The organism is Streptomyces sp. NPDC015125 (assembly GCF_043080045.1).
Taxonomy (GTDB): Bacteria; Actinomycetota; Actinomycetes; order Streptomycetales; family Streptomycetaceae; genus Streptomyces.
Map to the genome: position 1 here is coordinate 203,267 of NZ_JBIBVF010000007.1, position 57,671 is coordinate 260,937.

Annotated in this window: 55 protein-coding genes and 1 pseudogene (1 of these 56 cut by a window edge); 13 read left to right on the top strand and 43 right to left on the bottom strand. The window is 68.5% G+C overall.

Annotated elements, in window-relative coordinates:
• Positions 1–385: 385 nt before the first annotated feature.
• Positions 386–1,384 (bottom strand): ParA family protein, encoded by a 999-nt coding sequence (locus ACF088_RS18430; protein ID WP_392376821.1) that lies wholly within the window; start codon positions 1,382–1,384, stop codon positions 386–388.
• Positions 1,385–2,692: 1,308 nt separating this feature from the next.
• On the opposite strand from ACF088_RS18430, the gene ACF088_RS18435 reads away from it, so the two are divergent.
• Positions 2,693–2,908: a hypothetical protein gene (locus ACF088_RS18435; protein ID WP_392376822.1), complete on the top strand. Its 216-nt coding sequence runs from the start codon at positions 2,693–2,695 to the stop codon at positions 2,906–2,908.
• Between the two features lie 371 nt (positions 2,909–3,279).
• On the opposite strand, the gene ACF088_RS18440 is transcribed toward ACF088_RS18435, so the two are convergent.
• The 4 genes from ACF088_RS18440 to ACF088_RS18455 form a co-directional block, all read right to left on the bottom strand.
• Entirely contained in the window at positions 3,280–3,801 is a 522-nt protein-coding gene (locus tag ACF088_RS18440) for an AAA family ATPase (RefSeq protein WP_392376823.1), read from the bottom strand.
• A 68-nt stretch (positions 3,802–3,869) separates the two neighbouring features.
• Positions 3,870–4,190, bottom strand: a complete 321-nt coding sequence (locus ACF088_RS18445; RefSeq protein ID WP_392376824.1) for a hypothetical protein — start codon at positions 4,188–4,190, stop codon at positions 3,870–3,872.
• Positions 4,187–4,588 (bottom strand): hypothetical protein, encoded by a 402-nt coding sequence (locus ACF088_RS18450; protein ID WP_392376825.1) that lies wholly within the window; start codon positions 4,586–4,588, stop codon positions 4,187–4,189. The genes ACF088_RS18445 and ACF088_RS18450 overlap by 4 nt, the downstream gene beginning before the upstream one ends.
• Before the next feature lie 82 nt (positions 4,589–4,670).
• On the bottom strand, positions 4,671–5,954 hold the full coding sequence (locus ACF088_RS18455; protein WP_392376826.1) for an ADP-ribosyltransferase: 1,284 nt from the start codon (positions 5,952–5,954) through the stop codon (positions 4,671–4,673).
• Positions 5,955–6,487: 533 nt separating this feature from the next.
• On the opposite strand from ACF088_RS18455, the gene ACF088_RS18460 reads away from it, so the two are divergent.
• Positions 6,488–7,108 carry a hypothetical protein gene (locus tag ACF088_RS18460; protein ID WP_392376827.1) on the top strand — a complete coding sequence of 207 codons (621 nt, stop codon included), beginning with the start codon at positions 6,488–6,490 and terminating at the stop codon, positions 7,106–7,108.
• A gap of 516 nt (positions 7,109–7,624) precedes the next feature.
• Here the strand turns inward: ACF088_RS18460 and ACF088_RS18465 are convergent.
• Positions 7,625–8,221 carry a GNAT family N-acetyltransferase gene (locus ACF088_RS18465; RefSeq protein ID WP_392376930.1) on the bottom strand — a complete coding sequence of 199 codons (597 nt, stop codon included), beginning with the start codon at positions 8,219–8,221 and terminating at the stop codon, positions 7,625–7,627.
• Between the two features lie 606 nt (positions 8,222–8,827).
• Between ACF088_RS18465 and ACF088_RS18470 the strand changes: the two are divergent.
• Positions 8,828–9,095 (top strand): annotated as a pseudogene (locus tag ACF088_RS18470) (WhiB family transcriptional regulator); the annotation flags it as partial.
• A gap of 420 nt (positions 9,096–9,515) precedes the next feature.
• Positions 9,516–11,180, top strand: coding sequence for a hypothetical protein (locus ACF088_RS18475; protein WP_392376828.1), 1,665 nt, complete (start codon positions 9,516–9,518; stop codon positions 11,178–11,180).
• 188 nt (positions 11,181–11,368) lie between these two features.
• On the opposite strand, the gene ACF088_RS18480 is transcribed toward ACF088_RS18475, so the two are convergent.
• The gene (locus ACF088_RS18480; protein WP_392376829.1) at positions 11,369–11,845 is read right to left on the bottom strand and encodes an NUDIX domain-containing protein; all 477 of its coding nucleotides are present in this window, start codon (positions 11,843–11,845) and stop codon (positions 11,369–11,371) included.
• A 34-nt stretch (positions 11,846–11,879) separates the two neighbouring features.
• Positions 11,880–12,800 (bottom strand): FkbM family methyltransferase, encoded by a 921-nt coding sequence (locus ACF088_RS18485; RefSeq protein ID WP_392376830.1) that lies wholly within the window; start codon positions 12,798–12,800, stop codon positions 11,880–11,882.
• Positions 12,801–12,901: 101 nt separating this feature from the next.
• Between ACF088_RS18485 and ACF088_RS18490 the strand changes: the two genes are divergently transcribed.
• The gene (locus tag ACF088_RS18490) at positions 12,902–13,405 is read left to right on the top strand and encodes an AAA family ATPase (protein ID WP_392376831.1); all 504 of its coding nucleotides are present in this window, start codon (positions 12,902–12,904) and stop codon (positions 13,403–13,405) included.
• Here the strand turns inward: ACF088_RS18490 and ACF088_RS18495 are convergent.
• The 4 genes from ACF088_RS18495 to ACF088_RS18510 are packed head-to-tail and all read right to left on the bottom strand — an operon-like array spanning position 13,363 to position 17,337.
• Positions 13,363–14,256 carry a glycosyltransferase family 2 protein gene (locus ACF088_RS18495; protein ID WP_392376832.1) on the bottom strand — a complete coding sequence of 298 codons (894 nt, stop codon included), beginning with the start codon at positions 14,254–14,256 and terminating at the stop codon, positions 13,363–13,365. The genes ACF088_RS18490 and ACF088_RS18495 overlap by 43 nt on opposite strands.
• Complete coding sequence (locus ACF088_RS18500; RefSeq protein WP_392376833.1) at positions 14,253–15,485, bottom strand: hypothetical protein; 1,233 nt, start codon at positions 15,483–15,485, stop codon at positions 14,253–14,255. The genes ACF088_RS18495 and ACF088_RS18500 overlap by 4 nt, the downstream gene beginning before the upstream one ends.
• The gene (locus tag ACF088_RS18505; RefSeq protein ID WP_392376834.1) at positions 15,482–16,186 is read right to left on the bottom strand and encodes a hypothetical protein; all 705 of its coding nucleotides are present in this window, start codon (positions 16,184–16,186) and stop codon (positions 15,482–15,484) included. Before ACF088_RS18505 ends, ACF088_RS18500 begins: the two co-directional genes overlap by 4 nt.
• On the bottom strand, positions 16,183–17,337 hold the full coding sequence (locus ACF088_RS18510; protein WP_392376835.1) for a glycosyltransferase family 1 protein: 1,155 nt from the start codon (positions 17,335–17,337) through the stop codon (positions 16,183–16,185). The genes ACF088_RS18505 and ACF088_RS18510 overlap by 4 nt, the downstream gene beginning before the upstream one ends.
• Before the next feature lie 140 nt (positions 17,338–17,477).
• Between ACF088_RS18510 and ACF088_RS18515 the strand changes: the two genes are divergently transcribed.
• Positions 17,478–18,446 carry a multiprotein-bridging factor 1 family protein gene (locus ACF088_RS18515; RefSeq protein ID WP_392376836.1) on the top strand — a complete coding sequence of 323 codons (969 nt, stop codon included), beginning with the start codon at positions 17,478–17,480 and terminating at the stop codon, positions 18,444–18,446.
• Positions 18,443–19,012 carry a peptide deformylase gene (locus ACF088_RS18520; protein WP_392376837.1) on the top strand — a complete coding sequence of 190 codons (570 nt, stop codon included), beginning with the start codon at positions 18,443–18,445 and terminating at the stop codon, positions 19,010–19,012. Before ACF088_RS18515 ends, ACF088_RS18520 begins: the two co-directional genes overlap by 4 nt.
• Positions 19,013–19,740: 728 nt before the next feature.
• On the opposite strand, the gene ACF088_RS18525 is transcribed toward ACF088_RS18520, so the two are convergent.
• Positions 19,741–20,097, bottom strand: a complete 357-nt coding sequence (locus ACF088_RS18525; protein WP_392376838.1) for a hypothetical protein — start codon at positions 20,095–20,097, stop codon at positions 19,741–19,743.
• Between the two features lie 296 nt (positions 20,098–20,393).
• On the opposite strand from ACF088_RS18525, the gene ACF088_RS18530 reads away from it, so the two are divergent.
• Complete coding sequence (locus ACF088_RS18530; RefSeq protein WP_392376839.1) at positions 20,394–22,934, top strand: hypothetical protein; 2,541 nt, start codon at positions 20,394–20,396, stop codon at positions 22,932–22,934.
• Positions 22,931–23,143: a hypothetical protein gene (locus ACF088_RS18535; protein WP_392376840.1), complete on the top strand. Its 213-nt coding sequence runs from the start codon at positions 22,931–22,933 to the stop codon at positions 23,141–23,143. Before ACF088_RS18530 ends, ACF088_RS18535 begins: the two co-directional genes overlap by 4 nt.
• Before the next feature lie 151 nt (positions 23,144–23,294).
• On the opposite strand, the gene ACF088_RS18540 is transcribed toward ACF088_RS18535, so the two are convergent.
• Both ACF088_RS18540 and ACF088_RS18545 read right to left on the bottom strand, forming a co-directional pair.
• The gene (locus ACF088_RS18540; protein WP_392376841.1) at positions 23,295–25,151 is read right to left on the bottom strand and encodes an RNB domain-containing ribonuclease; all 1,857 of its coding nucleotides are present in this window, start codon (positions 25,149–25,151) and stop codon (positions 23,295–23,297) included.
• Between the two features lie 1,042 nt (positions 25,152–26,193).
• The gene (locus ACF088_RS18545) at positions 26,194–26,631 is read right to left on the bottom strand and encodes a hypothetical protein (protein WP_392376842.1); all 438 of its coding nucleotides are present in this window, start codon (positions 26,629–26,631) and stop codon (positions 26,194–26,196) included.
• Here ACF088_RS18545 and ACF088_RS18550 point away from each other — a divergent pair.
• Positions 26,617–27,231, top strand: a complete 615-nt coding sequence (locus ACF088_RS18550) for a hypothetical protein (protein ID WP_392376843.1) — start codon at positions 26,617–26,619, stop codon at positions 27,229–27,231. The two genes, ACF088_RS18545 and ACF088_RS18550, sit on opposite strands and share 15 nt — an antisense overlap.
• 259 nt (positions 27,232–27,490) lie before the next feature.
• On the opposite strand, the gene ACF088_RS18555 is transcribed toward ACF088_RS18550, so the two are convergent.
• The gene (locus ACF088_RS18555; protein ID WP_392376844.1) at positions 27,491–28,363 is read right to left on the bottom strand and encodes a glycosyltransferase family 2 protein; all 873 of its coding nucleotides are present in this window, start codon (positions 28,361–28,363) and stop codon (positions 27,491–27,493) included.
• A 191-nt stretch (positions 28,364–28,554) separates the two neighbouring features.
• Between ACF088_RS18555 and ACF088_RS18560 the strand changes: the two genes are divergently transcribed.
• The 3 genes from ACF088_RS18560 to ACF088_RS18570 all read left to right on the top strand — a co-directional run bounded on the left by ACF088_RS18560 (position 28,555) and on the right by ACF088_RS18570 (position 30,703).
• Positions 28,555–28,899, top strand: coding sequence for a hypothetical protein (locus ACF088_RS18560; protein ID WP_392376845.1), 345 nt, complete (start codon positions 28,555–28,557; stop codon positions 28,897–28,899).
• Positions 28,900–29,086: 187 nt separating this feature from the next.
• Positions 29,087–29,980, top strand: coding sequence for a hypothetical protein (locus ACF088_RS18565; RefSeq protein WP_392376846.1), 894 nt, complete (start codon positions 29,087–29,089; stop codon positions 29,978–29,980).
• 51 nt (positions 29,981–30,031) lie between these two features.
• Positions 30,032–30,703 (top strand): hypothetical protein, encoded by a 672-nt coding sequence (locus ACF088_RS18570; protein WP_392376847.1) that lies wholly within the window; start codon positions 30,032–30,034, stop codon positions 30,701–30,703.
• A gap of 169 nt (positions 30,704–30,872) precedes the next feature.
• On the opposite strand, the gene ACF088_RS18575 is transcribed toward ACF088_RS18570, so the two are convergent.
• The 27 genes from ACF088_RS18575 to ACF088_RS18705 all read right to left on the bottom strand — a co-directional run.
• Positions 30,873–32,165, bottom strand: coding sequence for an ADP-ribosyltransferase (locus tag ACF088_RS18575; protein WP_392376848.1), 1,293 nt, complete (start codon positions 32,163–32,165; stop codon positions 30,873–30,875).
• 1,030 nt (positions 32,166–33,195) lie between these two features.
• The gene (ligA, locus tag ACF088_RS18580; RefSeq protein ID WP_392376849.1) at positions 33,196–35,289 is read right to left on the bottom strand and encodes an NAD-dependent DNA ligase LigA; all 2,094 of its coding nucleotides are present in this window, start codon (positions 35,287–35,289) and stop codon (positions 33,196–33,198) included.
• 453 nt (positions 35,290–35,742) lie between these two features.
• The gene (locus ACF088_RS18585) at positions 35,743–36,396 is read right to left on the bottom strand and encodes a hypothetical protein (RefSeq protein ID WP_392376850.1); all 654 of its coding nucleotides are present in this window, start codon (positions 36,394–36,396) and stop codon (positions 35,743–35,745) included.
• Between the two features lie 176 nt (positions 36,397–36,572).
• Positions 36,573–36,968, bottom strand: coding sequence for a hypothetical protein (locus ACF088_RS18590; RefSeq protein ID WP_392376851.1), 396 nt, complete (start codon positions 36,966–36,968; stop codon positions 36,573–36,575).
• A gap of 65 nt (positions 36,969–37,033) precedes the next feature.
• The gene (locus ACF088_RS18595; RefSeq protein ID WP_392376852.1) at positions 37,034–37,396 is read right to left on the bottom strand and encodes a hypothetical protein; all 363 of its coding nucleotides are present in this window, start codon (positions 37,394–37,396) and stop codon (positions 37,034–37,036) included.
• Between the two features lie 25 nt (positions 37,397–37,421).
• A complete protein-coding gene (locus ACF088_RS18600) occupies positions 37,422–37,787 on the bottom strand; it encodes a hypothetical protein (protein ID WP_392376853.1) in 366 nt (121 codons plus the stop codon).
• 146 nt (positions 37,788–37,933) lie between these two features.
• Positions 37,934–38,509, bottom strand: coding sequence for a hypothetical protein (locus ACF088_RS18605; RefSeq protein ID WP_392376854.1), 576 nt, complete (start codon positions 38,507–38,509; stop codon positions 37,934–37,936).
• 67 nt (positions 38,510–38,576) lie between these two features.
• Complete coding sequence (locus ACF088_RS18610; protein WP_392376855.1) at positions 38,577–38,882, bottom strand: hypothetical protein; 306 nt, start codon at positions 38,880–38,882, stop codon at positions 38,577–38,579.
• 41 nt (positions 38,883–38,923) lie between these two features.
• The gene (locus ACF088_RS18615; protein ID WP_392376856.1) at positions 38,924–39,298 is read right to left on the bottom strand and encodes a hypothetical protein; all 375 of its coding nucleotides are present in this window, start codon (positions 39,296–39,298) and stop codon (positions 38,924–38,926) included.
• Positions 39,299–39,365: 67 nt separating this feature from the next.
• Entirely contained in the window at positions 39,366–39,713 is a 348-nt protein-coding gene (locus ACF088_RS18620) for a hypothetical protein (protein WP_392376857.1), read from the bottom strand.
• 95 nt (positions 39,714–39,808) lie between these two features.
• Positions 39,809–40,822: a DUF932 domain-containing protein gene (locus tag ACF088_RS18625; protein WP_392376858.1), complete on the bottom strand. Its 1,014-nt coding sequence runs from the start codon at positions 40,820–40,822 to the stop codon at positions 39,809–39,811.
• A 782-nt stretch (positions 40,823–41,604) separates the two neighbouring features.
• Positions 41,605–42,375: a hypothetical protein gene (locus ACF088_RS18630; RefSeq protein WP_392376859.1), complete on the bottom strand. Its 771-nt coding sequence runs from the start codon at positions 42,373–42,375 to the stop codon at positions 41,605–41,607.
• Between the two features lie 225 nt (positions 42,376–42,600).
• Positions 42,601–43,329 carry a phosphoadenosine phosphosulfate reductase family protein gene (locus tag ACF088_RS18635; protein WP_392376860.1) on the bottom strand — a complete coding sequence of 243 codons (729 nt, stop codon included), beginning with the start codon at positions 43,327–43,329 and terminating at the stop codon, positions 42,601–42,603.
• Positions 43,330–43,468: 139 nt separating this feature from the next.
• Complete coding sequence (locus ACF088_RS18640) at positions 43,469–43,732, bottom strand: hypothetical protein (RefSeq protein WP_392376861.1); 264 nt, start codon at positions 43,730–43,732, stop codon at positions 43,469–43,471.
• Positions 43,733–43,886: 154 nt separating this feature from the next.
• Positions 43,887–44,360: a hypothetical protein gene (locus ACF088_RS18645; protein WP_392376862.1), complete on the bottom strand. Its 474-nt coding sequence runs from the start codon at positions 44,358–44,360 to the stop codon at positions 43,887–43,889.
• Between the two features lie 250 nt (positions 44,361–44,610).
• Positions 44,611–44,856, bottom strand: a complete 246-nt coding sequence (locus tag ACF088_RS18650) for a hypothetical protein (protein WP_392376863.1) — start codon at positions 44,854–44,856, stop codon at positions 44,611–44,613.
• Positions 44,857–44,889: 33 nt separating this feature from the next.
• A complete protein-coding gene (locus tag ACF088_RS18655; RefSeq protein WP_392376864.1) occupies positions 44,890–45,339 on the bottom strand; it encodes a hypothetical protein in 450 nt (149 codons plus the stop codon).
• 925 nt (positions 45,340–46,264) lie between these two features.
• Positions 46,265–47,473: a hypothetical protein gene (locus tag ACF088_RS18660; RefSeq protein WP_392376865.1), complete on the bottom strand. Its 1,209-nt coding sequence runs from the start codon at positions 47,471–47,473 to the stop codon at positions 46,265–46,267.
• A 116-nt stretch (positions 47,474–47,589) separates the two neighbouring features.
• Positions 47,590–48,366: a hypothetical protein gene (locus ACF088_RS18665; protein WP_392376866.1), complete on the bottom strand. Its 777-nt coding sequence runs from the start codon at positions 48,364–48,366 to the stop codon at positions 47,590–47,592.
• Between the two features lie 55 nt (positions 48,367–48,421).
• A complete protein-coding gene (locus ACF088_RS18670; protein WP_392376867.1) occupies positions 48,422–48,871 on the bottom strand; it encodes a hypothetical protein in 450 nt (149 codons plus the stop codon).
• Positions 48,872–49,052: 181 nt separating this feature from the next.
• The gene (locus ACF088_RS18675) at positions 49,053–49,217 is read right to left on the bottom strand and encodes a hypothetical protein (protein WP_392376868.1); all 165 of its coding nucleotides are present in this window, start codon (positions 49,215–49,217) and stop codon (positions 49,053–49,055) included.
• Between the two features lie 636 nt (positions 49,218–49,853).
• Complete coding sequence (locus tag ACF088_RS18680; RefSeq protein WP_392376869.1) at positions 49,854–50,735, bottom strand: hypothetical protein; 882 nt, start codon at positions 50,733–50,735, stop codon at positions 49,854–49,856.
• An 87-nt stretch (positions 50,736–50,822) separates the two neighbouring features.
• Positions 50,823–51,854, bottom strand: a complete 1,032-nt coding sequence (locus ACF088_RS18685; RefSeq protein ID WP_392376870.1) for an ADP-ribosylglycohydrolase family protein — start codon at positions 51,852–51,854, stop codon at positions 50,823–50,825.
• Positions 51,855–52,205: 351 nt separating this feature from the next.
• Positions 52,206–53,432, bottom strand: coding sequence for an MFS transporter (locus ACF088_RS18690; protein ID WP_392376871.1), 1,227 nt, complete (start codon positions 53,430–53,432; stop codon positions 52,206–52,208).
• Between the two features lie 66 nt (positions 53,433–53,498).
• Positions 53,499–54,698 carry a peptidase M23 gene (locus ACF088_RS18695; protein WP_392376872.1) on the bottom strand — a complete coding sequence of 400 codons (1,200 nt, stop codon included), beginning with the start codon at positions 54,696–54,698 and terminating at the stop codon, positions 53,499–53,501.
• Between the two features lie 2 nt (positions 54,699–54,700).
• On the bottom strand, positions 54,701–55,522 hold the full coding sequence (locus ACF088_RS18700) for a hypothetical protein (RefSeq protein WP_392376873.1): 822 nt from the start codon (positions 55,520–55,522) through the stop codon (positions 54,701–54,703).
• A gap of 121 nt (positions 55,523–55,643) precedes the next feature.
• Positions 55,644–57,671, bottom strand: partial view of a hypothetical protein gene (locus ACF088_RS18705; protein ID WP_392376874.1) — the 3' portion only. It continues 42 nt past the right edge of the window; only the last 2,028 of its 2,070 coding nucleotides appear in the window; the start codon falls outside the window, past its right edge — the gene reads right to left on this strand; it ends in the stop codon at positions 55,644–55,646.

Below are 57,671 nucleotides of genomic sequence, written 5' to 3' on the forward strand. Positions count from 1 at the left end.
AGCGGTTTCCGTCGCCGGCGCGGCTTCCGACCGTCCAGCACCTTGATCTGAGGATTTTGCAGGTGCCTGGGAGTGCGCAGTGGAATCGGCTGGAGCGCTTGGAGCGGGAACCGTAGGCGAAGGGTTTGATGCGCCGGTCAACTCCCCCGCGGCTCCATCATCGGAACCCGACTCTTCTTGATGAGCAGGGATCGATGTCGGCGCCGTGTTTTCGGCAGTGGCACCTTGGCCCATCACGGAACGAGCGACGACCGTAGTAGCCCCGGACAGGGCGGGGTTGTTGAGAAGGGCGGAACCCGTCCTGGGGCGTAGGCCCGCAACCTTTTTCGCCGCCCTCTTCCTCGGGGCCTTCTTGTCGTCATCTTTACCTGCCGCCGAGGGCTCCTCAGCCATTCTCCTCCTCCTCCACAAGCACGGGCTCCGCGATGGTCCACTTCTCACGAGGCAGCTCGATCCGATCCAGGATCTCTTCGACCACACTCGTGTACTGCTTGCCGCAGGACTGGTTTGGGAACCGAACCACTGCGGGTTGGCCGTAGATGTACGACTCGGAGATCCGGACGTCCTTGCGCACATCTGTGACGAACGGGAAGAGCCCCCGGCCCGGCTTCGCGTCGATGCCGTCGCCAACCATGCCGTTTCGGATGTCGACGTCTTGATTGGTCCAAGCGGACTGAGGGTTGGAACGGTTGAGTAGTGCACCCAGCAGCTTCGGTTTGCACAAGCCGTCGGTGTTCGTTTCCACCGCGTGCGTGGCAGCGCTCAGGACGAGTGCACCCTTGATGGACTGATATTCCGGGATGCAGATGGTGACCACGTAGTCGGCTGCCGCGAGGGCGACGGCGTTCAAGTGCGACACTGCCGGCGGAGTATCAATGAGGACAAAGTGGAAACCTCGCGCCTCCGCCATCAGGAGCTCACGGAGCATTGCGGTCTTCTTGTACGGCTTCGTGACGAAAGCGTTCTGAGCGGCAGACATCGACGCCTCTTCTGAGGCCAGGACACACAGACGCCCGTGCCCCTCGAAGCCGTCCAGGACATCCGAGGTTCGGTCGAACATGGCCTCTTGGAGCCGGGGCCGCGGGAACTTCTGAAGTGCCATCTGGAGGATGAAACCGAGCGATCGCTGAAGTTCCTTTTCGTTCTGCTCGTCGTCCTCGGAGCTGCCGAGAGTCACCCCCAGGGCTGTGCCGGCCTGAGCCTGCGGCTCGAGATCCACGACCAGGACGTCGTAGCCCGCCATCGCGAGCCGAGCGCCCAGGTTGACTGTCGTTGTTGTCTTCCCCACGCCGCCCTTCTGCGTCGCGATGGCAATGACGATCGGCACGTTAGACGTTGCTTCAGCAGCGACGTCGATCGCGCTGGCAAGTGCAGTGTCAGTCATCGGGCAAGCCTCCAGGTCTGACCAATGAGGACGAAATGGTGCGAAGCGTGAGTGGTTGTGTCGCGTCGCGTCGCAGCTCTGAGAGTTATCAGGTGCGCAGTCGGGCCATGTGAGTGCATAGAGCGGCAGCTTTGCTGGAGATATCGGACATCTTTTGCGCGCATAGCGATCTTGGAGTCGACCGGGCGTGCTACGACGCGGCACCCGGGACGATAGCAGCAAGGGGAAGCTTGGTGTTGCCTATGAGGGGACATTTCTGCGTGTCGGCCCACAGTGTCCACGGGCGACCTGCACAGGCAACGGTTCAGGCAAGTGCACCTGAAATGCGAGATGCGGGCATGCCGAGAGGCATCGCAATTGAGTGCTTGAGGGGAAAGCGCAGTGGAGTCAATGAGTAGTGGCGTACCAAGAGGAGACGAAATGCCAGAACGTTGGCCAGGAGGAATTGAGACGCGTATGGAAGGAGGCGTCAAGCAGCCAAGCTGAAAACGGGAGAAGGCAGCTAGTGATGTGCATGAGGCAATTGGTGCAGCAGTAAACAGGCAGTGCTGCGAAAGCGCACATCCTTAGCGATGCAGCATGGCGTGTGTGCAGGAAGTTGGCAATGAGTGCAAGTAGATGAACAGAAAGGGGAGGGTGGGTGACGCACGGTGGGAAGATGCAGAGCGCGGGAGGAGGGGAAGCGCGGGTGAGGTGGCGTGCGTAGGTACGAAGATGCATACAGGCATGCCTACATGCCTACGTAGATGCATACAGGACTACCGAGATGCCTACATGTGAAGCTACTGGGCTACCTACAGAGATAGCTACACGCATACCTACAAGGGCAGGTGGTTGCGTGATGAGTAGCTTCGGGAGTGATGTGCCTGTTCTTTAAGCGGCAACGGTGCGCGTCAAGATCAGTGTGCATCACTTAACTGCTGAACGCAGGGGCAGGTGGTCATTGAAAGTTGATTAGAGTGATGCAATCGCAGAGCATTGACATTGGATGAAGGTGCACCAGCAAGTCGGCAGGCAGAAACGCGCAGATGTCATAGCGTCAGAGGGCACGCAAGAGTAACCGAGCAAGCTCTGGTTGGCAGTTGAGTGCGCAGTCTGCAACAGATGCAGACGAGTGAATGACCTTAAGCAGGTGCAGCTCGCACAGTGCTAGAAAGAGGGAGCGCAACGGTGTAGCTGTGGCAGGATCATTACAGATATTCCTTGGTGCGCCTGTCAGTGCGAAATGACAAGAGTCTCTGGGTGTCAATGTCGCAGCAAAGGTCAGTGGTCAAGCGAGTGAGCCTGTGGTAAGGGCAAGGGCGCTAGATGAACTTGATTATGAAGGCACCGACGATGATCGAGTGGATGCCAGTACGCGCCATCGGCATCTTCATACGAAGATCAACCGCCGCATTGCATGAAGCTTCCTTCCAGGCGACAGCCCGTGATCAAAGAGAGCTGTACCGCGACGAAACTCGACTGCGTCGCGAAGGACCCTGCCAACGCACGGGGTACGGCAGTGAGGGGCTGATCCGTCATTGAGCATGCTGCCTTCGGCGAAATCCATATAGCAGCAAGGGCTCTGGGCGTGGATGTCGCGAACGGCGACAGTGTGAAACCAACTGGTAGCGGGCTTCGTGGTACCGGCGTCAGCTCGTCTCGCCGAAGGTCAGCTCGACGAGTCCCAGGCCGGTGTTGGGTCTGTGGTCCCGTAATGCAGGACATTCGGCCCGGAAGCGGAGGCGGGCCGAGATGAGTTCCGGTGGTTCGCCGGCATGTGCGGTGACCAGCGTTGAGGCCGACCTGCCCGCCCCGTTCTTGGGCTGGGGCGCTCGGGACGGGGGGCTCCGGTGAGTGCGGGGGACAGGTCGGCCCGTGTGAGTGGGTTGGGTGGCGAATCGGAGCGCGGTGGACTACTGGGGCGGTTCTGCTGGGCCTAGGCGGTACACGTGGCGAAACCCTTCCAGGCGGAGTTGCTGCACGTCGGGAAGTTGCTGGTGCATGGAGCGCAGAACCTCCGTGCGGACCTTGCGAGTGCGGGAAGAGTTCTGTGCTTCCGCGACTGCGAGCGGCACGTCGAAGAGGACGGCCGCGCTGGGAGCGGCCCACCGCTCGGCGATGGCTAGCAGGTCTTGCCGGTGGCTTGGGACCACGTTCGTGCTGTCGACGATGGTGGTCTTGCCGTCGGCCAGGCGGGCGTTAAGGAAAAGGTTCTGTGCCTGTACGGCTACCGGTGTGGCGGCTTGGTTTTCCGCCGAGTCACTGGCCATCTCACGGAACGTATCGAGGCTGACCTGCCACGTGTGCGGGTACTGGCTTGCGAAAGTCGACTTGCCGGCACCTGGGATGCCGACCAGTACGACGAGTGTCCCTGGAGGGAAGGAGAGACCAGCGCGACTCGACGCAGGATCAGGTGTCGTCTCCAGTGTCGTCATTCGGGATCTCCTTCGCTGACTGGGGTACCTGCAGGCCGATGGCCTCGTGCTGAAGTGCGTGGCGCCGGCTATACGTGCAGGAGGTCGCGGGCGCTGTCGGGCAGGGCCGCGGTCTTCTCGGGGTGGTCGAGGAAGTAGTCGCGGATGAGCTGGACCAGGGGCCGGTCGATTGTGACCGGGACGGGTACGGCCGGCAGCCCGAGCGCGGTGCGCACCTCGTCGTCGAGGTGCGCGGAGAGGGGGCTGTAGTCGGCGTTGTCGGCCTGGGCGGTCAGCTCCTCGAAGGTCGGGCGGTCGGTCTGGGCCGGCTGGTCGTGGACGGGGCGGGGGGCGGGCTGCCCTGCCATGCGGGAGGAGGGCTGCTGGTTCGGCTGCTGGTTCTGGCTCACGGGCGGTGCTCCTGTTTCTCGGGTGGTGTGGCGCGGATCTGGTAGATCCGCTTGGGGGTCAGAGAGGCTGAGTGGGCGATGCTTTCGATGGGCCATCGGCTGGTGGCGCTGCGGATGGCGGTGTCGCGCTTCGCCTCGGCTTCTTTGATCGCGGCCGCGAGTTGTTCGAGTTCTGTCAGTTCGTTGGGGTCGGGTGCGCCCTGCGGACCGCGCAGGTGGCGGGCGACGACCCGCCACTGACTGTCGAGCGGTGCGCCGTCCTCGCCGGTGGTGATGCGGAAGGCGCGGATGTAGCGGACGAGCTGGTCGCGGGTGAAGCGTGTGCCGTCAGCGAGGGTGAGGTGGTCGATCCGCTCGCGGTAGAGATCCTCGAACTGCCGGGGGGTGAGGTGGGGCAATTCCCCTCCTTTGAAATTTCTAGGCAATTAGAAGTATACGGCCTGTATCGTTAAAAGTCAAATTAAGTAGAAAGATCTGCCGTCAGTGCCGAGGGATGTCCTTGGTGTCGACCATCTGCACGACCATGGAGGGGTGCCCATCGACCTTCGCGTCCTCTTGGATCCCCACCACCCGATACGACATGCCCCGCGGCATCAACCGCTCCCGCTCTGAATGCCCATGGATGCCGACAGCTCCGACCACAGCCCCGCGGCTGGAGACGATCTCGAAGACCACGCGGTACCGGGCGTTCCCGTACTTACCGGTCTCGGGGTTGTCCCAGAAGCGCGACGCGAAACCGGCCGCGACCGAGGGACAGTGGGACACCGACATGTAGGAGTCATCCCGGTAGTCCTGGCCCACCACGAAATTGTCACGAACCCAGGAGTCGACTGTGTCGGCCCGACGTACCTCCATCGGCGGCGTGAACCCCCGGTAGGTGGTGTGCAACTTCCCAGGCGCTGCCTTGAACAGCGCAGAGTCGATCTCCCCGGCCACCGTGCGCATCGACACGACCTGGTCGTTGATGTAGAGATCCTCATCCATCGAACGGCCTTTGTAGAGATGCTCGTTGATCTGTCCGAAGCTCTCCCCCGTATACGTCCCTATCCAGGTCCTCTCCGCTTCGCTGAGGCCCTCGGCCCAACGGCTCGACTCAGGCTCAAGCTTGGCTGCTCCCTCGTTCGACAGCTCCACACGGTCATCCCGCTCACCCAGCCCATGGCGCTCCCACGGCTTGCCCGGCCGCCCTGTGCGGGCGGTGTGAAGGATCTGCTCGGCCTGGTCGACCGGCACCCGGTCGTAGACGACTGCCCCGTCCTCCTCCATCCGGTAGGGCCAGGGCGAGTGGGCGAGAGCCCCATATCGGTCCCGGTCCAGCGTGCTGAAGGCCAGGCGGGCATAGGGATGTTCATCCTCATCGCCTGCATACACAGTGGCCACGCCGCAGTAGCCGGGCTGACCCCACGCCACGCTCTGCCCGCCGTCCTCGCGCGGGACGAAAGTCGCTCCTCCGCCGGCGCCGCTGGCCTGAGCGAGGGCCGAGGCGGCGCGCACGTGTTCGGGAAACTCAGGCAGAGCATCCCGGCCGACGTCTTTGCCGGGCTCCTTCTCAGCGATCGTGGGAGTGCTCAATGCGAAGGCGCGGCGTGGATCCTCCGGCTCGGGCCGCTCAGACGCGGTGCCGGAAACGGCGAGCAGGCCGCGGCTGGTCTGGGCACACTGACGGGCTTGGGCCGCATACTGCCGAGCCGTCTCCTCATCGCCCGCCGCGACGGCCTGCCTTGTCCTGTCAGCCCAGGTTTGCGCCTGCTCGTAGGCGGCCACCGCCGGATGACCGGGACCTGCCGCAGAGACATGCCGACCCAGCTGAGGTGAGGCGGCTCGAGTGGCTGACCGGACGGCCGGATGGGACGAAGCGCACCGCCGGCCGCCGGCGGCGAGAGATCGGCACACGGGCGTACTCGCTTTCCGCAGCTCCCGGAGGATGCCGCGTCGGACCTTGTGGTCCGATGAGGCTGCGCGCGTGGCCCTGTGGACAGAGTCTCAGATTGCGTTTCACCCCGTGGTCGACCGCCGTAGCAGTCCCAGGGACTGCGTTCCCGGGATGGTCTCCATTCGGGCCTCGGAGTCGCCAACTACCGTGAGCGGCCGCAGGAAAGCGGGACTAATCGCCATTGTCGGCGGATGGCGGCACCAGGGCGCCTGGTGGACAAGGTCCGAGAGCCGTACCGCGCCTACTACCGCCTACCTCTGCAGCTCTGTGACGGAGCCGACGTGCCGGTTGCCCAAGGGTGGGCAACACCCAGAGGTCGGCTTCGAGATGCTGCCAACGACCGCATCGAGCCGCTGGAGAAGTGATGCCCGGAACCACAAGAGTGATGTGGCACCACGGCTACGTACTGTCCGACGGGACGCCGTATCCGCTACGCCACCGGCTCTCTACCCACGCCAGGAGCGCGCCGGTACTCAACGACCACGTCCTCGGCCTCAGTGAGCAGGAGAGCCGATCCAGCTGCGCCGCTCACGAACTCGGGCATGCCGTGCTGTGGCTCACCCGCGGAGTCCACGTCGTCGGCTTGGGAATCGGAGTGGGCCGCGGAGGACGCGCCGAATGCGGCCCACCAGCCCCCCAACAGCGACTGGACTGGGCGATCGCCGTTGCCGCGGGGGAGAGGGCCCAAGACCGCTGGCTACGCGAAACCGGGCTGTGGACTGAAGACCGTGCCGCTTTCGCGGAGCTCGGCGCCACCAGCGACCGTGCCCAGATCTTCGCCGCAGACCCCACCCCCCGCCCTGCCTTCGGCGACGGCGGCCCCGACTACGCCGAGCTGCACACTCTTGCCGACCACGCACTCGATGAACACTGGGACGCCATCCTCATTGCCATGCCCGCCCTCCTTCGCGAGGGCTGGATGACCGGTGACCGACTTGGAGCCTGGGTCAGGACCCGCAACCCGGCACCGAGGCACTGCCTGTGAATGAGAGCCTGCTGGGGATCGGCGGCTGCGCCGGCGAGCGGCGCCCGTGCGAGGCCGCCTGCTGGAACACGACAAGCCTGGGGCATGGTCATACCGCGGGAGGTGGCAGCTGGGCGCATGCGCCTCGAGACCAGAGCCGATCGCCTGTCTGGTGCCGCGAGTCCGCCAGCCACAGGACGACGGTCGGCGGCCGACGGCCGCCGGGGATGGTGTGGGATGGCCGCTCCTGGACTACATGACTCCGAGGGAGAGGCTGCCACTTCGCAGCCCGGGAGTCTGCCACCGGCCCTCACTTCCTGTCGGATGCGAGGAAAGAGTTCAGTGGCCGAGCCTCTGACCTGCACACTGAACTCTTTTGTGCGCAGGTGCTGGGGCCCGTTCTGCGCACCGAACTGTTCAGTGCGGCGACCGCCCGGACGAGCTGCGCGCTCTCCGCAGGGCTGTGACCTGCGGGTTGAACGGTTGGCTGCGCTGACTGAACCGTCGACTGAACTGTTTCGTGCGCTACTGAACTATTCACTGCTGCTCAACACTTCCGTTGAGGACAAAGGTCAGGTTGAAATTCCAGCGTGGACCGTACTGATCCTTGTAGCCGATCTGGGCCGGTGAATCCACCGTGCGTCCAAGGTCAAGTGCGGTGAAGCCGTTGCTGGCAGCATCCGCAGCGAGCCGCCGCAGCAAGATGTGCCCGGGGGAGAGGCCGGACAGGCCCGGGTGCCTGGCCGGCCGGACTGAGTAGCAGCGAGAGTCACGGTAGAGGCACAACTGCGCAGCCATCGGCGTCGTGCCGTCGAGTGTCGTGGAAGCGATGAAGGCCACACTGCTGCCGCACTGTTGCAAGACCGCGGCCCACGAGCCCGACGAGGCCCCGCGGGACATATCGGAGCCGGACCGACGAGCGACGTGCAAGAACTCCAGCTCCTGGAAGGCGCAGAGGAGTTGGTCGGTCGTCTGTGATCTGCGGTACGACACGTGGTGACCCCTGGCCGACACTCGCTGCTCACGTCGGATGTGCTGACGCCGAGCCGACTTGGGGAGCGACGCCAGGTTGAGGGGCAAGGGGACAACGGCGCAGCGTGCCCTGGTATGCCGCCAGGCCGGCTCCCCCGACATGGCTATGGCCAGAGCCGAACCAGCGGGGATGTCGGAAACCTCCACAGTTGCCCCGTCCCGGGCCACTACGGTCAGCGCACGGACCAATGCCTCCGCGACGGGCGTCTCCTGCGCCCGCGGACCTACCGCATCGACATATTCGCAGTGCGGAGCCGACAAGGGGCGTATCAGTACACGCCCATCGTCCAAAGGCTCCCGAGCCAGAGCCAACGCGGCGCAAACGCTCTCACCGGCTGTCGCGACGAGTATCAACGGAGCCGCCGCCGGCAGTTGCGCCTCCCATCCCAAGAGCCAGCCAGGTGATTGGAATGGCGTGGCCTCAGGGTCGGCGTCATATAGCGCAGCCCAGTGCTCAGCAAGCCAGGCCGATGCTGCGGGACCCGTCACCTCGTGTACCTCGATCACCGTGCCACCTCTCTGAATGCAGCCGACGGGACGACGGCACGACGGTGGGTTCCAGCCATCCGCGACTCCCTCGAAGCGGCCGAACCCAGGGCGGACATCGTGGAAGCCGTCGACTGTGGACAGAGGGGAAAGCTGAGGGGCATTCGTGTCAGATTGCGTGCACCAAGGTCTCCGAGCGATTTGGTGCGATGACCAGGGTGATTGACGTCGCCATGGGGGACACAAGCATCGACTGAGGCCGGCGGCCTGCCAGAACGCCGGCCCGATGAGCTCTTCGTCGACGGTGCCGCGCAGAACCGAGCCACGAGCGTGTGCTTCGGGTGCGCCATCCGCCCGGATGCCTGGCCGACGCCTCGACCGGCCGGGCGAGTTCGGCATCTGGAGTTGCATCACCGAGCGGGAACGACGCGTCCTGCTCAAGCGCCGACCGACGGTGATCTCGCGGCGGCGCCTGCTGGAGACCGCGCGGCCGCCTACGAGCGGCAAGGCGGTGCGGCAAAGGCCGACGGTGTGGGCACCTGTCGCTGGCTGGCTGAGCTTCTCCGCCCGAGCGCCGTCCGCTCGGACGGGCAGCTGCTGCGGCAGACCGACGGGGATCGAATGAAGGCATCCTTCGAAACGGTGTGTACGGAACTGGCCTCGATCGTTCTCTTTCGGGGATGGCCTTGCGTCGCCCCGCGGGAACCCGCCAGGATGGATTCCTGACCGCGCCCAAGGTGCGCGTTCCCGCCGGTCATCCCCACCGTTGACCGTGCAGGGAGAACTGAGCACACGCTCGAACCGGCACGACGAGCATGATCGACATGATGACGGCGTCCTGACCTGATGGCTTGGCGTCGCACCGAGGTGGGGCGGTGCGCTACGCGAAGTCCGGTTCAAGGAGGCCCTCATGTCCACTACCAATCCTTCCGCCGAGCGCCGGCGGCGCGTCCAGCGCACTCAGCCGACCCGGCTCGCACGCCTCTTGGACGCCGAGATGCAGATCGGCTACCAGAACGCCCTCCAGGAGGTGACCCGCGCCGGCGAGGCCGGCCGGCTTCCTGACCGCCTCGATCACCACGGCCTCGACCGGGCCCTGCGCATCCTGATGCAGCAGGACTATGTGATGTGGAGCCCTCTCGCGGCCGGTCACCTGTGGCCCGACGTCTACCAGCCGCTGACGCAGGCTCTGCCCGGTGCCCGGAGTAAGCGGGCCCGGGACGCTCTGGAGAAGGCTCACCGCGCCGGCGTCCGCGAAGCGGCCGAGGATGGCGACTTCCACCCCGACGAAGTCCTCCACGCCTACGACGAGGCGAACGACGGTGACGGTGAGGACTACGACGAGGACGAGGAGGGCTTCGAGGGCACGGGGCCAGAGACCACAGAGGTCGGTGGGGACCCGGCGGAGCCGGACGACGAGGACCTCGACATTGCCCCGGGGCCGCAGAAGGACGCCGAGATCGCCGCGCGCTGGTGGCTGGAGCAACTGGCCGAGGACGGCGTCCTGCCCCGGTACCGGATGCCGGACCTCTACCCCGGCCGTGCCGAAGTGCCCCTCGACGCCGCACTGGACACCATGCGGGCCACCGCGGACGTGGACGGCTATGAGGACGAACTGCGCCGCATCGTCGCTGCCGAGCCCCGCGACGTCGACGCCTACGCCCACCTCGGCAGCCTGGCCCTGCAACGCCACGACGGAGAGTTCGGCGCTCTCATCTCCTATGTCGGCCCCACCGCTGCCGAGCGCCGCCGCTACCTGAAGGAAGCACTGGCCTGGTACGAGGCCGCCGTCGCTGTCGGCGAGGCGTCCCTCCCGATGACCTTCCACGGCCGGCTGCCCTGGTACGAGCTGGACAACCGCCCCTTCCTGCGCGCCTTCCACGGCCTGGCCCTGACACTGTGGCGCCTGGGCCGCTTCAACTCCGCCGAGCGCGTCCTGGTGACCCTGCTCTACCTCAACCCGACCGACAACCAGGGCGCCCGCGAGGTCCTGGCCGACGTCCGCGCGCACCGCCGCTGGCACCCGGGCATCACCGAGACCGACGACCAGCGCATCCGCAACGACGTCCTGATCGTCGCCCGCCGCCCGGTCCACACCCGCCCCGGCAGCCTGCGCACCCTGCTCACCGGCGCCGTGCAACCCACGCCCGAGACAGTCGCCGACGTCGTCCGCCGCGCGGCCGCCGAGGCCCTCGGCGCCGCCTGGGACGGCCGGTCGTCCCACATCGTCGTCGGCCACCCGCGCACCGGCATCAAGGTGACGATCGTTGCCCGGCACCAGCGCGGCCACACCTTGACTCCGGACGAGTACTGGTGGGACGCACACAATGCCGACGGCGAGATGGACGGCCCGGTCCTGTTCACCCTGGTCGCCGACCGCGGGCACATCGCGGTCGCCCAGCTGCTGCGCGCCGACCAGCTGGCCGCCTACCGCGCCGCCGACCTCCCGCGGCGTGAGCGCACCGCCTTCACCACGACCTTCATCCACGGCGACACCCAGTACGGCACCGACGTGTCCTCACTCATCGACCACGCACTCGACGCCCTCCCGGCACAGCCCGGCTCCTGGCCGTGACCGCCCGGCCCCGGCCCGGCACACTCCCGGGCCGGGGCCCGGCGCGCCCGCGCGGGGCACGACGAACCGCTGAGCGGGCCGCTGTCACCTGCCGATGCTCCGGCATGGACTGGCCGGAGCATCGGCAGGTCGTGCCTGCTCCCGGGCGCTGATTCCCACACCTGGGGTGTCAGCGACAGGCTCGTCTATCAAGCCGAGGTAGGCGACCAACCGTAGCGGGAGAAGGTGGGGCCTCCGTTCCTCCACGCGGTCAAGGCTCGCGTGGAGGTCGGGAACGCGGGCGCGGGGAGGCGGCTCGCGAAAACCCAACCGGCCTCCAAGTGCTTGTGCGGTTCACGGTTGGCCAGGTCGCCGGTCCAGGTGTCGGTGGCGAAGACGAAAAGGACGAACGGGCCGGCCCGGTCGAGGCCCTGCTCGACGTGGATGACGTGGACGAGAGCGAGATCGGCCGGGGCGACGAGCAGGCCGGTCTCCTCTGCGAGTTCGCGGGCGGCGGCCTCGTCGAGGGCTTCGCCAGCCTCGGCCTTGCCGCCGGGAAGGGTCCAGGCCGGCCGTGTGGTCCAGTTGCGGGCGGCGTAGAGCACAGCGGCGATCGTGTCGGTGGCCTTGTCGTGAACGATCACGCTGACCATGTTCCGGCTGTTCATCGCTTGGTGGTTCGGCATGGTGCCCTCCTCATCCGGATGGTGTCGGTGCTGCTCAGCGCCCGAGCGCGAGACGGCTGGCGTCGGTGCGGGAGAAGACCAGGTCGGTCATTTCCTTCGGGGTCTCGGTGCATCGGACGGGCGGCTGTGGCCGGCGCATGGCCCGGGGGTAGGTGGCCGGGTCGTAGTCGTTGGTGAGCGTGTACGGGTGGAAGCCACCATGCTCACGCAGGGCGTCGATGATGCCGGCGACGTTCTCGCCCTGCTTGGCCAGGAGGCGGGGGGTGACCTCGACGACCAGCTCGGCGTCGGCGCGCAGGTACGGCAGCGCGGGCATGAGCCCTCGGATCGCTGCCGCTTCGGCGCCTTCGACGTCGACCTTGATGACGCGCGCGGTGGCGAGTTCGGCCCGGCTGATCAGGTCGGCCAGGGGAGCGGTGGGCACCTCGACAGTCGCGTGGACGCGGCGGGGCCGAACGGCGGTGGTGTGACCGAGGTTGGCGGGGTCCTCCAGGTACAGCGTCAGGGTGCCGGTGACGTCGGAGGCGGCGGAGCGGACGCCCCGGATGTTGGTGCGGCGGTTGGCGCTGGCCGCGGAGGTCAGGTCGTCGTGGAAGCGCGGGTGGGGCTCGATGGCGACGACTCGGCCGTGGGCGCCGACGGCGTGGGATGCCAGGAGGCTGAAGGCCCCGCGGTGGGCGCCGACGTCGATGAAGGTGTCCCCGGGCCGGAGCCGACTACGAAGGAAGGCGCTCAAGTTCGGCTCCCACTCGCCGAACAGGTATTGGAAGCGCTGAATGACGTCACCGGTGGTGACGGCGACTGTGTCGCCGGACCGCAGCCGGACGACGGCGTGGACGGGGCGGGTGCGCAGGTGCCCGTCGAGGAAGCGGTCGATGAGCCGGGCCTTGCCGAGGCTGCCGGGGGCGTGGCGGACGTAGGCGCGCAGCGCGCGGGCGAGTGCGGAGGCGGGCACGGGCGGCTCCTTCGGGTGGCGGCGGCCTGGAACGGGAGTTCCAGGCCGGCCGGTGGTGACAGACTGCCGGGAAACGCTGAGAGTGGTGAGAGGAGCTGGCGGTGGCCGAGTGCGACGCTCCGGTGGTGTTCTTGCTGGTGGGGCTCACCGGCTCGGGGAAGACGACCTACGCCCAGCGGGTGCTGGAGCCCCGGGGGGCTGTGCGGCTGTCGGTGGACGAGGTGGTCTTCGAGCGGCACGGCCGCTACGGCGTCGACTACCCGGAGAACACCTACTTCGAGAAAGAGGCTCCGGTCGTCGCCGAGCTGCACCGGCGGCTTGCAGAGCTGGTCGCGGAGGGCCGGGACGTGGTGTGGGACCACGGGCTGTGGCCGCGTAAGGATCGCGAGGCGATGAAGGAGCTCGTGGAGTCGGCCGGCGGGCGGTGGCGGCTGCTGTACTTCCCGGTGAAGCGCGACGAGCTGCTCCGCCGGCTGGTGGAGCGCAACGAACGAGAGGACGCGAACGCGCTCGTCGTGACGCCGGAGGCACTGGATGACTTCTTCGCCCGGTTCGAGAAGCCTCACGGTGAGGGCGAGGAGACCGTGGAACCGGACTGGCTCTGAGGCGACGGCGGGCGCCAGGCGGTGGTGATCGTGGCCGCTTCGGCGGCCCAGCCCTCCGGGAGGCGGTCGAGGGCGACGCGGCGGAAGGCAAGGCGGGGGTCGGAGACGTCGATCCGGCCGGAGTGACGGTCAGTGTGCTCCAGTAGACGGGACGCCTCGCTGCGGACGGCCGGGGTGCGCTCGGCCCACTCGCCGCAGGAGAAGCGCTCGACCCGCCGGCGCAGGTCGTCCAGGACGCCGGCACGCCACTTGAAGTGGTGCACGCACGCGAGCGTGTCCGGGTCGGGCCGGCGCCCGGGCGCCCGGTGATTGCCGGAGGCCACGGTCACCGAGGAGTGAGCGAGGACGATCTTGCGCGGGTCGCCCTGGAGGAGCCTGTGGGTGAGGTGCCCGCCGAGCGAGAAGGCCAGCTCCAGCCCGGGGCCCGGGTGCCACGGAGCCAGGCTTCCGTCGGCCGCGACGCGGTCGAGCATCAGCCCGCCGACCACCTTCCGCCCAGCCTCCTCGGCCTGGGCGACCACGTCGGTGAGCGAGGCCGGGTAGGTCTGGAACTCGTCGGCGTCGGCGATCAGATGCCAGCCGGCCCCGGCCTTCTCGCGCAGGGCGTCGCGCAGCTCGGTGTTGGTGTGCTCGTGCCACGGCCCGGTGCTGACCTGGGCGGGGACGATGCCGAGGTCGTGGACGGCCGCGAGGAGCTGGTGCCGCTGGGCGTCGGGGACATGGTCAGGGAAGTGGAAGGCGAGGAGGAACCGCTCGATGCCGAGCCGCCGGTAGTGGGCGGTCCAGACGGCCAGCAGCGCAGGCTCGACCGGGCCGACGACCGCGACCAGGGCGGGAGGAATGAACGTCATCGGCACTCCTTGATCAGGCGGGCGTAGGTGTCCGTGAGAAAGGCGGCCTGTTCAGCCGCCGGATACAGGTCCAGCACCGCGGGCGCCGACGGCCCCGGCCGGGCGGGCGCCTCGGTCGAGAGCTTGTCCAGCGCCTCGGCGAGCGCGCAGGCATCGCCGGCCGGGAAGGACCGGACCCACGGCTGGCCGGCCAACCGGGCGGTCAGCGTGGGGTCGTGCTGGGATACGAGCAGCGGGACGCCCAGGCGGGCGGCGTCCATGACAAGCCCCGACTCCTTGCCTACGCCAGGGTGCCGGGCGACGAGGGCCGCGTCAGCGGCGCCGTAGACGAGCCGCAGGACCTGGTCGGTGACCGCGCCGGGCACAGTGTGGAGGCGGACGTGAGGCAGCCGGTGCCAGCGGGCGAGGACGGCGTCGTCCAGCGGCGTGCCGCACACCAGGACGTGCAGCGGGGCGGTGAGGCGGGCGAGGGCGGCGTCGACGGTGGCGATGTCCTTGTAAGGCCACCAGCCGCCGACCACGCACACCGCCGTCGCGTCGGAGGGGATGGTGAAGGCGGTCCGGCCGCTGTCGCGCTCCACGTCGGTCAGCCGTCGCCCGTCGTCGACCGCGAACGCCCGCACCTCGCTGGGAAGGCGGAGGAAGGCCGCCGTGATCCGGTCCCGAACGGCAGCGGTCGGGCAAAGCGCGACCACCTGCTTCTCCCCCCGGCCCGCGAGGCGACCCAGCCACCGGACGGGACGGTCCTCAGTGGTGACCAGCTCGTGGACGAACCGCAGGTGCGGGACGCCGCCGAGGACAGCCGCCATGCCGTGCAGGGCATCGCTCGCGCTGAGGATCACCACCGCCGCCGCCCGCGGGGCGAGGCGGCGCGCGGTCCGCAGGCAGGCGGCCTCGGTCAGGCACCGGGCGAGGAGGGTGATCTGGTGCGGGAGCCGGCGGACCGGCCTTGGCCAGCGCCGAGAGGCGAAGGCTCGACGGCCGGTGGCCGAGACGCGCTCCGCCGCCCGCGCAGCGGCCAGCAGGAACCTAGCCGCCGCCCCGTCCGGGGTGGCCGCGACCCGGGCGCCGGACCGGGCCAGCGGGCCCAGCGCCTCGCTCAGGCCGGCCGGGGCGACGACCAGGCTCGCCCCGGTGGCGGCGAGCGAGGCCAGCGCGTGCTGATGGTGCCCGCCGCCCCGGTGCGCATACGGCTCGATCAGCACCAGCGGCCCCGGCACGGTGCTCATCCGGCGACCGCCTGTCCGCCGCGCAGCACGGCGAAGTGCTGCAGCAGCCAGGCCGGGTCATTGAGCGCCTCGAACCGCTCCGGGGCGCGGCCGACGGCCTGGGCGAAGTCGAGCCCGTCGCGGGCTCCGGCCGCCGCGTAGGAGGCGAAGGCGCCGTCACCGCTGGCCGTCCAGGCGGCGATCCTCTTTTGGGCGGAGGCATCGGTCATGCCGTACTCGCTGCCGCGCGCGAGCATCGCACACTCCCGGAAGCCTGCCTTCCACGCGTGAAACGCGCTCTGGTTGACCTGCGTGACGCCGGCGGTCTGCCGACAGAACTCCACCCTTCCGGGCAGCGCGGCCAGCACGTCGACGGCCTGGCCCATCTCGCGCAGGGCCGTCCGGCGGATCAACTTGAGTCCGCCGTAGCCGTAGATCAGGCCGTTGACCGGGTTGGCCGCCTGCCAGACCCGCATGGCCACCCCGTCGGCCAGCGGCTCCACGTCGCCGGCGGAGAACTCCTCGTCGATGGCGAAGTCGCCGTCGGCGAGGAAGAACTGCTCGGTGTCAACGAGTTCGGCGGTGAGCCGGTAGGCACGCCGCATCCCGCGCACGCCGTGCAGGCGCTTGACCGGGCCGCCCAGCACGTGGGCGAGACGAGTGTGCAGACAGTCGGCCTGCGGCTCGTCGTAGGAGAGCAGGACCGCGTCGAAGCCGGTCATCGGATCGCCTCCAGATAGCGGGCGGCCACCGCGGCGGGCGTGAGTTCGGCGGTGGAGGCATAGGCACGCTTGGCGTGCAGGAGGTAGAACTCCGGGTCCGTGGCGAGGCGGGTGGTGATCTGGACGGCCTGCTGGTCGGTGTCGAAGAGCAGCTCGTCGTCGATGTGCTCGGCCAGCCAGCCGGTGCGCGGGGCGATCACAGGCAGGCCCATGGCCTGACAGTCGATGACCGACATTGACCAGGGGCAGCCGGGGCGGAAGGGTGCGATGCCGAAGTGGGCGCCAGCCAGGAGGTTGCGGTAGCGGACGCGGTCGCCGCGGTCGGAGGCGACGGCGACGCCGTCCATGGTCGCCAGCTCCTCCAGGTGCCGCTCGGGGCTGGGGTCGAGGCGGATGCGCTCGGCGTTGCGGCTGCCGAACAGGTCCATCACCGTCAGCCGCACCGTGCCGTCGGCGATGAGGCGACGGGCGAGCTGGGTGAAGCGGCCCGTGCCGTAGTGGGCGTACAGGCGGTGGTTGTAGATGGCGGTGGCCCGGCCCTCGGGCGGGGTAATGCCGGCCGGGTCGCGCACCAGCCGTACGTCCCTGGGGGCGGGCACGATGTGCAGCTTGTCGCCGAGGTCGACGCCGGTGCGGGCGGCAGCCGCGGTGGTCCAGGACGCGGCGGTGGAGGAGTGAACCAGGACGCGGTCGCAGGCCGCGAGGCCGGCGGCGAAGGACAGCAGCACACTGCGGCCCAGGCCCCGGTCGTCCATCGCCGGGTCCAGCTCCAAGACGCTGGCGTCGGTGAAGGAGAACGGCAGGTAGTGGCAGTATCCGACAACCATCGCGTCCACCCCGGCCTCCAGGAGCGCGGCCCGGATCGCGGGAGCGGCCTCGACCTGGTTGGCCACCACCACCTCGGGCCGCCGCTCGCGGAAAAGGGTGACCAGAGCGTCCATCCCCGGGTCGAAGCGGGCCCGGTACTTCGTGGACGGGGAGACAGTGGGCGCGAAGTGCACCCGAGCGTCGCCGACCGGGACGGGCGAGGCCACCGACACCTCGACCCCGGCATCGGTCAGGGCCGGGGCGAGCAGGTCGGCGAAGGTGAAACCCGAATCGGCGTTCATCCGGCTGGCGTTGGAGACGTTGAGCAGATACAGCAGGCGCATGCTGCGACCCTCCTCCTCGTGGCCCAGGGTCGACCTGGGCCGGTGAAGGAAGGAAACTGGCGGCCGGGACCGTGACAGAATGATGAATCGAGATCACTCACGGTTCACTCATCTCATCCAGCATCCAGGCGGGGGCTTCGATGGACGCGCGAGACGGTGCCCAGACGGTCGAGACGGCCGCCGAAGATTTCGCGGCGACGGTCGCCCACTGGCGCGAGGTGCGGGGCCTTCCGAAGAGGGAGTTAGCCCAACGGATGGGCTTCGACCCGTCCTACGTGAGCCACATTGAGTCGGGCCGGTCCAAGCCGACCGAGGACTTCGCCCGCCGGGCCGAGGAGACACTCGGCGCCGGTAAGGCCATCTGGAAGTGCTGGCTGGACTACGAGGCGGCCAAGGCCGGTACGGCGCCGGCAGCCTTACCGGCTCCCCGCCGGACGGAGCAGCCGTACGCGATCGGCTCGGCGATCGTCGTCGAGCACGACGCCGCCCGCCTCGACTACGACGGCCGCCTCTATCGGCTCACGATGCGCCGGCTGTTGCGGAACACCGGCACCGAGCCGATCACCCGCTACCTCATCCGCATCAGCGTCGACCGCTACCCCGGCGAGCCGGAACGCTCCAACACCCACTACCGCAAACACCCTTTGACCTGGGGCGAACTGGCCCTGACCGCGACGTGCCGTGGCGAGGCGATGTGCTGGCAGGCCAAGCACGACCGCGACGCCTTCAAGGAAGTCTGGCTGCGCTTCGAGAACAGTGAGGGCCGCTTCCCTCTCTACCCGGGCGAGTCGGTGTGGATCGCATACGCCTACTCGGTGGGTGACGAGAAGTGGGGCCGGTGGTTCCAGCGCGCCGTCCGCCTCCCCACCGAACGCCTGGCGGTCGAACTTGCCTTCCCCGCCGAACTCGACCCCGCTGTGTGGGGCACCGAAACCTCCATGACCGCCGAGGCCGCCCCGCTACGGACCGCCCCCGTACAGCACGAGGAGGACGGGAAGCGGATCTTCTCCTGGAGCACCTCCACACCCGCCCTCCACGCCAGGTACCGTCTCGAATGGCGCTTCCGGGGCCGACCCGAACAAGACGTGAATCAAGGGGAGTACAGGTGAACCAGGTACGGCCCAGCGAGCAGATGCGCGACCTCGGAGTCGTGCAGCGCGGAGCTCCCGACCTTGCCCAGCAGGCCCGCCCCTTCGACCTGCCGGCCGAGCGCGAGGCAGCCAAGCAGGCCGTAGAGCAGATGTTCTCCGCCATGGAGCGGATCGGGCGGGTCCACCCGTTCGCGAAGGGCATGGGACTCGCGGCGCCTCAGATCGCGATCGGCCGGGCCGCCGCCGTGGTCCAGCCCCCCGGCCCCGACGCGCCGCCGATCGTCCTGCTGAATCCCCGCATCGTCGACCGCTCCACCGACGAGGATGAGCAGTACGAGGGCTGCCTCAGCTTCTTCGATGTCCGCGGCCTGGTCCCCCGGCCCCTTCGGATCACGGTGGAGACCACGACGCTGGAGGGTCAGGTAGTGACCACCACCTACAAGCGTGGCCCCGCCCGGCTGATCCACCACGAGATCGACCACTTGGACGGCCTGCTCTACACCGCGCGGATGCGGACGGGCATCACCCCCATCCCTGTCGAGCAGTACCGGCAGACCGGCCGTTCTTGGGCCTACGAGCAGTAGCGGCCGACCGCTGGCGGGCCCCCAACGGAAGGACCACGTCCCCTCTCCAGCTCTCCCAGCGGTGCCGCCTCCCCCGGTGACGCTGCCCCCGACTGCGCCGGAAGGGCCGCCGGTCGTCCTGCCCGTCGCTCCTCCCCGCCCCGCGGCGCCGCCGACCGAGCCGAAGCGCCGGTCAGGCTTCTTCGCGCGCTGGCTGCGGCGCTGGTCGGCCCTTCTCCGACAGCAGAGCCGCGAGCAGCCGGACGGGGTTCGAATTCTCCGATTCCTGCCACACCAGGGGGTTCCGCGGTGGACGATTTGATCGTGACGAACGGTGACACGGAAAGCCCCAGGCCGCTGCTTAGCCGAGATGACGCGATAGCCGTACTTGGTGAGGCCGTTCAGCGGTGGGGCTGCGACGTCCCGGAGGATCCCGGGGCGAGCGAGCTCGCCAAGCTCGTGGACGCGTTGGTTGGTCGACTGCACGCGGACCGGCAAGATGAGCGGTTTGGTAGCGCCGCTGAGTGCATGGCCGAGGTCGCCGAAGCGTTGGGGGCGGTGTCCCGGCTTGGCGGGCTGCTGCCCGCCGTCTCGCTGTGGCACCTGCGTACTGCCGTGGAGAGAGCAGCAGGCGCGCGGCAGACTCACGCAGACAGCGATTCCTCATCGAGGCGGGAAGCCGTCCGTCATTGGGGCCTGACTCCCTACGGTACGGGCCAGACCAGGTGACCGGTCGTCGGGGTCCTGGTTCAGTACTCATCATTGACGTCGGCAGGCACGGCCTGCCGGTGGTGGTCGCTCCAGGACACGCTGTTCCGCCGGTTCGCGTGCAGCGGGACCCGCGCATTCCTCCGGGTCAGGGAGCTGAGCTCAGGGTGGCGGTCCCGCGCGCTGATGCCAGGAGGGTGCTGCCAGCAGCGTCTCCAGCTGGCCCGCTCATTGACTGGTGTGCCGTCGGCCGCCGCCAACCGCCAGCCCTTGGAGCCGAGCAGGAACCCGCTGGCCTTCGTCACGAGGACGAATACATCGCCGTCGTCCGCTCCGCCCGCCAGGGCGCCGAGCAGCTGCCCGTGACTCGTCTTCGGCGGCGGCGCCGAACTGGGCACCCGCGCTGGACAGCACACTCCGCGCAGCGCGAGTGCAGGCGCTGCTCAGAGTGCTCGCACACAACGTGTCGACAAAGTTCCAGCCTGCGCGGTAGGGGGAAGAAGTCCCGAATCCATTGGAGCGCGCCACGCAATCGGATAGGGTTCGGAACGGTAGAACTGCTGCCACCCGTCGGCGCCGCGGCCCGGACCCGCGAGCGCACCCGTGACGGGAAAGGGGAGATCCACACAGTAGTGACTTCATCGTGCCCGCACGGCGGGCCAGTCCGGGTGGCCACGCCGGGAAATGGGACATCGTGGGAACCGAACGCAACGCGACCGAGCGTTCCGGCCTTACCGGGGAAACCTATGCGCAGGCTCTGGCCTGGATCTGCGAGCACGGACTGGCAACCGGGCTCATCCCCGACGCACCGAGCACACCCCAGCGGTTGCTGGAGGCCGCGGTGCTCAGGGCGTTGGCTCGCCCGACACCGCGACTCGGAACCCTGACCGAGGACGGCACGCTCTACGGGATCGCTGGCGTGCGCCCGGACCCTGACGGGCTTGCCTTGTGGTCGAAATCCGACCTCGCTGCGGCACTTCTGGCCCGCATCCTGCCCGCGCAGTCCCCCCGCGGCATCGTCGGTATTCCCGGCGCCCGCCTGACCGGCACCTCCCGAACCGCGCGCCAAGAGGAGCACCAGCTGGACTCCCTGGATGGAGGCCACGTCACCGTCAAAGGGCGCCGTGGCGCCCTCTTCCAGGCCGAACGCCTTCTGGTTCAGGCTGGGTTGGAGCCGCTGTGGACCCGCAGTGCCCCGTCCGCTGAGGAACGGGCATCCTGGCTGCAGCTGACCGGTGACCTCGCGTCGGCAGCGACCGAGTGGAGCCGCGCCCTGCGCCGGGCCGGCTCATACCGGGAGCGCACCCCCGACTGGACAAACCACTCACCGCGGCCCGAGGAGATCACAGGCCCCATCGGTGCGGAATCCCCGCGGCACATCACGCATGCTGCTCCGGCCTCGACGCGCCGTACCGGGGTGATCCAGGTGGTATCCACGCCACGCAAGGGTGGCCAGGGGAGCACCACAGTCAGCACCCTGCTGGCAGCGGCGCTGGCCCAGGCGGGTGCCCGGGTGGCGCTGGTGGCCGATCCGCTGAACCTCCCGCGGCTTACCGATGAGCCGAGGCCCACCGACTGGCAGCCCGCCGCTGGCCTCCCCCTCGCGCCCGGCAGCGTGGAGGTCCTGACCCCCGAGAGCGGAGTGACCACGGAGCACGTACAGGGGGCACGAGAACGCGCGGAGATCGTCGTCGTGGACGCCGGCCTGTTCTGCCGCGCCGATGTGCGACCCGACCTCACCCTGGCTCTGGCCCGCTACCAGCCACAGCTGTGGGAGCGCATCAAGGTCACCGACCGCCGGCCTGACCACATCCGCATGCGCGCCTGGCTGCAGACGAAGCTGGAGGATTTCGAGACCCGCACCTTCAGGCAGCCGGAGCCCGATGAAGAGCAGAGCCTGCTGGCCCTTCTCGACGTGCGCTTCCTGATGCACGTCATCGACCGGCTCGACGACGGCGACGCCCAGGTCTACGACACGGAAGAGACCGAGGACATCGAGGAGTTCTGGGACACCGACTCTCCTGACCTGGAGCTCGGCGGCCGCGGTGACATCCTCCCCGCCGAGGACCGCGCCCCCCTCGATGACTGGCGCCAGGACTTCCTGGACTTCATCGAGAGCGAGGGCGCACGCCGCCACCCGGACCTGTGGCTCCAGGTCCGGGGGCAGTGGGCGGCGCGCAACAAGCACCGCAACCTCCAGCGCCTGGACGTGTACGACCACGACGTGGACGAGGAGGTGCACCACTACCGGCGCTTCCTGGATCGCATCAATATCGAGGGCTCCCGCACCTGGGGCGCGGAGCTGTGGCCCGCCGACGACACGGTGTGGATGAAACAGTGGCTCCATCAGTGGCTCGACGACAGTTTCCACGACTTCGTCGAGGCCGATGTGCTGACGCCGGCCACCGCCGTGGACGGGCTACTGACCCTGCTCGACGTGCACTTCGCGCAATTCGCCCGTGCCATGGCCGACTACCAGGACGCCGGCACCACCACCAACATCTCCACCGTCTTCGACGACGACATCACCGACGAATGGTGGTGGAACGCCCGATACGACAGGCATGAAATCGACCCCATGCCCAAGGAAGACGAAGGTCCCCTGGACCAGTGGCGCGCCGAGTTCCTCGACGCCATCGATCTCCACGGCGCCACCCACCAGCCCGAGCTGTGGGCTGAAGTCCGCACCCAGTGGGCCGAGCGCAACCGGGAACGCAACCTCGCCAGCCTCGCCCCCCTCGAACCCAGCCCGGAGGAGCGTGACCAGATGCGGTCCCGGTTCCTCGCCCAGATCTCCCCGATCGCTGCCCGCGCCTGGGGCGCGCTCTGGGAACCCGCGCTCAGTCAGTGGCGCGGGGGAGAGCGCGAGCCCGACCTGCGGGACTTCGACCACCTCATCGACCGTGAGACGATCCCCCGCGACCCCCACCTGGTCGCCAACGATTTGCTGGAGACCATTCCCACCCCCAGCCGGCCCACGGCATTGGTCGTCTCTCAGGCACCCCGGCAGATCGACCCAGACCAGCTCACCGCGGTGCGCAGCCATATCCAGGACGACGGCCTCCTCGGCCTCATCCCGGTCCGTCAGCTCCGTGCACTGAGCGCGCTGTGGCACGAACCCGCCACCGCCCTGCGGCCGGACGGACCCGCCGCCGACATCCTCAAGGACCTGGCCCGCACCGCACACCACGCCCTCACCAACCGCTCGGCGAACCCGTCGGAAGGAACGCCGTGAACCTGACCACGATGCCTATGGGCGAGCTCCTGGCTGCTCTGCTGCTGACCGTGTACGCGATCACAGGCGGTGCCGTCGCCATCGGAACCGTCCGGATGATGCGCCGCACCGGCATGGCGTTCGATGCGGTGGACCTTCTCTTCCTGGCAGTCCTCGCCGTCGCCTGGCCCGCGCTCCTGTTGCCCTGGAGGTTCCCAGGAAGACGCTGACAGCCGACTCGCGACGGCCTGCCTGCCCACCGTGATGGTCCCCGACCGGTCCGCCGCCTACTTGACGCAGGGGCTCGGCCCGCTACCAGCCGCGGCGGCCGCCCATCCTGGTAGGCGTGACGCGCGGACATGCGCCGGGCCTGGCCGGGCGTCAGCCGGCCCGATCGGCCCGCGCCGTGTTCACCCGTTCCAACAGACTGGCTGCCGCCGCGGTCTTGGCCGCGGCCTTGGTCGACGCCGTGGCTGACGCGCAGACGGCCCGGCCATCGTGGGTGGCCTGGGCAGTGCAGGTGAAGGTGGGCTGGTGGGCGGGGCCCTCGGCGCCCGTCGAGTAGTCCAGGTCGCTGATGACCCGGATCTGCTGGAACTCGTTGAGGACCGAGATGGGGGAGGGGCCCTCCCCCGACCCAGGATCGTCCGTGGCCGCCGGGAGCAGCACGGTCTCGGGGGCGGGCTGCGCGAGGTCGAGCGAGGGATCAGGCAGGTCGCCGAGCCGGGCGAGCAGACTGAGCGCCGCCTGGTGCCGGGCCCCCTTCTTCGTCGACGCAGACCGTCGGGCTCCTTCAACGGGGCTCTCGCCTACCGGACACGATGCCTGCGCGCAGAAGACGGTATTGGAGGCTTGCCCGAAGGTCTGGACCGTGAACTCGACCGGTGGCAGGCCGTTGACCTGAGCATGGGCGGACAGGATGGACACGGCCATCTCGGGTGCGGCCGCGATGACGTCCAGGCAGGCGCTGCGCCCCGGCTCCCATCCGGGCCCGCCGGCAACGAGCAGCACCAGCTGGAGCTCCAGCGAGGTGAGCTGTCCGCCGACGGCCCGCCGGGCGGTCTCGGCGACGAGGGCGGCGCCGGCGATGTCTTCCTTGCAGCCGCGCTTAAGGAGAGCGTGGAACGCCTGGGCGCCGAGTCCGGTGTAGTCGGCTGACGTTGCCGCGGCACCGCGGCGGGCCAAGGAGTGCGCGGACGACTTGCGTGACTCCCTCTCGGCTTCGCGGTCCTGGCGGGCGCCGGTGTTCAGGGCCTCGGCGATCGCGAGGAGGGCATCGTCGTCGTAGGGGGAGTCGACGCCGTCCAGGTGGCTGGAGATGACCTGCTGCACGACCAGGTCGGCGTAGCGGCGCAGGGGCGAGGTGGCGTGGACGTAGCCCGGCAGGTTCAGGCCCCAGTGGCCGCCCATGAACGGTGCGTACTCCGCCGCCTTGAGGGTCATCAGGGTGCGTTCGCGCAGTGCCTCCAGCCGGGCGGCGGACCCGCCGTCGAAGGCCAGGCCGAGATCGTTCAGCAGGGTCTGGCGCGGGGCGGCGACACGGGCGGCGGAGTGGTTGCGGAACAGCAGCGGAAGGTCACGTTCCGCGGCCCAGGAGGCCAGCGCGGTGTTCGCAGCGATCATGCATTCCTGGACGATTTTGTAGCCGATGGTCCGCTCGAAGGAGGCGAGACGGACCACGACGCCGTCCTCGCTGGTGGCCCACCCGCTCAGGAGGTCGTACAGGGCGAGCGCCCCCTGCTGACGCCGGCGGGCGAGCAGGACCTCGCTCACCGCCGCCGCCTCGCGCACGACCTCGTGGAGAGGATGCCCGCGGTCGCCGACCGCATCGGCGGCCTGGGAGTGGCCCAGTGCCACCAGGCCGCGCACCGTAGCGCGTTCGACCACGACGCGCCCGACCGCCCCGTCCGGAAGGATGTGCATGCGGATCGCGATCGCAGCGCACGGCCGTTCCTCGGCCAGGGTCAGTCGGGCCTCCACCTGCCGGGGCAGCATCGTGTGCAGCGCCCATCCACCCCTGTATTCCGTCCTGCGGCGCTCGAACGCCTCACGGTCGGCCGTACTGCCCGGCGTGACGCCGGCGGCCACATCGGCGATATAGACGGTGAGGTGCCAGCCGTCGACGACGCGCTCGATCCCGATGGCGTCGTCGCGGTCGAGCGAGCCGGGGCGGTCGATCATGACGGCAGGAGACAGCGCGGAGAGGGAAGAGGGCTCGGCGGGGAGAACGTGGGTCAACGGTTCGGTTCCTTCCTGAACGGGGTGGCCGGGCGGGTACTGCCTCCGTGGCAGACCGTCTTGTCCATCATGCCCAACGGCCTTGTGGGTGTTGGGGGTTCGCCTCGACCGGGAGCAGGAAGTGAGGTTCGGCGACTAGCTGGACGGTCCGGGGCTGAGGCGCTGACGTGGCTCTGCGGTGGATTCCGGACTTGCCCGGGGCGGCAGTGGGCGGCCGATGTCGGCGACCGCGTCCTAGGGCAGGCTGTCGCGCAGGATCGGGAGCAGGCTCCGGAGCTCTTGGAGAACGCCCCCGCCGTACACGGGGTGCGGCCACATGTCGGGGTCTGCGAAGGGAATGCCGAGGTAGGCGCGGCGCGGGACACCTGGCCAGGTCGGGTCGATGGCGGAGGTGCCGTCGACAGGGCAGCTGCCGTACCCCTCGACGTACGACAGGTCCAGGTCCTGGTGGTCATCGATCGTCTGGGCGGCGTTGGTGAAGCAGAAGTGGGCGCCGAGCCGCGTAATAGAGCCGGGCCGACGTCGAGCAGCAGGTGGTAGGGCGACGGGTACGTCCAGCTGTCCTGGACGGCCCGGGAGGCGGGGTCGACCTCGTCGGCCCGCTGCTGGAGGTAGCCGATCAGGGCGGCCTCGGCGGGAATGAGGCCACTGCCGGGGGCGGTGGCCGTGGGGGCGCCGGGTGGGCGGGTGGCGGGTCCTGGCCGGTTGCGGGCGGCTGGGTCCGGCGCTCGCTCGTCCATCGTTCTCCTTCGTCTCGGGGTGTCTACGGCTGTGGGGCGGCCGGGTGGCAGGGAGCGGTCCAGCAGGTGTAGGTGACCTGGGTCCAGCCGGTCAGCTTGGCCGGGTCGGCCCAGGAGCCGGGGTCGATGTGTAGCCCACCGTGGGCAGCCGGTTGATCGCGCCCATGAGGGGCGGGACGGGCTGGGGCCCGGGCTTGGGACGATCATGTGGTGCCCGGGGCCGTCCGGGTCGGCGACGGCGAGGGTGTCGGCCGGGCCGAGGCCGAGTGTGTCGACGACGACCTCCGGTCCGGGCGCGTCACCTACCCCATCACCGACGGCACAGCAGCCGGCCTGCACCCGGTCCTCGGCTGCCGCCGTTCCGACAGACACCGCTCAAACTGCTTACCGACTACATCGACCGACTCGAAGAGCACCGCGTCGCCACGGTCATCATCAGCGCCCCCACCCTCACGCAGTACCGCCACCGCCAAGAACTCCTGCAACACCTGGCCGACTACGTCCAGCGCGCAGCCGCGGCCGGCCGGACCGTCACCACCATCATCGGTTCCGTCCGCGCCGACGAGGTCAACGCCGAATAGCTCGAGGCCGTCGCGGCCCTCGACAGCGGCCACCTGTTCACCGAGCTGCACCGCGACCAGCACCAGGACCGCGGCGTCATCACCATCGCCCCCGAATGGGCCGCCCCTGACCTGGTCACCCTCTACGGCAAAACCATGACCCGCATGCGCGTCGACCACGCCCTCGATCTGTGCCGGGAGACCGGGCGAATCCGCACAGTCATGCTCTACTTCATTGTCGGTGCGCCCGGCGAACGCCCCGAAGACCGCATGGCCATCGCCGACTACGCCCGCGATGTCCGCGACCGCCTGGGCCACCCAGACGCCCGCGTGATCGTCAAACTCATGCAGTTCATGCCCGCCCCTCACACCCCCACCCAGCGACTCGCCATGGCCGACCCCGACCGCGTGCGCACCTACGGCGACGCCATCCGCGACCGACTCCAGCACCTCGTCGGCGACGAGCAGTTCGCCCACTTCGACGTCGTCTACGGCGAGACGAGCCGCATGCACCTGGAGGTCGTCTGCTCCCGGGCGGACCGCCGCATGGGCCACGTCCTGGAGGACCTCTTCGACGCCGGAGTCGACCTCGACACCCTCACCAAGGACACCCTCACGGCCGCTCTGACCCGACACGGCCTGGACTATGACCGGCACCTTCGGCACATGGACGACGACGTCCTGCCCTGGCACTGCACCAACCATGTCTCCCGCGCCGCCGAAGACCGGCTCGCCACCGCCCTGACCCACCGCGAGCATCGGGCAGAGCCGGTCCCATGAACCAGCCGCCCTTCCCCCTGCTGCCTGGCAAACACACCCTGCCGTCCATCACAGACCCCGCCGAGCATGCCACCTACGTCCGTGCCCAGCACCCCGGCGCAACCCTCGCAAATACCGCCGGCACGATCGTGATCTACCAACGCTCACTCCTGGACCACGCTCGCACCCAGCCCCACAGCCGGCCCGAAGCCGGCTGGGTTCGCGGCGAGCTGCTCATCCACGAGCCACCCGGCCACCACGCCGTCGCCGTCATGACCGTTCAAAGAATCGGGGGTCGGCCCAGCCGGGTCATCTGCCACACCGTGCGCCACTTCATCGGCTTGCGCGGGCCGCACGACGTGCGCAAGCCCTCCCAGAACCCGCCGCACCATGCCTTGAGGTCGCTCAGTGATCGGATGCGCGCCAGGGTGAGCAGGATCCACAGGCCGAGATAGACCGGGACAAGGGGCGCCGGAAGCCTGCGGCGGGCGAGCCAGACCCGGTTCCGGGCGGTGAACCGGTAGTACACCGCGTGCCGAGCCGGGGAGGTCTTGGGGTGTTGGAGGACAAGTTCGGGCTCGTAAAGGATCTTCCAGCCGCCATCAAGGCTCCGCCAGGCGAGGTCGGACTCTTCATGCCCGAAGAAAAACTCCGCCGGCCAAAGGCCAATTTCGTTGAGCATCGGCACCGAGAAGGCATGACCACCGCCGAGGAAGGCTGTCACCAAGCCACGGCGCATCGGATCGTCAGCACGCAGCCGAGGAACCCAGCGACGCTCCGTGTGTCCGTACTCATCCGCAACCCGGAACCCGATGATCCCCAACTTGAGGTCTGCCGCGAACAGTTGCTGGACTCTGCGGAACACGTCGTCGGCGATGAGCAGCCCGTCGTCGTCCAGCTCGATGACGACGTCCACCTCGCCTGAATCGCAGAGCATCTTCAGACCGACATTACGGCCGCCGGGACAGCCCAGGTTCTCCTCAAGCGGGATCTTGGTTACGTCAGCCGACACGTCGGTGAGCGGGGTCGCATTACCTACCAGCACAACCTGCGCGGGCACGTCCTGCTTCTCCACAGAGGCGAGCAAGTCATCCAGCTCCCGCGGGCGAGTGCCCATGGTCACGATGACGACTCCGATACTCGGCAACGTCATAGCGGCAAACTCCAGTGATCGGCGAAGTGTCGATGCTAGCGTCGCTCAACGTGGTCGCCTCACCACCTCACACACATGTCCACGACGTGCTATTCCACGTCAGACACCAAGCCAGACGCGCCGAGGTCAGAAAACACGAGGGCTTGGACTTGTCGTGGCGACTTTGGGATCAAGGCGGAAGCGGCCTGTACATGCCGCATATCGTTGTCCACCATCCCGCCACCGACCCCGCCCGCCACGACGCCTTCTACCGCCTCAATGCCCGCAACCGCGTGCTGCTCGCCCAGCGCAACCTTCCCGCCCCACTGATCCCCCTCAACCTGGCGACGTGGGCCGTGCTGACCCTCTACCGCGTACGGGACCGCTCCGCACTCCGCACGTCTTGGTTGGGCTTCATCGAAGGCATCCGCAGCCGTCACCACGGCGACCGACGCCCCATAAGCTGGCGCACCGTCGCCCGCCTCACCATCGCTGGGCGCCCCCGATCTTCTAACGACAACCGCGGCAGCAAGGCTCGCGCGGACACGGCGACATGACGCTCGGCGCTCGACTTGCTCGCCAACCGTCTCCCGACGCCTACGAGAAAGAAGTCCACCGACCAGCCTTCGGTGCGAACACTCCACCTCCGACGCGATGGAACAGGTTTATCGGGTCCCCGATTGCTTCATTATCGGGTACCCGATAATCTGTCGGTGACAGTCCCCCTCGTACTTGGAGGCCGACATGCACCTGAACGTCACCCCTGACCTCATCAGGGAACTCGCCGCCGCTCCCGGCCAGCCCGCGAACACTGCGATCGTCCTCAATGCCCATGGCTGGTACGTACGGAGCTGGGCCGATCACAGCCCCACGTCGGGCCTGGTGACTCTCACTCAGGAAGGGCTTGGTGTGTGGCTCGACGGCACCGAGCTGGACGATGAGAACGCAGCCGCCCTGTGCGAACCCGACGACAGCGCCGCCGCCACCTACCAGCTCCCCGACGAAAACGGCGACCGGTCCACCCCCGACAATGGCGTCGACTGGCAGGTCATCACCAGCGAGCTGGAGGACGTCGACGAGTTCACGCGGACGCCGGACTGGACCAGGGCGCGGTGGTTCGATGCGGACGCCGCCGTGAAACTCGTCGGTGAGGACTCCCCAGATGCCTTCGGTCGTACCTCCTCGCTGTGGCGCACCCGCGGCGGCCGCTACCTCCTGCGGCTGCGCTCCTCGAACGTCGCGGAAATGCCACTGGAATGGGCCGAGCTCTCCCCCGCACTGGCCGTGGAGTACACCTACCGCGCCGCGGAGCGCATCACCGACGCGGCGCTGCCGCCCCTGCTGGAGGCAGCCCGTCACGCCGCCGGACTGGTCGCTGCCCTGACCGTTCCGCAGTGGCAGGGAGACCCCGGTCCGGACGTGCACCGGGCCCGTGCCCGTCGTGTGCTCGGCTCCGCCACCGAGACCGTCCACGCCACCAAGGAGCTCTCGGAGCTGCTGCGGCATGAGGTACTCAGCGACCTGCGCACGCAGCGCCAGGACGCTGCCCGCACCGTGGTGGCCGCCTTCGGCGGCGACCGCTACGACGCCGCCGAACACCTCCGTATGAGTTACCCCACCCTCAGTCACCTGCTCTGACCGCTACAGCGGGCCGGCCGACTCGAGGCCGCCCCGCAGAAGGGCCGACCTGTGATCGACAACCACCCAGCCCACGCGGCGTTCTACGCCGCCCCCTACGAGCCGCTGCGCCTGGAGCACGTCCCAGTGTGGGCGCGCCCCACCCCCGCAGCGTTCGAACAGGCCCAGGCGCTGCTGAGCATGGCCGCCCACGCCCCGGACGCCGACGGGTATCCTCGCCACGCCGCCGACTCGGAGCGGACGGCGCTCTGCAACCTGGCCCTCCAGTACGGCCGCACCGTGAGCCCGCCCGGCTCGAGCGATGCGACGGCCGCGCACAACGGGCTGCTGCCGCTGGCCGGCCACATGGCCGCGCTCGTCGTCCTGGCCGCCGTCACCACCGGCCCGGACACGACACACGACGTGACGCTGCACCAGCACATCTCCACCGTGACCGGCGCTCTGTGGCCCGACCACCTGCCTGCCGAACCCACGCCGGCCTCCCTGCACGCCGCCGCGGCCCTGCGCAGGCACGCACGAGACCTCTACGGGCCGCACGCGCCGGCGGGGTTGGGCGATCTGGCGAGGGCCGGCACGGCGGTGCCGCAGCCGCCCCGCAGCACCTTCCCGGCCTGCCTCCACCACCTGATCCGCACCGTCACCCATCGCTACGGTGGACCCCGCGGATCGCGCGCCCTCCTGGGTGCGGCCCACACACGACTGGCCAGCCTGGATAGGGGATGAGTGGTCGACGTCTGTCCGCACCCGATCCCCGCGGCGTGGTCGCCGGGCCGGCTCGGAGTCCCGGCGCATCCAGCTGCGCGCCTGGCCACGGTAGGCACCCAGGTCCCGCCGAGCGGGACGATCTCCGAACGCTGCTCGACAATGTCGCGGGCCTCCTGCGGCACCGCCGTCAGTGACGGGGAACATCGTGAACGTCGACCATCTGGATGACCACCTTGTTCTGCTTGCCGATCTGCACGTTCCCCTGGATACCAACGACATGGAACGTTGAACCCCGAGGCATCAGCCGCTCTCGCTCTTCGTTGTTCCAGTAGGACACAGCGGCCACCGGAGCTCCACGGCGGGAGACGATCTCGAAGACAACGCCGTGCGACGTCGTACCGGAATCACCGCTGGAATCCCACCACTTGTTCTTCGAGAAACCCGCCGCGATCTTGGGGCAGTGTGAGACCGACATGTACGACGCATCGCGATACACCCCACCGACCTTGAAGTTCTCGCGAGCCCAATCCAGCACCCGGTCGGCCTTGCGGACTTCCAGCGGCGGGGAGTACCCGCGGTAGGTGATGTGCGGATGCTCCGGCTGCTTGGCGTGCTCCAAAGCCGCATCCAAATGCGTAGTCACTTCCCGCAGAGGCACGCCCATGCCCTTGACCGTCTCGTGAGGAGACTTCCCCTCGTACAGATGCTTGTTGACCTCGGTGTAATCGTCTTCGGTGTACCCCTGGGTGTACCGCTCCTGCTCATCGGTCAGAGACTGCGACCAGCGAAACGACTCGTCCTCGAGCTCCTCCGCCTCGTCGTGATCCAGCTCGTGACGGAAGCCCGCAGCAGTCAACCGGTGACGCCGCCATGGTGTCCCCGGCCGCCGGTCGGCCGCAGCTTCGATGACCTGCTCGGCCTGGTCGGCGGGCAGCCGGTCATAGATAACCGCGCCGTTCTCGGTGCGGTAGCTCCAGGGCGAGTTCGCCAGGGCCTGATAGCGCTCGTGCTCCAGATCGGTGAACACCACTCGGGCATGCGGATGCCCGCCCTCTTCGTCGTCACCGGCATATACGGTCGCCGAGCCCGCGAACCCGTCCTGGCTCCACGCAACACTCTGCCCGCCGTCCCCACGAGCCACCACCGGCGCATCGTCCGCGCCTGCAGCACCGGCCAGAACCCGGGCCGAACGCCCCTCGGGCGGCAGCGACCGGTGCCCAACTCCGCCTTCCTCCTCCACCCTGGGAAACGGCGCCTCCGCATCCCGGTCCTCCAGCAGGCGGTGTGCCGCCCTCCCGCACTGCTGCGCGTTCGCCGCGCATACCCTGGCCCGCTCATCGTCACCGCTGTGAGCTGCCTCCCGGGCCTGCTCCGCCCACAACTCCGCCTGCGCGTACGCTCCGGCCGCCGGATGCGCCTCACCTGCCTCCGAGACGCTCTGCGCGAGCGCCGCAGAGGTGGCGCGCCGTGCGGCGCGCACGCTCGGATGTGAGGCAGCACACCGCCGCCCGCCCTGGTGTATGGATCGGCACACGCACGCCCTCGCTTTCCCTGCGCCAGCACGCCGGCACGGGTCTCGGACCAACAGGTCCGAACACGATGGGTAGAGCAGCTTGTGGACAGAGGCACCTGCCCCAGCGCCCCTGTGACGGTGCGATATAGACGTGTGACTGGACAGCGCAGTTTGCGAATGGACACCAAAGTCTGCGACTCCCCATCTATCTGCGACCGGACCCCGGCGTGCTGAGGTTTCGCACCGTCGTCGGTACCCGACGAGCACATCGTTCGAAACTGCACTGACCAGCGACTTGCAAGCTGCGGTGACATGAGCGTTGCCGCCTGCACGTGCCGCGCGGTGGGCTCGAAAACTACAGCGTCCGGTCACAGGACGGCGGTTGGTGCCGCAGGTTGGGGTATCGACGCGAGCTGTTCGGCAACTCGATCGACGCCACAGAAGCCCAGACACGCCGAAATCGCTGGCTGGACGATCAGCTGGTGAGGCCCTGTCGGGCCGTAGTCCAACGGGACTCAGGCCGACGAGGTGCTGCCGTGCAACGGCTTCGCACCGCCCCTCAAGCCAGGCTGTTCAGCCCCTGGGCGCGGGCCACCACCGTGTTGGTGTGGACTCCGCGCCGGTTGCTGCGACAGCCACCGCGGGCCAGCAGGAGGACAAATTGGTGGGCTCCCAGCACACTCGCACGGCGCCAGGAGCCCACACGCATCGTCGCACACAGCACCAAGGTCGAACAAATGAGCATCGCGTCTGGGGCCAGCAGTCGGCGACCCGGCAATCGTGGGCTCCACGGGAAACTGCCGTGGTCCGGATCCGCCACGCCGCATTCCCCATTGCGATGGCGTGCGACAAGGGCCGGCGCGTCGGCGATGACAGAGTCCCGGGCACGGCAGGGACGTCACAGGACAACTCCCGGATTCAGACCGGAGAGAGGCGTACTGGAACTGGTGTCCGGACATTCCTTAGGGGCAGCCCACCCGGCTGCCGCGGGGCTCGCTCAGGTGCGTTCGCCGGCCATGGCATTGAGGGCGGGGGCCAGGAGGTCGGAGACCAGCGACGCGAACGCGTCCTCGGTGAGCATGGCCACGCCGAGCTTTTCGGCCTTGGCCACCTTCGAACCGGCTCGCTGGCCGACGACAAGGAAGCTCGTCTTCTTCGTGACGCTCTCCGACAGGCTGCCGCCCGCAAGCTTGACCAGGTGCCGCATCCCGGCACGGTCATACCCGGCCAGCCGACTGGTCATCGTGCCGGTGACCACGACCGACTTCCCCGCCAGCGGCCTGGAGACCGCGGTGTCCCCGCCTTCGGTGGAGGGCGGCCCGGTCAGGTTGACCCCGGCTGCGGCGAGCTTGGCGACCACCTTGGCCGCACGCGGGAACTGCCCGGCGATCAACTGCGCCTTCTTCATGCCGATGCCGTCCACCTCCGTCAGCGCGGAGACGTCGGCCGCCAAGAGCCCTTCCATCGAACCGAAGTGGGCGGCCAGCCTCTCCGACATCTCCCTGCCGGTACCCACCAGGCCGAGCGCGGCCAGCACATGGTGCAGCGGACGGGTCTTGGCCGCCTCGATCTGGGCGAAGAGCTTGTCCGCCACCACCATGCTGCCGCCTGCGGCCTGCGCCAGCTGCTCCCGGGTCAGGAAGAACAGGTCGCCGACGTCCTCGGCGTCTCCGTGGTCGACCAGACCGGCGATCACCGACGGCCCCAGCCCGTCGATCGCGAGCAGGTCACGACCCGCCGCGTACAGCAGTGCCGCGCGAAGCCCGCACGCCGACTTCCCGACGGCCGCCGCCGCGCACCGCCACCGCTCCTGGCTCTTGTCCAGCCCACCGCCGCACACCGGGCACGTCATGGGCATCTCGATCGGCTCCGCGGCCTTGGGCCGCAGATGGACGACCGGGGCGAGCACCCTCGGGATGATGTCCTGCGCGAGGATCACGGTCACCGAGTCGCCCAGCCGGAGATCCAAACGGCCGATATCCGACGGATTGTGCAGGGTGGCGGAGGAGACCGTGCTCCCGCCCAGCTCTACCTCCTCGAGCACGGCCCGCGGTGCCATCACCCCGGTCCGGCCGACGGACCACTTCACATCCAGCAGCGTCGTGACGCGCTCCGCGGCGGACAACTTATAGGCAACCGCCCACAACGGGGCACGCGTGTCACTGCCTGCCGCTGCCTGCTGGGCCAGGGAGTTGGCCTTGATGACCACCCCGTCGATGCCGTATGGCAGCGCGGCGCGCTCAGCGGCGATCTGCTCCACCCGCTGCTGCGCCTCGGCGACGGTGGGGACGACGCGCAGCCCGTGCACCGTGGCCGCGGTGGTCTGCACCCCCGCGCCGGCCACCTGCTCCATCAGCTCGGCCTGCGTCCCCACGGCCGCGAGCGGCTTGCCGACGCCCAGCGGCAGTGCGACGGCATGGTAGGCAAAGAACGTCATCTCCAGCCGGTAGAGCCGGTTCGTGGCGCGCAGTGTGCCCGCGGCGGCGGCGCGCGGGCTGGAGAACAGCTTCGCGCCGTACCGCGCCCGCATGGCGTTGGCCCGCTCGAACTGCTCGAAGGTGAACACCACCTCTCCTCGGGCCTCGAAGGTGAAGGGCTGAGCGAGCTGCTTGGGCAGTCCACGGATCTTATTGGTGTCGACGGCGTGGCTGACATCGTCGCCGAGCCGACCGTTGCCCCGCAGGAGCAGCTCGACGAGCCGGCCGTTGACATAGCGGGCGGCGAGCGCCACGCCATCCAACTTGTTCTCCACGGTCAATCCGCCTGCGAAAGAAGGGACGAGCCCGGCGTGCCAGTCTCGGAGGGCGTCGGGTGTGGTGACGTTGCGGAGCGAGCCCATGGGCACCGTGTGCGGGACGGCCCCGGGCGCGAGCGCGCCTTCGGCGACCTTGCCAGTGGGGGAGTCCTCGCTGACATGGGTGGGGTGGGCCTTTTCATACGTGGCGACGTCCTGGCGCAGACGGTCGTACGTGGCGTCGTCGAGCGGGGTCTCACCGTTGTTGTGGTAGGCGGCGGAGGCAGTGCGGACCTGGGCGATGGCGTAGAGGTAGTCCTTGCGGTCCTGCACTGTGGCAGGGGCGGTCTGAGTCAAGTGGAGCCTTTCGGAGGTTGAGGGCAGCCGGTCTGTCGCCGCATCGCGAGGTTGAGCGGTGGTCCGGCCTGGAAGGGCGTCGTCGCTGCTGCGGGCGCACCGACGACGCCGCAGGGAAAGGGAACGGAGAGGGTCGCCTGTGCTGCGTCCCGTGTCTACGCGCGGGGGCGCGACGTCGGCGGGCATGACAGTCATGAGCGCCGGTAGTACGCAGGGACGATGCTGTAGGGCTCACCGCCTATAGACGGGGCCGGGAGGCGTGGCGCCAGCCGACGTCGGTCGGTCGGTCGGCTGGTGCCGAGGCGCCGAGGGGTGCCCAGGTGGTGACGTCGTCGCATGCCTGGCGGTGCACGGTCAGGCGATCAGGTGCGCGGGTGGGTCGGGGCGATGAGGGCATGTGCCCCGACCTGGGCCCCGGATGAACAGCAGGGAGGAGGCCGGGCGGCTGGGGGGCTAGCTATCCCAGGCCATCTTCAGCACAGGCTCCTGGTCGTAGGCGGTGTTGATCTCTGTGGGCGGGAAGAGCCAGGGCCCGTGGTGCTCGTACCGGACGCGAGCGTTGAAAGCCGGCTGCCAAGTCCGACCGCGGTCGAAGCTCCACATGGTGGGCCCGAGGTAGGTGATGGGGTCACCGAACGGGTCGGTGATGGTGTCCCCCGGATTGATTTGCGCACCTGTGGCTGCGTGGCGCAGGACGCGTAGGGGCTCCTGTGGATCGTGGAGCTCTCCGCGCACCGGGTCGCGGCCCACGTTGTAGGGCTGGGCCGCGGCGGCGGCCCAGCGGCGCTGGTAGTCCTCCAAAGCTGCGCGGCCGACGGAAGTGATGTCCACGGCGTCGCCATGGCGGGTCAGCAACCCCTCCTTGAAAAGGCCGCGGCTGAGCGGGGCAAGGTAGCTCGTGTGTCGGCCGGAGTCGTCCTTGAATCCGCGCACGGCGCCGAACTCGGTTAGGACAGTGAGCCTGCCCCGGACAGCTGCGATCAGATAGCACGCGTCGCGGTCTTGTATCGGGCGCAGAGGCTCGGATGAGTTTGTCGGTGGCACAAAGTCCTCGGTAGGGCGCTCGAGTTGGAGCGGGGCGGGGCCGGTGACCGTGGTCTCGGTCATCGCTGTCTCCTCCGTGCGGTCAGCTCCTGGCGGTGGCGGGCACGCAGCAGTTGGGCTGTACAGCGCTGGAACGATTTCTCGCGAATCCCTGGAATGCCCGGGCAGTGCGACTTCCCGGGCAGGAGCGATCAGGTACAGGCGGGCCCACGTTCAGCCCGTTGGCGGACAAGCATGGCCTAGCGGGTGGGGGCTGTGGTCGCGTGAATGCTGCGAAGCTTGCCCTCGGCCTTGCGCGCTCGCCGCTTCCAGTAGTCCCGGTCTCGGGCGTTGCGTTCGGCGCTGGCCGCCTTCTCCAGCAACTGGGTCGCCGACAGGCCCATGAGCTGATCCCGGGATACGCGCGGCACGGTGGAGACGGCCTTCGGGTGCTGGGCGCCCAGGTGCAACCGCACAGCGCCGAGACTCCCGGTGAACGTGCACTCCGTGCATCCGTGCACCGCGCTCTTGTCTTCGAGCACGAGGCACACGATCCGGGTGAAGTAGATGGTCTTCTCGTCGGTCGACAAGGGGCTCTTCGTCTTCATCTCGTCGATGACACGGAGCCCGTTGACGGTGGTGGCAGTGATGAGCACGGCCTTTCGATAGTGGAGCGGTCCGCTGGTGGACCCGGCCGACTGCCGGGCCCACCAGCGGTTGGTCAGGAGCGGGGGCTCAGCGCGACGAGGGGGATACCTTCGAGTACGCCGGTGGAGCCCTCGCCACGCCGGGACTTGGCGAGGCGGGCGGACGACGCGGCGTCCAGGGTGAGGTTGGCGAAGGTCTCGCCCTTGCGGTTCTTGCCGGTGCTCGCAACTACGCCGACGAGTCCATTCAGGTACTTCGGGCGCATGTTGCACACTTCGACGGACGTTCCGATGCGCACGAGGCTGCCCCGGACGGTCCAGACGACCTCGCGGCGCAGCTTGCTGAGCGCCTGGAGAATTTCCAGCTCTTCACGCGTCGCGTGATCGCGGATATAGGTGGCGAGCTCGGCGACGTGGGGTTCGGTGATGGAGGTCAAGCAGGAGCCCTTCTTCGTGTGTTGGTCAGCGGGGGAAAACGCAGGTCAGCGGCACGGTCAGCGAGTAGCTGGTGGCGCCCTCCGGGATGCGGCGGCCATAGGTGCGGTGTCCCCGCAGCGCCCAGAGCGAGCTCTCGTCGATGAGGACGACGGCCACCGGCCGCTGCGGCGAGGTTCGGGTGATGCGGTGGATCTTGCCGGTCAAGTCGTTGAGCTGCCGGTCCTGAAGCTGGTCGAGGCGGACGTTCTGCCCTTCGGTCAGCGTGTCCATGCGCTGCTGGTTCAGCCTCGCCTTCCCGTCGCTGATGGCCTGAACGAACAGGTCGAGGTCGTCGAGGGTGGCGTGGTCCGCGGTGTGGCGAACGACGTCCGAGAACATGGTGGCGGTCATGCCTGGGCCTCCTGGTCGGTGAGGGAAGTGGGCCTCGAGCCGGTCGAGCGCACCGGCTTCGAAAGGCCCCGGATGCGGTTGGGGGTGTCGCCAGTCGTGTCGCGCTGGGCGGCACGCAATCGCCTCAGAAGGTCACGGCCGGCTGTTCAAGGGCGTTCAAGCCACTGCTCGCTCTCGTCCTCGAATTGGGCTCTCCACTGGGCGCAGGCCATGTCTTCGGCTTCATCGGGCGTCCAGGCACGCACGACCGCAGCCATGCGAATCCAGCCGTCGTCGGAGTGGCGCTCACTGTTGTGCCATGCGCTGTCCGGCACTGCTCCCAGCTGCACGGAGGCAACCTGCGTGTTGTCCGGATCCACGTCCATACGCAGGCCGGTGACAGTGAACCAGGGCTTGCGCCACTCCTCGTGCTGGGCTGTGGTCGCCAGGTAGTAGTTGCCTGGGTGCACGCTGGATGGGGTCGCGTCGGGGCCAAGGAGGCACCGCCATTTCGGGCCCGACAGATAGATGAGCTCCCCATCCTTGACCATCTGGTCGATGAGATGCAGGTGGGGGGCGGCGGCGCCCGAGGGCAGGTCGTAGATCCGGTCGAGCATGGTGCCGTCGTTGTGCCGGTACAGCTGCACGATCAGGTCGTACCGTTTGAGGGGGCGGCCCATGCGGGTCAGGACTTCGACGATCGCTTCGCGGGTGCAGGGCGGCGGGGTCGGCTGGTCGGTCATACGCCTCCAGGGACGGGAAGGACAGGACAGGGGCACTCCGGTGGACGCGCGTGTGGATGCGTAAGCCTCAAACGGGGTAGTGCAGCCGGGCGCGGTGTGCGGCGAGGTTGCTGAGCCAGCGGGGAGCCCAGGAGGCGGGGCCGGTAGCGGCGAAGTGCCAGAGTTGGTACGGAGCCCGTCGAGGGTTGATGGTCCCGTCCTTGCGGACGCGTCGAGCGAGGACGGCGATGCTGATCAGGTCGAACTGAGTTCTGTCGGCACTCACGTAGTGGAGGGACACGGACTCGGGCCGGAGAGATGACGGCAGAGTGCGGGCGGACAGGGCGTAGGGAAAGTCGCCCACCCGGTCGATCGAGGCGGCGTCCAGTTTCACGGTGTGCGTGACGGTGGGACGTGCGGGTAGCCCGTGCGTCCTCATATCGTTCGCCCGCCGTCGGGGTGGTCCACTGTGTCGGGGTCCTGGTGGTGCCATACGAAGGCGCGAAGCCAGGGCGGCGCGTGCACACCGAACTCGGTCGTGACGGTGAAGGGGTCGACGGTCACGTGGAAGCGCTGGACGGCCCGGGACGCCAGATTGACCGTGTCATCGGCGCGCGGACGACATCCGACGACGTCGACGCGATCGATCAGCCACGACGATCCGTTGTGGCCGTTGTACGTCAAAAGGAGCTCCGACGGGCGCATTGGGAAGTCGTACTCGGTGTGCCCCGGGGCCAGGTCATCGGCCGTTCCTGAGTACCGGACGGTCCGCTCGGCGTGATCGTCGACGAGGCGCAGAGAGGGGATCAAGCGGCAGTACCTCCGGTGAGATCCAGCGAGTGGTGTGTAAGGAGCGGCGCCAAGGCCGCTCGCCTGTTCACACGGGCTGTGCGAGCGGCGGTGGGATGCGGTGGCTTTCGACGAAGTCCCTCAGCCACTGCGGCGCGTGTGCATCGTAGAAGGGGTTGCCGGGGACGTAGTGCGCCGCGTACGGGGCGGCATCCGCATTGACAGTGCCGTTCCGGCGGACCCGACGGCCGTTGATGATGACCGAGTCCAGCCGCCAGGAACCCCCGTCGCGGGTCCGGTAGGTGACGTGTGCCTCGAACGGCCGGAGTGGAAAGGTGTAGCTCGATTCTCCGGGGGTGAGGTCGTCGGCCTTGATGAGGTAGACGAGCGCCCGGGTGCCGAACTGCCAGTCCAGTTCGGGCTCGATGTCCAGCAAAGGGGCCTCCAACAAGGATGTGCGGTACTCCCGCCATCGGAGGTTCGGCGGCGGGGCCCGGCCGCCGGGGGGTGGCCCGGCGGCCGGAGGGACGGTCAGGCCGCCAGCGCGAACAGGTTGTACGCCTCCGTCTTGCGCTTGGCGACCGCCCCGGTGTCGGCGAGCGATCGGGCCGCGCGCAGGGAGTTGCGGGCAGGTGCGAAGTGGTCCAGATACTCGCCGATGGCGTTCCAGCCCGCCCAGGCGGTGCCCCGGATGTTCTCCTGGGTCGCAGCGCTCTCGAACAGGGTGCGCAGCGTGCTCATTCGAGCCTCGGTGTTGGCCCGCATCCGGGCGGTGGGAGCCGCCTTCTCGGGCCAGATGGTGTGGACGACCTTCTCGAACTGGCCAAGCGAAAGCGGGGTGTTGAGCATCCGCTCGGCCTCGCGCTCGAAGGCGTCCTGGTACCCGAACAGGGTAGTGAGGGCCTTGTGGACCTCGGCCATCTTGACGGCCGCGCTGGCCGTGTGGGGGATGGAGTAAGAGTGCTTCGCGCCCTTGATGAAGATGCGCTGCATGTTCCCGCAGTCCAGGCGAGTCGGCGCGATGTGGAAGCTGTTCGACGACGAGCCGTCGTGGCTGCCGAAGAGCGCAAGGTGCATGTTGTGCTCGTCGACGCCACCGATACGGAGCGTCTGCGGTAGCGTCATCGAGAGGAAGAACTTGCTGCCGCCCTGGTACGCCCCAGCGCGGTGCAGGGTGGCACCGCTCTCCTTGGCCATCAGATCGAGGACGTCGACGTGCTCATCGATCTGGATCGGCGTGTACCGGCGGCCGACGTTGCCCAGATACTCGGTCTTGCCGGTGACGGGGTTCGTGCGGACGGTCGCACGGACATCGGGCATCTCGACGGTGTGCGTGGTTACGCCGTTCTCGTCGATGTCATTGGCGGTCGCGGTGACGTTGCCCATGAGGCGGACGTTCCAGTCGAGCATGTGAGCCGCCTTGAGGGCCTGTGTAGCGCTGGCCGAGTTGCTGACATCCATGCCCAGCTCGGTCCAGGCATCCATGCGGCCGTGGGCGCGGCGGGCGAATCCGGTGGAGGGGGTCTCAAGGGCAGCAACAGTCACGGGCACTCCTGGGGTTTCGAGAGGCTCCCTTCGCCTCTCCGACACTTAAGATATTACTCTAAGGGGTTCCCGAGGTCAACTCTTAAGTGTCGAGAGGTGCTTTAGTTGTGATGATGGGGAGCGGCAGGCTGGCGCGTTGCGAGTGCCGGCCCCGGCTGTATGGAAGTGGAGGGGGCAGCCATCTCCGCGGTGAGTCGGGACGGTCTCAACGACCGTTCTACTACTGCACCGCAGGCGTTCCACTGGGAACTGCGAGTCAGAACAGGGCGGCCTGTTCAACCATTGGCGATGCCGGGCGAGGTTCACGGAACAACACGACGCCAGCCCATCGCGGCGGAGCAGCAGGCCCTGCCTGAGTCGGCGGGAGGGGGGCGCATCTGCACGCGCAGGGCGGCGGCGCGATCCACACACGGGCGGCTCGGGCGCCAAGGGCGTCCCATAGATGTGGGCCGACAATCGGCCTGCCATCGGCGCCGAAGATGCCGGTCTCGGGGTACTCGGCATAGACGCGTTCCGCGCATCGATGGTAGCCAAAGCGGCACGACGAGCACAGTGCCTCGGGGCAACGGCCGCACCAGGCTCCCCACACGGGGCAGTGGTGTGGGCCGTGACCGTAGCTGCGGACACGGGCCGGGATGACGTGCTCGCGGATCCAGGCGGCCGCAGCGGGGGGCAACGACGCACTGGCAACTACTGTGTTCACGAGTGGCCTCTCATCTCGAGCGGTGGGCTGGGGCTGGGGCCGGGGCTTCGCGAAGGCAGTGGCACCGGGCGTGACACCCCTACGACGCGGCGCCCAGATCGCGCATCGTGCGCAGGGCCGCAGCGCCTTGCGCCGCATCGGAGAGGAGTACGCGACGACGCGCTTGTGCTTCCGCACGAAACGCGAGAGCGCGGCCCGTCAGATCGCCTTCGGTGAGCGTGCTACCGCAGCAGACGTTCGCGTCCGGTCCCAGATCCCACACGAGGAAGTTGACCGCAGCGCCAGCCACGGCCAGGGGGTCCAGGTCCTGCAGACTCCAGGTCCAGCCGCGGGGGTCGACGCCGCGTTCGCGCAGGTGCTGGGCGACTGCGCGGAACACGCCTCCCGTGCCGCCGGTGGGCTCATTCAGGGAACTGGTGGACGGAGGATCGTCACCGATCGCCAGGGCGGCCAGCAGGTCGGCTGCGTCGTCTGGAGTGTGGTGCTCCGCCAGCCAGGACCGGTCTTCGCGGTGGCGCAGACAGGTGAGCGTCCAGGACATCACGTCGATGTGGGAGCGCATATAGGGATCGGTGTCCCCGGTATGGAGCAGCACTCCGTGCTTGAGCGCGGTATCGGCAACCGCCTTGATGGCGTAGAGGGTGTCGCCCGAGAGGTCCTCCTCGCACCACCGCAACATCGGGCCGGCGAGGCTGATCAGGTCCGGGCGCTGGAGCCAGTACACCGCGGCCACCTGCCCAACGGTCGGCGGCCACCGGTGCGCCGGCTGAGAGACGAAGTAGCGGGCCAGGTCCGCGGCATGGGAGGCATTGGCGCTCTTGTGCGGCCACAGTGCGAGTGCGGCGACCACGCCGCACGGGATGTCGATGCGCCCGCGCCCATACGTGCGGTTCCAAGTTTCAGCTACCGCCTCGCCGAGCGCGGCTCCGTCGGGCCTTCGCGGAACGGCCGGCGCAGACCACGGCGGGGGAGGGGAGATGGGCCGGCCGGGGCCGGTGGAATTGTGGTCCGGAAGCAGAGGTGACCTCCAGGGATGGTGTGGTGGATGTGCGGGCGGGGCTCGTCGATGGAGAGTTCAGGCCACGTTCTGCTCGCGGATGCGGAGCTCGGCCAGCGTCAGGGGGCGGCTTGTTCCCCCGCGGCGGTCGCGCAAGATCGCGACATTGCCGAGAAGCTCGCGCAGCTGCTCTTCCTGGGCCTCGGCGTGGCTGTAGCGCTCGGGCAGGGTGGCGAGCAGGTGCTTCCACTGACGCTGTCCCGCCCTGACGCAAGCTCCAGAGCAGTTGTTGTGTTGGAAGCCGAGTTCGTACAGCAGCGGAGGCCGGATTCCGAGCGCTCGGACCTCGTCCAGGAGCTGGTCCTTGGTGGCGTCGGGGCCATCGGCCAGAGGGAACTCGGTTTGCCAGGGCTGCCAGTTGCGGGCGATGGCGGGGATACGGCGACGGTCGCGATCGTTTGGCTCGATGCCGACGTACGCGATCGTGCCCTCTGGCGGAGCGTGCTCCGCCATCCAGTCCCGGCACGGCTTCTGCTTGAGGAAGAAGGTGCAGGGAGCGAGCCGGTCATTGCCCAGGAACCTCTGGTCTGCGAAGACCTCCCAAGGGTCGCGGCCGTCCCGGACAACAGTCAGCTCGAGGCCGAGCAGACGCGCTACGTCGTCAGAGAACCGCCACAAGTCAGGGTCCTCGGCACGGGTATCGGCGATCAGCAGGGTCATGTTCCTGGTGCCGAGCCGCTCAGCGACACGCAACGCGGTGACGGCGGAACCGACCCCGCCGGAGAACTGGACAACGTGCTGGGTCAATACGGATACCTCTCATTCATGAGGCGAAAGATGGGAATTCAGAACAAGTGGAAAAGGCGACATAGCGCCTGGTTGGGGCGAACCCAGCCCCAGGAGCGCCCGGCCGGGCGGAGGGCGGAGCCGGCCTCGGAAGCGTCAGTCAGCCAGATAGCGACCCGATCCAGTTGCGGATACGGGAGCAGGATGTGCTGTGCTCATGGGCTGCCGAACCGCCGACGTCGGTGGGTGGCGTCCCCTGCTGCGACGCCGCATCAAGCCGCGACGCCTGCACCGCGGTGAGTGCAGGAGCAGGTAGAGCTTGGCCAAGAAGCTGCGCGGGGACCGAGCCGACGCTGAAGTCGACGAGTGCTGCTGGCGCATTGCTCAGGGTGAATGCGGGGACCTTGTCCTGTTCGGTGGCCATGCGCTGCCGCCGGAGGACCTACGGGCACGGGCACCTGCGCGCTTCCCCCCCCGCACACCCGTCGGCCAGCCCAGGTACTTGGCCCTGGGCTGGCCAGAAGTAGCAGGTGGGCTCAGGTGCTGCCGACTTCAGAGGGCCATCTGTACGGGAGCAGTCACAACGGCTTCTCGGTCCACTCACCGCCCGGCACCTCCCGGCGCAGCAAGGCCGCGGGCTCGCGCCAGCCCTTGCCCGCATTCCTCTCCAGGTGGGCGACGGTCGAGTTCCGGCAGGCTTCCGTTTCGGCAGTAATGAGGTAGCCGTCGGTGCAGCGAATACCCCAAAGGTGGGCATCCTTCTGGCGCTTTCGGGCCTCGTCCACGTGCGCGTTGGTGAGGTCGATGGCCTGCTCCCAGCCGATCTGCTCCGCCCACGTGTCGACCTTGGTGGTGTGCGCCCGGTAGAAGTCCCGCAGCGCTGTGTAGTCATCGGCGAGGGTCTTCATCTGCGCGCCTTCGAACTTCGGGCAGTACTCCTCAGCGGCGTACCCGTACCCTTCGTTCTCGACTTTCCAGACGAAGGACACGAATTCCAGCCAGTCGTAGTCGGACAAGTCGGTGGGGTTCTGGATGCTGGTGGCGTCGGTCAAGGTGGTCTCCTGCTAGTTCGGGGCCGTTGGGTCCAGGCGCAGAGGCGGCAGGCCGCATGTGCGCTCGGCCTGCCTCTGCGGATGGCGAAGTCGCGGCCGGACAGCCAGCACCGGAGGCAGCGGGTCGCTCAGCGCCCGGCTGAAAGGGATGTACAGGCCAAGCAGGTCATCTCCGGAGCGTGTTTCACGGCGTGGCGCAGCATCGAAGCGACCGGACCCGGCCGGCGGTGCCGGCCTTGTAGCTACTCGGTCAATCCGTCGCGGGAAGCACAGGTGCACTCAGGACTTCGCCGGGGATGGTCTGCTTGGCGGACAGCGAACGCTGTGCGGGGCCAAGAGGCCGGGGCGTGATCGTGCCCTCCAGCTCGCGCCGCGGGTCGAGCATCGAGCCGCCGTCCTCAACAGCGTCGGCGTGCAGGGCCTCGCACACAGTGCGGCCGATCCGGTCGGCCTCCGTCTGGAGTGACCGGCGCTTCAGTTCGATGTCGGACTCCAAGGGGCATTCTCCTTCAGCAGAATCAGGGGCCGGTTAGGCAGCAGCCTGAGCACGGTGCGAGACGGGGACACGCTGGGCGATCAGCGGCAGGGCGCCGAAGTGCTGGAACAACTCGGGCAGGTGGAACGGTCCTTCGCTGCTCAGGTCTTCCAGCTGCTGCAGGTGCCACGCGGCCGTGTCGAAAGCGTGGGTGTACCTGCTCCGTGCGACCTGGCGTCGGCGCCAGGCCCGCCCGGGCCTAGTTCGTGCCGCGGCGATGTAGCGGTCGGCCACGCGGTTGAAGAGGAAACGGGCGGCTGCCAGATGCGGCCGAGCCAAAGGAGCGGCTGCGGCATTGGGCGCAGCGGACCCCTCGCCAGTGAGAGTTGCGACGGCATCGGTGACCGCCTTGGATATGGCCGCCCATGTCTGGCCTTCCCGCCGGTGCTGCAGGCGGGCCCGATGACTGCGGGAAAAGGGGGAGGCGGCGGCGGTGGCGGGCATCGAAGTCCTTCGAGAGGGGGCGGTGCCGGCGGCACCGGCTGACACTTATAAGATTACTCTCAAATGGGAGTCATGTCAAAATATAAGTGTCACGAAGTCGCCGCCGAACCCTAGCCCAGGGCGCACGCCGCGGCGGCCGATGCGGTGGTTGTGGCCGAGGCACGGGCGAGGGTGGCCAGACGTCCACAATGGCTGATGAGGCGGCTCCTGCGCACGGTCGGCCGTTGAGGGTGGTCCACTCGTGGCACAGCAAGGCGCGCCGCCCCTGCACGCTCCATGCCCCGACAGATCATCGGGGCATGGAACAGACAACCTTCAACGCAGCTCCTCGTCGCGACGAGGTTCACGCTCCGCACCATGTTGACGCCTGCCGTGAAGATGCCATGGTGCCGTACGACGGTGACTACCTAGCAAGTGTCACCCGCCGCTGTTGCCGCTGCGGACTGTACTCGTCGATTGGCGCCCGATACCCGGACTGGAGTTGTCAGGACTGTCGTACGTGGCACGGGCCTACGGAGTGCATCACGGCGGAGGGGTTGCCGGTGGTGGAAGGGCTGACGTACCCAGAGTGGGGTGAGGTCGCGGCGGCTATGGACTGCGTGCCGTCGTAGGCGCCCAGGTCGGAGCGAGGGAGCCGGGCCAGCCGTCGCCGCGCTCGGCTACCCGGCCGGCCTGGCTCATGAGCCCGCAGGAGCACCGCCGTCAGCCAGCACGGCCTGCCAGGCACCCCAGTACACGGGTGCTCCGCGAGGCGGCCAGTCAGGGATCTACCCAGCCGACGGCGCCTGCGGCCGGCAGGGGTAACTTGGCAGCTTCGTCGTACGGGTAGGGAAGCGCACCAGCGACAGAGTGCATGGCGCCCGCGTCACGAGGCCGCGCTCGACCTCGCGAGTACTCCACAAATCTTCGCCGCTGCGCCCACCGCTCATGTCCCCGGCAAACTGAGCGGGGGCAGGTGGGTGTGCCGGATCCATTCCGACTCGAAGACGTCCTTCTGCTTGTCCATCACATAAGCCGGGGCCGTGACGATGAAGTCCTCAGTTGTCGGCAACACCTTGGCCCGCTCGCGCCGCCAGACACGCACGGAACCATAGGTCTCCTCACGTTCCGTGCGCCGTCCGGGACGGCTCCCGACACGCTCGACGGCCCGGGCGAGGCGAGCGGGATCGCCCGTGCGTAGTCGCCGCACCGAACGCAGCGCCTGGCCGCGCACCGTGGGGTCAGATGCGCTCACCGGCAGGATGCGCCGCAGATGGTAAATGGCCCAGTCGCACGACGCCAACTCGGCCGCGAAGGCGTCCAGAACCGGTCGGTCCGTGGAGCGCTCCGCGTCGAACTGCCCAAGCAGCGAGCGCCGGCCGAAGAGGCGGCTGTTGGGGTTGAGCCGCATGGACGTGTATTCCAGGCGCAGGACCCTCCCGGCGATCTCCGGGAAGGCGCGCAGTCGGTCAAGATGGACAGGCAGCGCCCCCATGGATACGGGATAGCAGCAGAACGTGCAGTAGGACTTCTTCCAGCGCACACCGAGGCGCTCGTAGAGAAAGTCCTCACACTTCTGGCGCCCCCAACCCCAGTCAATGAGTGGATACACCCCGGTGCGCAGCGGGAGTTTGCTTGCGGTGCGATCGCGGTCCCGACGGCCGGTCTCGTCGGCGTTGAAACCGATCATCTGGCGGAAGGGCCGCCCACCGGTGGCCAGCTTGAGCCAGAGGTCCCCCACGTCGCCTTTTGCTCGAATGCTGCATTTGCGGATCCCTCCCTGCTGGGGGACAGTGCCGTTCGCTTCCATCTCGTCCCACAGGGCCCACCGTCCACGGCGGACGAGCCGCTCGGGGCTCCGGGAGTCGTCCAGGACATCGATGCCCGAAGTCAGGGACTGGCCGGCTCGGGCCAGCTGCACAAGGCGCAGGCCCTTGTCCCGCAGCATCGGAAGTATGTAGCGTTCGGCGTCGGCATCGGTGTCAGGCCACTCGTCTCCGGTCGCCATGGTGATGACGCAGGTTCGCTCAGGGTCGATGCCGTGGGCGTCCAGATCCTCGAGCACGGCCACCAGGTACGCGGTGGAGTCGACACCGCGACCCCAGTTGATCACGTATTCCACGGGCATCTGGGAGCCGACGGGGTTGTCGAACAAGGCAGGTGTCGACAGCTGTGCGGTAATTGGCACTCTCCGTAGGGAAGATGGGATGGCAGTGGACCTGGTCTCGTGTGCCAGGGGTCACCACCGCCCCGGCAGATCAACAGAACTGGTCAGTCGGCTGTGAAGGTGGCGCACTCCATGAAGCGGTGCTGGTAGTGGGGCCAGTTGCACAGCCGGCAGTAGATGTGTGCTTCGACCTGCTTGCCCCGGCATCCGGTGTCCCCGCAGGTGGCGCACTCCGCTGATGATGTCTCCGCTGCCCCCGAACCGTTCAGGCTCTCCTCGGCACAGCAGGACGAGCGCCAGCACACGCACCGGTAGCAGTCCTGGCAGTTCTGGCCGCGCGGGCACCCACAGCGGCAGTCGAACGGGGCACAGCCAGGTCGATGCCCCTCCGTCGTCGGCGCGGTGGGCTCCGGTGGTGACATTGCCGGCCCAAGCACCTTGCATGCTCCGGCCAGCGCATCGTGCGCGAGCCGGTTGCGTTCCGCCACCAAGAGCACCTGCTGCGACGTGGCCTGCTCCGCGGCCGTGGCGTCGGGAAGGATGGTAAAGGCGGACTGGATTTCGGCGTACTTCGCGAGCAGACCACGCACGATGCGCGTCGGTGAGTGCTGCGCGCAGCCGTCCCGCGTTTCCTCGACCTCCGCCCGACAGGTCCGACAGAACACGCCGGCGAAGGGGTCGATGTCCACATGGTGCACTCGCGAGAGCTCTTCGATGAGCGCGGTGTTGCGGGCCCGGGAGTCGTTGAACAGACCGCGAACGCGGTCGAGTTCCCGGAGCACGAGGCGCAGCTCGGTCAGTTCGGCCTCAGGGGCGTCCGCCACACGGGCGCGAAGCTCGGCGAGCTGTGCCATACGGAGTTGGTGCGGATTCTGGGACATGAGGGCTCTCCTGTTTGGGGATCGAGGTGGCAGAAGCGACGCGGCGGTCAGGGCATCAGGGAGCGTCAGGCTTGCTGCACTGCGGCGAACGGCCGGAGAGACAAATCTCCTCGGTCAGCCGCATCTGCTCGGACGCCTTCTCGTCCCACTCCAGACGGCGCTCTTCGCGAAGCCGGTTGAGATCACGTGTGACGGGAATGAACGGCGAACCGGGGTGCCCGGGCCAGCGATTGCCACTCACCGGGTCGAAGTTCATATTGCGGTAGGCGAGCCACATCTCGTGGTGCCGGTAGCACAGTTCCCGCGGTGGACGGACGGAGTAGCGCTGGTCAGGCGGGAACAGATCATTGGTGCCCCAATGGCGCATACGGCGCCACTGGACGCCCTCCCAGCGGTGCCACTGGGCTTTGATGTCCTCGGGAACTACGACGTCGAGGAATGTGTCGGGCGGGCCCTGGCTCATGAAGAGCTCGGGGGCGGCCTGGGTACGGCGGAGCTTGGTCACGCGCCTCCTGAGGGGGTAAGGGGCGAATCTGGTCCTGCCTTGGTGCTGAACGCGGGTGGAACGCAGTGACCGGCCGCCTCGCGCTGGAAGGGCGGGGCCGGCCGGTGAGCGGGGCGGGGCCTGCCTCATCAGCGCCGGGAGGGCCTCTCCCGGCCAGACACCCGAGGGGGGCGTTTCGGTGTCAGTCGCGCATATCGCGCTGGTCCAGGACCCGTCGGTAGTGGGCGAAGAGCCCGCGGGCGGCGTCGCGAGTGCGCTCCGGCGTGGCGGCGTCCTGGACGGTGGTCCAAAGTTCGCGGCGTACGGCGCGGATCTCGCGGGTGGTGAGGGTGCTGGTAGCGGCCATATCTCCTCCTGTGACTGGCAGGGGCTGGACAGGAATCGGGCGAGCCGTCCGGCCCGCCCGGTCGTGGGGGGGGGGGGGGGGGGGCGGGGCCGGGCCCCCACCCCCCCCCCGCGCCGGGGGGGGGCGGGGGGGGGGGGGGGGGGGGGGGGGGGGGGGGGGGGGGGGCGCCCCCCCCCCCCCCCCCCCCCACCACGACCGGGCATGAGGTGCAGCAGTGGTCGTCCGGGTACTGGGGGAGGCGGGGCGAAGGGTCCGCAGCATCTGGCCAGGCGGGTGAGTTCACTGTCGAGGGCATGATTGGTGCGGAAGTCGCGGCTCGCGCGGCCGGCGGCGACCTCCCCTGCTGGATCGTGGTCATACGGCGATGGCTCTGGGGTGCGGATCTCGCCCTCCACCGAGCACCTGGATGACACGTAAGATATTACGTTGTGTACGAGGTGGCGTCAACTCGAAGAGTCGGTATGGGGCCGTCGCTCGACATCGCGACTTGCTTTCATGTCCGATGAGGCCGCGCTCGGACGCACAGGCACAGGACGGTCCCATACCGCGGTGATCAAATGCCGATGCCAGCAGCCAGGCGCTCCTATTCACGCCCCTGAGAGCCCAGTTTCGGTGTTCCCCGCGCCGACATCAGTCCTAGCCACAGGTCACCTGTGGAGCATCGAGGACATGACCGGTCCCGTGACAGTGATTGCACGCCTTGACCCCGGCATCGCGCACGATGCCGGTCCAGAACGTGACCTGCTGCTCCCACTCGACCAGAGCGTCGGCGTACCGCTCGGCGCGAATGAGGTCCTGGACGGGGAGGTAGAGCTCCCGGGTGACAAGGACGGGCACATTGCGCCCCGACTTCAGCTCACGCATGTTGCGGCCCAGATTGGGCCTCCAACGGGAGACGGGCTCCTCGAAGGGCACGCGGATCGTGACGTAAAGACCACTTGGCTTGTCGTCGCGGCCGTTGAAGCAGTACTGGACGTGTGGCATCCGCTTGATCAGCGGCACCAGGTGGGCACGGAGCCCGGGGATATGTCCGGGGAAGCAGTGATGGAACTCGGGGCGCTCGGTCAGCGATCGCGGCATGGCCGCGACCCACGGCAGTGCGTCCGGAGCCGGGGGCTCACTACCCTCCAGCGTGATGAACGGACCGGCGTACTCGTGGGTCAGCGGGGCCTGATCCTCGGTGACCGCGTCATAGAACCGGCAGTAGGTGTCATCGCGGTCGCTGCGCCGGTTCCAGTCCTCGACGCTGAGCGACTCGGGAAAGCGGGTGGACAGTACGGACTGGTCGTTGAGCTCGTAGCGGACTGGTGTGGGGCGAGGGTGCAGCCTGGCGGTGATCTTCCCGGCCTGGTGATCCGTGGTCCACCAAACGCCGCGGCTATCCCCGAGGGCCGTCATCGGCTGGCCGTCCGCGTACATGCCGGAAAGCGGAGCCTGGCTGAACCCACTGGGCCGGGGAAGATGGTAGAACCAACGCCCGTCCGGGTGCTGGATGGCGTACTGCTCGAAATCGCTCATGCTTCTCGCTTCACTTCAGAAGGGAGCCGACGCGGCACGTCGGCCTGCGTGCAGCGGGTGTTCGGGACACGCGGGCGCACGGCGCCGTCAGCGGTCCCAGGCGGCGCCGAGGGCGAGCAGGGCGCGGCGGTACTCGATGCGCTCGACCCACACTGTCGGCCAGGCAGTGACGCCGTGGCGGGCGCCGGCGAAGGCGCCAGTGAGGCAGGCGATGGAGTCGGAGTCGCCGGACGAACAGGCGGCCCGGCGCAGTGCGGTGATCGGCTCGTCGGGGAAGAGCAAGAAGCACAGCAGGCCCGTGGCCAGGGCTTCCTCGGCGATCCAGCCAGCGCCCGTGATGGCGCACGGGTCTGCTTCGGGCGCAGGGTCTGCCAGCGCGGCATCGAGACGATCCAGGGCAGCGAGGACCTCGTCCCAGCCCCGAGCGATGAACGCAGCAGGTGTACGTCCGAGGCCGCGCTTCCACAGCGCTCCAAGCCACCGCTCGTGGTACCGCACACGGTTGACGCGGGCGTAACGACGCAACAGATGCGGCAGCAGGGACGGATTGGCGCCGTTCGACAGTAGACGAACAGCATGCGCAGTCAGGTCGGACGCGGCCAGCGCGGTGGGGTGTCCATGGGTCAGCGCGGACTGGAGCTGAGCTGCGCCGGCCTGTTCCTCTTCGCCCAGGAAGGGCACGAGACCGATGGGGGCGACGCGCATGTTGGCTCCGCATCCTTTGGAGTCAGCCTGGGTCGCGGCGAGCCATGGTGTCCCCGACTTCAGCAGGGAACAGGCCCGCAGGCAGGTAGCTCCTGGCGCCCGATTGTTGTCCGGGGCGTCGTACCACCGCACATATTCCGTCGTGAGAGCGCGCTCCAGACGGATGGGGCTGGGGCGGCCGCCGGATCCAGCGGTGAGCAGGGCGCGGCCGACTGCGAGAGTCATCTGGGTGTCGTCGGTGACTTTTGCCGGCGTCGGCAGAGCCATCTGACGCCAGGGGCCGGAGGACGCCAGGATCGACGAGATGCCGGCGAACTCGGTGGGGCGCCCCATCGCGTCGCCGAGCGCAAGTCCCAGCAGCGATCCGGTTGCTGGGTGGGCGGGTGGAAACTGCGGTGCCTTGGTGGTGTTCATGAGTCATCCGCTCTGTCGCCGGTGGTCTGTGGAGTTCTGGCCCGCCCGCTGGGGCGGGCGGGCCAGAGGCGGGCGGGATCTTGGGCCTGGATCGCGGTGACCTCCGGGCATGCAGGGGCGTCGCGGGGCGAAGCCGCGGCGGAGAGGAGGAGGGCCGCCGCCCCGCGGACGCCAGGGGGGAGGGCGCGCGCAGGGCGGCGGGTCAACGGCCAGCGCAACCGGCCGGATTTTCCACGCCCCGTGCACAGATGACGGGGTCGCAGATGCCAGAGATGCATACGATCTCGACCCGTAAGATAGTACCTCATGGCTCGCTCTTTGTAAAAACTTAAGTGTCATCCAGCTTGGTGATCACAACTCGGCGAGCGCGGCACGGGGCCCGGCCAGCGTCACGCAGGCCAAAGCCGCGCCGCTGACGGCTATCAAGGCAGGCCCCAATGGCGCGTGCGCACCAACCATCCCGGCCAGCGCCGTGCCGGCGGCCTGGCCCAGCCCCAGAGACGCGATGAGCCATGCAGACGCCTCACCGAGGGTCCCCTCCGGGGCAAGACGCTCCAGGCTGGCGAAGCACACGACCAGCAGAGGAGCCAGAAAAACCCCTGGCAGCAACGCCGCAGCCACCGCGCTGACAGGACCATCAACGACGAGATAGACCAGCAGCCCCACGAACAGGCCGACCGCCGCGTGCAGGAGTTGCTCGAAGAGGGACGCGCACCACACACGCTGCCCGTATACAAGGCCGCCGCCGAGACTGCCAACAGCCAGAGCGGCTGGGACAAGGGTGGTCAGGGCAGGAGCATGGTGACGCTCGGCCAGTGAGAGCGCGACGACGTTGAGCGCGCCCAACGCGCAGCCGGCCCCCAGCAACGCTGCTGCGAGAACACGTGGCCCGGGGCAGCGCAGCGGCCCGAGCCAGTCGGCGCGGGCCGGCGTCAGCGACCGCTGACGCCGTGCAGGACGGGTGCCGGCGAACAGTGACGTGCCGATCAGACCGAGCAGGGCAGTGGCGACCAGCACCACGCCGGCCCCGGCCGTGGAGTACAGACCCAGGACGAGCAACGGCCCCGCAATGAAGACCACTTCCTGAGCACAGGCATCCATGGCCAGGGCGGCTCGCTGCTGGGCGGGGCAGGGGGCGACGACGGGCCACAGAACCCGCAACGCGGCCTCCAGTGGTGGCGTGGCCAACCCGGCCGCCGCGGTCCACAGACCCGCGGCGACGGGCTGGCCGGCCAGGTCCTGCAGCGCGAGTGCGGCAAAGGCGCCGGTCGAGGCCAGAGCAGTCAGGGTGAGGGTCAGGAAGTGGCCGCGCCGGTCCAGCAAGCGGCCCCACAGGGGCTGGCCGACGGCGGCACTGACACCGTAGATGGCGGCCAGCAGGCTGGCCAGGCGCACCGACCCACCTTCGGCGCGGACCACCAGGAGGATCGCCAGGGGAGCCATGGCAACCGGGAGGTGTCCGACGATCGCTCCTGCGAGTAGGCGCCCGACATACTGAAGTTGCAGGACACTGCGGTAGGTGACGGAGATGTTGGGGGCGACGGTGGAAGGAGGGGCGGGCACAGTGCGGGTGGTCATGGTGAGCCGGATCCTCTTCGGCGATGTGGTGTGAGAAGCGAGATGGCTGCGGCCCGAGGCGGCTGTTCAACTCGCCTTGGGGAAGACCGGCGGCGTCCAGCCGATGAAGTCGGCATTCCACTTGGACTCGATGAGACCGGCGTCGACGATGTCGATGTAGCCCGGCCGCAAGATGTCGTTCGAGGCAACTTTGTTGTGGCCGAGGTAGACCGCGATGTGCCCCGCACGATGGTGGGTGTCCCAATACATCAAGGCACCTGGCGGCGGCTTGCGGTCCTTGTCGTGACGCATCGACTTGGGAACCGTCTTGTAGTGGTCGATGGCGTAGTTCACGCCGCTGGCTTGCCAGCCGTAGACGATCGCGGTGTAGGCCAGGCAGCGCTGCTCCCACTTCTTCTCAGAATTGCTGCCGGCGTGCGCTTTCGCCCAGGCGATGGCCGCGGCGACCGACCTGGGGTTATGCAGAGCCCAGGTCTGATGTCCGTCTGAAAACGTGCCCCCGCCCCCACCCCCGCCGCCGCTCTTCGAGGGTGGCGCGACACCGCAGGGGCTCGTCTTGCGCTTGGTGTCCCCGCCCCCACCCTCGTCCGCAGCGGGGGTCTTCCTGCCCGATCCGGAGGACTTCCCGGCACGGGCCAGGTTGAGGCCCGCCTGCCTGGCGAGCTTGCGCATCGGCGCCTCGTGCCCGGCGTACAACTTGGGGAAAGCGGACTTCTGGACCTTCTGCGCAGCCTGCCCAAGCGGCAGGGTCTGCCAGTTGGGAATGTCCATAAGGCCCGAATTGCTACCGCGCCCCTCGAAGAACGACTGGGCGGCATACGCCGGGTCCATGATCTGCGCCTTGGTACCCCAGTCCATGAACGGCCGCTGCTGGAAGAGGCCAACCGAGTCACGGTCACCGTGATCGAGATTTTGCAGAGTGCTTTCCTGCATCGCGGTCATCAGCGCGATCAGGGTGGCACGACCGGGCAGTTTGAGTTTAACGGCGACGGAGTCGATGGTCTTTGCGTAACTGATCTGTTTCTGGTGCAGCGATCCGCTGGCGTGGCCCCCGCCGGCCGGGGAGACAGCAGAGGAGTCATCTGTGCCGGCGCCAGCGTCAGTGCAACTCGCTCCCGAAGCACTTCCTGCGGGGAAGAGCAGACCGATGAGCAACAGCCCGACGACGAACACCGCAAGCGCGACGACGGCGAACTTAAGCTGCACGCCCTTCTTGACGAGGCCGGTAGCCTTCAGGGCAGCCTGAGCGACGTCCTTCTTGTCCACCCCTACTCCTCGATGCCCAGAACGCGTGTGACCATCCACGGCGCGCTTGTGTCGGCCCGCGAGACCTCGAGAGTCAGGTGGCGTGTGTAGGTGTACGAGTCAGTGCCCTTGACCGCGATGGTGACGTCGGCCCTGCGGTAGAGGCGTATCGAAGTGTCAGGGGCCGGACGCTGTTTGCCGGACGGCTGGGATATTTGCGTCCGGGTGGGCTTCGCCTCGCGGGCTTGAGCGGCTACCAGGTGGTCGAAGTCCCTGTCGCCATGGCGCTTGAGATTCTCGACCAGCGGGCTCGAAGCATATGGAGCCGCCCGCTTCACCGCCGCGGCATGAGAGCCGTCCTGATAGGGGAGACGGGTGGTGTAGGCATTGGTGAACTCTCTGGCCACCTGGTCGGGGGCGGTGAGCTTGACGGTGGGGCGGGCCGCAGGAGTGGACGGCGTCGTCGAGGGCGTAGTGACCGGCGCAGCCGGGCTCCCCTTGTCTGACGCTGACCGCGCGGGGCCGCCCTCGTCTAGCCACAGCAGACTGCCCAACGCGATGCCGGCGGCCACAATCAGTGCGATCGCCGGAACGGCGAGCGTCGTGGAAGGCTTCCCCCGGGCACCCCTGATGGCCTGCTCACGTTCCAAACGGCGCGCTGAGCGCCAGCGCTTGGCTGCCCGGCGGCGCTTGCGCCGAGGCATGTCGGCGAACTCCTCCGGCAGCTCCTCGTTGCGCAGCAAATCGCGCCACTCCGCAGCCGTGGTCGGGACGCCCGCAGCACCGCGGGAGGGGCGGCTGTCGGCCGGGCTGGTCGGCTCTTCTTCGTGATGGTCGTGCGTCACAGCGGGTCTCCGTACAAGGCAAGCGGGCATGGCGAGGTGGCCCGGGGCGGACCGGCAGGGGCCGAGCCGCCCCGGGATCTCGGCGAAAGAGGGGCGTGTGCTGCCGCGGTGGCGACGCGGGTCAGTTGCGGGAGGGTCCCGGCGGCAGGGGCCGTGGGGGCTGGGGCGCCGGTGCGTTCACCGCGGTGCGGGCGACCGAGGACCCGGCTGCCCGGTCGGTAGCAGGGGTCGGGGAGGGCGCGGGCGGTGGGAACTGGCGGAACCTGGCTCCCACCGGATTGGCCGGGCCCGCGCCGTCCCGGACGACCGTGCCCTGGATGACCCGGTCCCCGATTGCAGTGGTCTCCTCGGGGACGCCGGTCCGGCGGGGAGCGCCCGGCCGTGTCGGATAGCCACCGCCGCCCGCGCCACCTGGTTTGCCGCCTCCAGGATTGCCTGGTCCACCAGGCCCGCGGCCACCGTCGGGGCTGCCGGGACCGATGGGGGCTGGACCGATTTCTCCGGCCTTGCGTTGCGCGATCTCGGCCTTGGCGCGACGGGCCGAGGCAGGATCGTTGCCTTCGGGCCCGGTCTTGTCGAGCCTTTCGATCGTGCCGGGCTGGGCCGCGTAGTCGTCGCCCGCACCGGGCCGGCTGGGTGGGGGCGGGAAGGTGCGCGTCTGATGGGTACGGGTCCTCGCCGACGAATTTCCGCTGGAGGAGGGGCCGTTGCTGCCGCCGCTGTCCGGAGCTGGTCTGCGGTCCATGTCACCGAAGTCGCCGCGGCCCCGCTTGGGACTGAGCAGCTTGCCCATCCTGCGCATCTGGGCCAGTCGGCTAACGCCGCTGAGGATTCCGCGGCCGGCCATCTGCGCTCCGCCGGCGCTGACGATGCCGTCCAAGCGGCCCTTGACCTGAAAGGCCATTGCCGCGGTGGTGATGTTCAGTGCGGACACCATCAGCCAGCCGTAGGAAGGCAGCATCGACAGCAGTGCGACGGATACCACCATTACTGTGCCGAGCAGCATCGTCGACGTGAAAGAGACGACGACCAGGCCGATCAGCATCTCGAACCACTGGGTACCCCATTGGCGCGGTTTGCCTGGAATGCACCACAGTGCGGCGAAGGCGACCCCGCAGACCAACAGCATCAACGCGCCGATCAAGGAAGCAAGAGTCGCGAACGCCAGCGTCATCACCAGGGCGCAGAAGATGACGGCAGAGATGATGCTTGCGAGCAGCACGCCGATCCGGCCACCAGGAGAGTGCCCCTGGATCCACAGTTCCGCCTCCTCTCCCACGGTTTCCTCGTCAAGGTTGTCGACGAAGTAGTCTTCCCTGGCGTCCATGTCCGTGCCGTGCTTGAGGACTTCGTTGCCCCACTTCTCGCACGCGTTCACCGAGCCAAGATCTGCAATGCACCACGGAGTTGCCACGTAGGTGCGCCACACTGCATCGGTGGCGCGCCGGACGGTGTCGTCCTTCGTCTTGCCCGACCAGCTGGGCTCAGGGGTTTTGAACGGCATGTTCGGCACCTCCTGCCCGGACAGACCGGAGCCGATGGTGGTCATCGCTACGGAGGCCCCGAGCTGACGCCCGTTGTCCACACCTTTGACCCAGGTCTGCGGAGCTATGAGGAAGGTGGTGGCGATTGCCGCCGATGCGAAGACCCAGGCGAGCTGGCCGAGCATGCTCTGGCCCGAGTGCTTGGACCAGGCGATGAACATGCCGACGGCCACTGCGGTCGGCAGGAAGACCTTCATCATCGGCCCGGCCGCTGCACCGATGGCGTGGCCGATGGTGCTCTCCACCTCGGGCAGACTGACGACGTTGAAGCACCAGGAGGTGACCACGACAGCGGCCTGGCCGATCATGGTCAGGACGATCATCAAGATCGTGGCGACACCGTGCAGCCAACCGTCGAGGAGGTCGCCGCCGAGCACGTCGTCGGACAGCTGCTTGTCGAGCTGGTAGACGTCGGCATCGTAGGTCTCGTAGAGGGTGCCCTGTCCGTGGGGGTGATCCGGCGAGGGCATCATGTCGCCGATGCCGGCCGGTTTGTACTTGTCCGTATCATCGGCCGCTGCGACAGGCGCGAAGACCGCACAGGTGGCCAGCAGCGCGACCGTCGGAGTCAGCAGCACCCGCGCCCGCGGAATGCGCACCCACAG

Bases quoted from the DNA above. Each gene is read 5' to 3' on its own strand.
- ACF088_RS18430 (WP_392376821.1), bottom strand. From the start codon at position 1,384: ATGACTGACACTGCACTTGCCAGCGCGATCGACGTCGCTGCTGAAGCA.
- ACF088_RS18435 (WP_392376822.1), top strand. From the start codon at position 2,693: ATGAACTTGATTATGAAGGCACCGACGATGATCGAGTGGATGCCAGTA.
- ACF088_RS18440 (WP_392376823.1), bottom strand. From the start codon at position 3,801: ATGACGACACTGGAGACGACACCTGATCCTGCGTCGAGTCGCGCTGGT.
- ACF088_RS18460 (WP_392376827.1), top strand. From the start codon at position 6,488: ATGCCCGGAACCACAAGAGTGATGTGGCACCACGGCTACGTACTGTCC.
- ACF088_RS18465 (WP_392376930.1), bottom strand. From the start codon at position 8,221: ATGTCGGGGGAGCCGGCCTGGCGGCATACCAGGGCACGCTGCGCCGTT.
- ACF088_RS18475 (WP_392376828.1), top strand. From the start codon at position 9,516: ATGTCCACTACCAATCCTTCCGCCGAGCGCCGGCGGCGCGTCCAGCGC.
- ACF088_RS18480 (WP_392376829.1), bottom strand. From the start codon at position 11,845: ATGCCGAACCACCAAGCGATGAACAGCCGGAACATGGTCAGCGTGATC.
- ACF088_RS18495 (WP_392376832.1), bottom strand. From the start codon at position 14,256: ATGACGTTCATTCCTCCCGCCCTGGTCGCGGTCGTCGGCCCGGTCGAG.
- ACF088_RS18500 (WP_392376833.1), bottom strand. From the start codon at position 15,485: ATGAGCACCGTGCCGGGGCCGCTGGTGCTGATCGAGCCGTATGCGCAC.
- ACF088_RS18505 (WP_392376834.1), bottom strand. From the start codon at position 16,186: ATGACCGGCTTCGACGCGGTCCTGCTCTCCTACGACGAGCCGCAGGCC.
- ACF088_RS18510 (WP_392376835.1), bottom strand. From the start codon at position 17,337: ATGCGCCTGCTGTATCTGCTCAACGTCTCCAACGCCAGCCGGATGAAC.
- ACF088_RS18515 (WP_392376836.1), top strand. From the start codon at position 17,478: ATGGACGCGCGAGACGGTGCCCAGACGGTCGAGACGGCCGCCGAAGAT.
- ACF088_RS18550 (WP_392376843.1), top strand. From the start codon at position 26,617: ATGCGCGTCGACCACGCCCTCGATCTGTGCCGGGAGACCGGGCGAATC.
- ACF088_RS18555 (WP_392376844.1), bottom strand. From the start codon at position 28,363: ATGACGTTGCCGAGTATCGGAGTCGTCATCGTGACCATGGGCACTCGC.
- ACF088_RS18560 (WP_392376845.1), top strand. From the start codon at position 28,555: ATGCCGCATATCGTTGTCCACCATCCCGCCACCGACCCCGCCCGCCAC.
- ACF088_RS18565 (WP_392376846.1), top strand. From the start codon at position 29,087: ATGCACCTGAACGTCACCCCTGACCTCATCAGGGAACTCGCCGCCGCT.
- ACF088_RS18585 (WP_392376850.1), bottom strand. From the start codon at position 36,396: ATGACCGAGACCACGGTCACCGGCCCCGCCCCGCTCCAACTCGAGCGC.
- ACF088_RS18600 (WP_392376853.1), bottom strand. From the start codon at position 37,787: ATGACCGCCACCATGTTCTCGGACGTCGTTCGCCACACCGCGGACCAC.
- ACF088_RS18605 (WP_392376854.1), bottom strand. From the start codon at position 38,509: ATGACCGACCAGCCGACCCCGCCGCCCTGCACCCGCGAAGCGATCGTC.
- ACF088_RS18640 (WP_392376861.1), bottom strand. From the start codon at position 43,732: ATGGCCACCGAACAGGACAAGGTCCCCGCATTCACCCTGAGCAATGCG.
- ACF088_RS18655 (WP_392376864.1), bottom strand. From the start codon at position 45,339: ATGCCCGCCACCGCCGCCGCCTCCCCCTTTTCCCGCAGTCATCGGGCC.
- ACF088_RS18665 (WP_392376866.1), bottom strand. From the start codon at position 48,366: ATGTCCCAGAATCCGCACCAACTCCGTATGGCACAGCTCGCCGAGCTT.
- ACF088_RS18675 (WP_392376868.1), bottom strand. From the start codon at position 49,217: ATGGCCGCTACCAGCACCCTCACCACCCGCGAGATCCGCGCCGTACGC.
- ACF088_RS18680 (WP_392376869.1), bottom strand. From the start codon at position 50,735: ATGAGCGATTTCGAGCAGTACGCCATCCAGCACCCGGACGGGCGTTGG.
- ACF088_RS18685 (WP_392376870.1), bottom strand. From the start codon at position 51,854: ATGAACACCACCAAGGCACCGCAGTTTCCACCCGCCCACCCAGCAACC.
- ACF088_RS18690 (WP_392376871.1), bottom strand. From the start codon at position 53,432: ATGACCACCCGCACTGTGCCCGCCCCTCCTTCCACCGTCGCCCCCAAC.